At 70.8% G+C, this 57308-nt stretch carries 51 protein-coding genes, 2 tRNA genes and 1 pseudogene (1 of these 54 running past the window's edge); 18 read left to right on the top strand and 36 right to left on the bottom strand.

The window, feature by feature from the left end:
* Window positions 1-191: 191 nt before the first annotated feature.
* Window positions 192-998: pseudogene (locus ACFKCF_RS21830) on the top strand (sensor histidine kinase); the annotation flags it as partial.
* On the opposite strand, the gene ACFKCF_RS21835 reads toward ACFKCF_RS21830, so the two are convergent.
* Entirely contained in the window at window positions 921-4028 is a 3108-nt protein-coding gene (locus tag ACFKCF_RS21835; RefSeq protein WP_394496140.1) for a BTAD domain-containing putative transcriptional regulator, read from the bottom strand. The pseudogene ACFKCF_RS21830 and the gene ACFKCF_RS21835 overlap by 78 nt on opposite strands.
* A gap of 64 nt (window positions 4029-4092) precedes the next feature.
* Here ACFKCF_RS21835 and ACFKCF_RS21840 point away from each other — a divergent pair, with 64 nt between their 5' ends.
* Window positions 4093-4953, top strand: a complete 861-nt coding sequence (locus tag ACFKCF_RS21840; protein ID WP_394496142.1) for an NAD(P)-dependent oxidoreductase — start codon at window positions 4093-4095, stop codon at window positions 4951-4953.
* 83 nt (window positions 4954-5036) lie between these two features.
* On the opposite strand, the gene ACFKCF_RS21845 is transcribed toward ACFKCF_RS21840, so the two are convergent.
* Window positions 5037-6407, bottom strand: coding sequence for a cystathionine beta-synthase (locus tag ACFKCF_RS21845; protein ID WP_394496143.1), 1371 nt, complete (start codon window positions 6405-6407; stop codon window positions 5037-5039).
* A gap of 146 nt (window positions 6408-6553) precedes the next feature.
* Between ACFKCF_RS21845 and ACFKCF_RS21850 the strand changes: the two genes are divergently transcribed.
* The 3 genes from ACFKCF_RS21850 (at window position 6554) to ACFKCF_RS21860 (ending at window position 10270) form a co-directional block, all read left to right on the top strand.
* The gene (locus ACFKCF_RS21850) at window positions 6554-7561 is read left to right on the top strand and encodes an SGNH/GDSL hydrolase family protein (protein ID WP_394496145.1); all 1008 of its coding nucleotides are present in this window, start codon (window positions 6554-6556) and stop codon (window positions 7559-7561) included.
* Window positions 7562-7649: 88 nt separating this feature from the next.
* Window positions 7650-9008, top strand: coding sequence for a PQQ-binding-like beta-propeller repeat protein (locus ACFKCF_RS21855; RefSeq protein WP_394496147.1), 1359 nt, complete (start codon window positions 7650-7652; stop codon window positions 9006-9008).
* 44 nt (window positions 9009-9052) lie between these two features.
* The gene (locus ACFKCF_RS21860; RefSeq protein WP_394496148.1) at window positions 9053-10270 is read left to right on the top strand and encodes an acetyl-CoA C-acetyltransferase; all 1218 of its coding nucleotides are present in this window, start codon (window positions 9053-9055) and stop codon (window positions 10268-10270) included.
* Between the two features lie 195 nt (window positions 10271-10465).
* On the opposite strand, the gene ACFKCF_RS21865 is transcribed toward ACFKCF_RS21860, so the two are convergent.
* The 19 genes from ACFKCF_RS21865 to ACFKCF_RS21955 all read right to left on the bottom strand — a co-directional run bounded on the left by ACFKCF_RS21865 (window position 10466) and on the right by ACFKCF_RS21955 (window position 27559).
* Complete coding sequence (locus ACFKCF_RS21865) at window positions 10466-10873, bottom strand: PPOX class F420-dependent oxidoreductase (protein ID WP_394496150.1); 408 nt, start codon at window positions 10871-10873, stop codon at window positions 10466-10468.
* A 65-nt stretch (window positions 10874-10938) separates the two neighbouring features.
* Window positions 10939-11172, bottom strand: a complete 234-nt coding sequence (locus ACFKCF_RS21870) for a DUF4287 domain-containing protein (RefSeq protein WP_185068609.1) — start codon at window positions 11170-11172, stop codon at window positions 10939-10941.
* 168 nt (window positions 11173-11340) lie between these two features.
* Window positions 11341-12132, bottom strand: coding sequence for a Bax inhibitor-1/YccA family protein (locus ACFKCF_RS21875; protein WP_394496151.1), 792 nt, complete (start codon window positions 12130-12132; stop codon window positions 11341-11343).
* A 520-nt stretch (window positions 12133-12652) separates the two neighbouring features.
* Window positions 12653-12725 (bottom strand) — tRNA-Leu (locus ACFKCF_RS21880).
* Between the two features lie 49 nt (window positions 12726-12774).
* Complete coding sequence (locus ACFKCF_RS21885; RefSeq protein ID WP_394496152.1) at window positions 12775-13332, bottom strand: peptide deformylase; 558 nt, start codon at window positions 13330-13332, stop codon at window positions 12775-12777.
* Window positions 13333-13348: 16 nt separating this feature from the next.
* On the bottom strand, window positions 13349-13861 hold the full coding sequence (locus ACFKCF_RS21890; protein ID WP_394496154.1) for a glycine cleavage system protein R: 513 nt from the start codon (window positions 13859-13861) through the stop codon (window positions 13349-13351).
* An 80-nt stretch (window positions 13862-13941) separates the two neighbouring features.
* Window positions 13942-15258: an NAD(P)/FAD-dependent oxidoreductase gene (locus ACFKCF_RS21895; protein ID WP_394496155.1), complete on the bottom strand. Its 1317-nt coding sequence runs from the start codon at window positions 15256-15258 to the stop codon at window positions 13942-13944.
* A 95-nt stretch (window positions 15259-15353) separates the two neighbouring features.
* Entirely contained in the window at window positions 15354-16148 is a 795-nt protein-coding gene (locus ACFKCF_RS21900) for a uracil-DNA glycosylase (protein WP_394496156.1), read from the bottom strand.
* 18 nt (window positions 16149-16166) lie between these two features.
* Window positions 16167-17036 (bottom strand): hypothetical protein, encoded by an 870-nt coding sequence (locus ACFKCF_RS21905; RefSeq protein WP_394496158.1) that lies wholly within the window; start codon window positions 17034-17036, stop codon window positions 16167-16169.
* The gene (locus tag ACFKCF_RS21910; protein ID WP_355197401.1) at window positions 17033-17359 is read right to left on the bottom strand and encodes a PadR family transcriptional regulator; all 327 of its coding nucleotides are present in this window, start codon (window positions 17357-17359) and stop codon (window positions 17033-17035) included. Before ACFKCF_RS21910 ends, ACFKCF_RS21905 begins: the two co-directional genes overlap by 4 nt.
* 98 nt (window positions 17360-17457) lie before the next feature.
* Complete coding sequence (locus ACFKCF_RS21915; RefSeq protein ID WP_394496159.1) at window positions 17458-18570, bottom strand: hypothetical protein; 1113 nt, start codon at window positions 18568-18570, stop codon at window positions 17458-17460.
* 173 nt (window positions 18571-18743) lie between these two features.
* A complete protein-coding gene (locus ACFKCF_RS21920) occupies window positions 18744-19691 on the bottom strand; it encodes an exopolyphosphatase (protein ID WP_394496160.1) in 948 nt (315 codons plus the stop codon).
* Entirely contained in the window at window positions 19682-20170 is a 489-nt protein-coding gene (locus ACFKCF_RS21925; RefSeq protein WP_394496162.1) for a DUF501 domain-containing protein, read from the bottom strand. Before ACFKCF_RS21925 ends, ACFKCF_RS21920 begins: the two co-directional genes overlap by 10 nt.
* The gene (locus ACFKCF_RS21930; RefSeq protein WP_394496163.1) at window positions 20160-20576 is read right to left on the bottom strand and encodes a septum formation initiator family protein; all 417 of its coding nucleotides are present in this window, start codon (window positions 20574-20576) and stop codon (window positions 20160-20162) included. The genes ACFKCF_RS21925 and ACFKCF_RS21930 overlap by 11 nt, the downstream gene beginning before the upstream one ends.
* 132 nt (window positions 20577-20708) lie before the next feature.
* Window positions 20709-21986 (bottom strand): phosphopyruvate hydratase, encoded by a 1278-nt coding sequence (gene eno / locus ACFKCF_RS21935; RefSeq protein ID WP_394496165.1) that lies wholly within the window; start codon window positions 21984-21986, stop codon window positions 20709-20711.
* Between the two features lie 90 nt (window positions 21987-22076).
* Window positions 22077-23015 carry a MazG family protein gene (locus ACFKCF_RS21940; RefSeq protein ID WP_394496166.1) on the bottom strand — a complete coding sequence of 313 codons (939 nt, stop codon included), beginning with the start codon at window positions 23013-23015 and terminating at the stop codon, window positions 22077-22079.
* 3 nt (window positions 23016-23018) lie between these two features.
* A complete protein-coding gene (locus ACFKCF_RS21945) occupies window positions 23019-23618 on the bottom strand; it encodes a hypothetical protein (RefSeq protein WP_394496167.1) in 600 nt (199 codons plus the stop codon).
* A gap of 29 nt (window positions 23619-23647) precedes the next feature.
* Complete coding sequence (mfd, locus tag ACFKCF_RS21950) at window positions 23648-27136, bottom strand: transcription-repair coupling factor (protein WP_394496168.1); 3489 nt, start codon at window positions 27134-27136, stop codon at window positions 23648-23650.
* A gap of 105 nt (window positions 27137-27241) precedes the next feature.
* Window positions 27242-27559: a signal peptidase I gene (locus ACFKCF_RS21955; protein ID WP_394496450.1), complete on the bottom strand. Its 318-nt coding sequence runs from the start codon at window positions 27557-27559 to the stop codon at window positions 27242-27244.
* 107 nt (window positions 27560-27666) lie between these two features.
* Here ACFKCF_RS21955 and ACFKCF_RS21960 point away from each other — a divergent pair, with 107 nt between their 5' ends.
* From ACFKCF_RS21960 to ACFKCF_RS21970, 3 genes are all read left to right on the top strand, one after another.
* Window positions 27667-28386: a class I SAM-dependent methyltransferase gene (locus ACFKCF_RS21960; RefSeq protein WP_394496169.1), complete on the top strand. Its 720-nt coding sequence runs from the start codon at window positions 27667-27669 to the stop codon at window positions 28384-28386.
* 70 nt (window positions 28387-28456) lie between these two features.
* Window positions 28457-29671, top strand: coding sequence for an adenylyl-sulfate kinase (cysC, locus tag ACFKCF_RS21965; protein ID WP_394496171.1), 1215 nt, complete (start codon window positions 28457-28459; stop codon window positions 29669-29671).
* Complete coding sequence (locus tag ACFKCF_RS21970) at window positions 29668-30603, top strand: sulfite exporter TauE/SafE family protein (protein WP_394496172.1); 936 nt, start codon at window positions 29668-29670, stop codon at window positions 30601-30603. The genes cysC and ACFKCF_RS21970 overlap by 4 nt, the downstream gene beginning before the upstream one ends.
* Here the strand turns inward: ACFKCF_RS21970 and ACFKCF_RS21975 are convergent, their stop codons facing one another.
* Window positions 30604-31614 (bottom strand): glycoside hydrolase family 26 protein, encoded by a 1011-nt coding sequence (locus ACFKCF_RS21975; RefSeq protein ID WP_394496452.1) that lies wholly within the window; start codon window positions 31612-31614, stop codon window positions 30604-30606.
* A 323-nt stretch (window positions 31615-31937) separates the two neighbouring features.
* Between ACFKCF_RS21975 and ACFKCF_RS21980 the strand changes: the two genes are divergently transcribed.
* Genes ACFKCF_RS21980 through ACFKCF_RS22005 form a run of 6 tightly spaced genes read left to right on the top strand, consistent with a single transcriptional unit; the run spans window position 31938 to window position 38394 of the window.
* A complete protein-coding gene (locus tag ACFKCF_RS21980) occupies window positions 31938-33209 on the top strand; it encodes a Wzz/FepE/Etk N-terminal domain-containing protein (protein WP_394496174.1) in 1272 nt (423 codons plus the stop codon).
* Window positions 33206-34486 carry a hypothetical protein gene (locus tag ACFKCF_RS21985; protein ID WP_394496176.1) on the top strand — a complete coding sequence of 427 codons (1281 nt, stop codon included), beginning with the start codon at window positions 33206-33208 and terminating at the stop codon, window positions 34484-34486. Before ACFKCF_RS21980 ends, ACFKCF_RS21985 begins: the two co-directional genes overlap by 4 nt.
* Window positions 34483-35379, top strand: a complete 897-nt coding sequence (locus ACFKCF_RS21990) for a hypothetical protein (RefSeq protein WP_394496178.1) — start codon at window positions 34483-34485, stop codon at window positions 35377-35379. Before ACFKCF_RS21985 ends, ACFKCF_RS21990 begins: the two co-directional genes overlap by 4 nt.
* Before the next feature lie 5 nt (window positions 35380-35384).
* Entirely contained in the window at window positions 35385-36230 is an 846-nt protein-coding gene (locus ACFKCF_RS21995; RefSeq protein ID WP_394496453.1) for a sulfotransferase, read from the top strand.
* Window positions 36227-37483 carry a lipopolysaccharide biosynthesis protein gene (locus ACFKCF_RS22000; protein ID WP_394496179.1) on the top strand — a complete coding sequence of 419 codons (1257 nt, stop codon included), beginning with the start codon at window positions 36227-36229 and terminating at the stop codon, window positions 37481-37483. Before ACFKCF_RS21995 ends, ACFKCF_RS22000 begins: the two co-directional genes overlap by 4 nt.
* A complete protein-coding gene (locus tag ACFKCF_RS22005; protein ID WP_394496181.1) occupies window positions 37480-38394 on the top strand; it encodes a sulfotransferase in 915 nt (304 codons plus the stop codon). Before ACFKCF_RS22000 ends, ACFKCF_RS22005 begins: the two co-directional genes overlap by 4 nt.
* Here the strand turns inward: ACFKCF_RS22005 and ACFKCF_RS22010 are convergent.
* From ACFKCF_RS22010 to ACFKCF_RS22065, 12 genes are all read right to left on the bottom strand, one after another.
* A complete protein-coding gene (locus ACFKCF_RS22010) occupies window positions 38384-39421 on the bottom strand; it encodes a WecB/TagA/CpsF family glycosyltransferase (RefSeq protein ID WP_394496182.1) in 1038 nt (345 codons plus the stop codon). The genes ACFKCF_RS22005 and ACFKCF_RS22010 overlap by 11 nt on opposite strands.
* Entirely contained in the window at window positions 39418-40299 is an 882-nt protein-coding gene (locus ACFKCF_RS22015) for a glycosyltransferase family 2 protein (RefSeq protein WP_394496184.1), read from the bottom strand. Before ACFKCF_RS22015 ends, ACFKCF_RS22010 begins: the two co-directional genes overlap by 4 nt.
* Window positions 40296-41192, bottom strand: a complete 897-nt coding sequence (locus ACFKCF_RS22020; protein ID WP_394496186.1) for a sulfotransferase — start codon at window positions 41190-41192, stop codon at window positions 40296-40298. The genes ACFKCF_RS22015 and ACFKCF_RS22020 overlap by 4 nt, the downstream gene beginning before the upstream one ends.
* Before the next feature lie 88 nt (window positions 41193-41280).
* Window positions 41281-42543: a sulfate adenylyltransferase subunit CysN gene (gene cysN, locus ACFKCF_RS22025; RefSeq protein ID WP_394496187.1), complete on the bottom strand. Its 1263-nt coding sequence runs from the start codon at window positions 42541-42543 to the stop codon at window positions 41281-41283.
* Entirely contained in the window at window positions 42543-43457 is a 915-nt protein-coding gene (cysD, locus tag ACFKCF_RS22030) for a sulfate adenylyltransferase subunit CysD (RefSeq protein ID WP_364844712.1), read from the bottom strand. Before cysD ends, cysN begins: the two co-directional genes overlap by 1 nt.
* Before the next feature lie 19 nt (window positions 43458-43476).
* Window positions 43477-44316: a 3'(2'),5'-bisphosphate nucleotidase CysQ gene (locus tag ACFKCF_RS22035; protein ID WP_394496188.1), complete on the bottom strand. Its 840-nt coding sequence runs from the start codon at window positions 44314-44316 to the stop codon at window positions 43477-43479.
* Complete coding sequence (locus tag ACFKCF_RS22040) at window positions 44316-45755, bottom strand: sugar transferase (RefSeq protein ID WP_394496189.1); 1440 nt, start codon at window positions 45753-45755, stop codon at window positions 44316-44318. The genes ACFKCF_RS22035 and ACFKCF_RS22040 overlap by 1 nt, the downstream gene beginning before the upstream one ends.
* A 108-nt stretch (window positions 45756-45863) precedes the next feature.
* The gene (gene pth, locus ACFKCF_RS22045) at window positions 45864-46448 is read right to left on the bottom strand and encodes an aminoacyl-tRNA hydrolase (protein WP_394496191.1); all 585 of its coding nucleotides are present in this window, start codon (window positions 46446-46448) and stop codon (window positions 45864-45866) included.
* Window positions 46449-46511: 63 nt separating this feature from the next.
* Entirely contained in the window at window positions 46512-47129 is a 618-nt protein-coding gene (locus ACFKCF_RS22050) for a 50S ribosomal protein L25/general stress protein Ctc (RefSeq protein WP_394496193.1), read from the bottom strand.
* A 98-nt stretch (window positions 47130-47227) separates the two neighbouring features.
* Entirely contained in the window at window positions 47228-48205 is a 978-nt protein-coding gene (locus tag ACFKCF_RS22055; RefSeq protein ID WP_394496194.1) for a ribose-phosphate diphosphokinase, read from the bottom strand.
* Window positions 48202-49653, bottom strand: a complete 1452-nt coding sequence (gene glmU / locus ACFKCF_RS22060) for a bifunctional UDP-N-acetylglucosamine diphosphorylase/glucosamine-1-phosphate N-acetyltransferase GlmU (RefSeq protein WP_394496196.1) — start codon at window positions 49651-49653, stop codon at window positions 48202-48204. Before glmU ends, ACFKCF_RS22055 begins: the two co-directional genes overlap by 4 nt.
* A gap of 125 nt (window positions 49654-49778) precedes the next feature.
* A tRNA-Gln gene (locus tag ACFKCF_RS22065) sits at window positions 49779-49850 on the bottom strand.
* Between the two features lie 300 nt (window positions 49851-50150).
* Between ACFKCF_RS22065 and ACFKCF_RS22070 the strand changes: the two genes are divergently transcribed.
* The 4 genes from ACFKCF_RS22070 to ACFKCF_RS22085 all read left to right on the top strand — a co-directional run bounded on the left by ACFKCF_RS22070 (window position 50151) and on the right by ACFKCF_RS22085 (window position 55173).
* Window positions 50151-51089 (top strand): acyl-CoA desaturase, encoded by a 939-nt coding sequence (locus ACFKCF_RS22070; protein ID WP_394496198.1) that lies wholly within the window; start codon window positions 50151-50153, stop codon window positions 51087-51089.
* A gap of 79 nt (window positions 51090-51168) precedes the next feature.
* Window positions 51169-52092 carry a TetR family transcriptional regulator gene (locus ACFKCF_RS22075; protein WP_394496455.1) on the top strand — a complete coding sequence of 308 codons (924 nt, stop codon included), beginning with the start codon at window positions 51169-51171 and terminating at the stop codon, window positions 52090-52092.
* Between the two features lie 197 nt (window positions 52093-52289).
* Window positions 52290-54350, top strand: a complete 2061-nt coding sequence (locus tag ACFKCF_RS22080) for an RNA degradosome polyphosphate kinase (protein ID WP_394496200.1) — start codon at window positions 52290-52292, stop codon at window positions 54348-54350.
* Window positions 54340-55173: an NUDIX domain-containing protein gene (locus tag ACFKCF_RS22085; protein ID WP_394496202.1), complete on the top strand. Its 834-nt coding sequence runs from the start codon at window positions 54340-54342 to the stop codon at window positions 55171-55173. The genes ACFKCF_RS22080 and ACFKCF_RS22085 overlap by 11 nt, the downstream gene beginning before the upstream one ends.
* 13 nt (window positions 55174-55186) lie before the next feature.
* Here ACFKCF_RS22085 and ACFKCF_RS22090 read toward each other — a convergent pair whose 3' ends face one another.
* Together ACFKCF_RS22090 and ACFKCF_RS22095 are read right to left on the bottom strand one after the other, a co-directional pair.
* Window positions 55187-56362 carry a cytochrome P450 gene (locus ACFKCF_RS22090; protein WP_394496204.1) on the bottom strand — a complete coding sequence of 392 codons (1176 nt, stop codon included), beginning with the start codon at window positions 56360-56362 and terminating at the stop codon, window positions 55187-55189.
* Window positions 56359-57308, bottom strand: partial view of a CHAD domain-containing protein gene (locus tag ACFKCF_RS22095; protein WP_394496206.1) — the 3' portion only. 529 nt of this gene lie beyond the right edge of the window; only the last 950 of its 1479 coding nucleotides appear in the window; the start codon falls outside the window, past its right edge — the gene reads right to left on this strand; it ends in the stop codon at window positions 56359-56361. Before ACFKCF_RS22095 ends, ACFKCF_RS22090 begins: the two co-directional genes overlap by 4 nt.

The raw sequence follows: 57308 nt of genomic DNA on the forward strand, positions 1-57308 counted from the left end.
TGCTGCTCGACCTCGTGCTCGCCGGCGTCACCGGAGGCGTCCAGTGGCTCGTGCCCGTCTGCGGCGCGGCCGGCATCACGGCCGTGGTGCTGCGGCGCCGCTACCGGATCGAGGGGTTCAGCATCATGCTGGCCCTGTCGTTCAGCACGTCGATCGTCATCGGCAGCATCGAGACGACGGGCGTGCCCGGCATGGCGGAGACGGGATCGCTGCTCATCCTGATCATCGGCGTGCTGCGGCACGTGGAGCCGGTGCGGCGGGCGGCGGTGCTCGCGTGCGTGGGCCTGATCGTGCTGCTGGCCGAGGCCGTCGGGCGCAGGTACAACAACGCGGGGCTGGCGTTCTCGTTCCTGCTGTTCGCGGGGTGGTCGACAGCGGCCGGGGTCGGCGGTTACCTCCGCTTCCAGCAGGAGCGCCGCACGGAGGCCGTCCATTCGGTACGGCGGGCGGAACGACTGGAGCTGGCCAGGGAGCTGCACGACCTGGTCGCCCACTACATCACGGGCATCGTCGTCCAGGCCCAGGCCGCCCGCACGGTCGCCGAGACCAAGCCGGAGGCGGTGGCGCCCGCCCTCGACGCGATCGCCACGGCCGGGTCGGAGGCGCTCACCTCGATGCGGCGCATGGTCACGGTGCTGCGCACCGAGGACGACGCGGCCCGCAAACCCGGCGTCACGCTGGCCGACCTGCGGATGCTGACCGAACGGTTCTCCGCCGAAGGGCCGAAGGTGGCGTTCGAGATCGGGCAGGGGCTCGACGATCGCACGCTGCCGCCCGAGGTCATGACCACCCTGCACCGGGTGCTCCAGGAGTCGCTGACCAACATCCGCAAGCACGCCTCCCGTACCGCCTGGGTCGAGGCGGGTCTGCGGCGCTTCGAGAAGGTGGCGGTGCTGCGGGTGCGGAACTTCGGGTCGGGGTCAGATCCGAAGGTGTCGCGCCTCGGCGGCGGGTTCGGGCTGGTCGGGATGGCCGAGCGGGTGGAGGCGTTGGGCGGCCGGCTCTACGCGGGCCCGTCCGCCGAAGGCGCCTGGGAGGTGGTCGCCGAGTTCCCCCTCCCGTAGGGCCTGCTCGAACGCCTCGCCGCCCAGGACGGCACGCAGCCTCCCGCCGATCCGCTCCACGTCCAGCCACTCGCCCACCGGCAGGGGCGCCCCCACCGCCTCCCGCATGGCCGTGGCCGCCCCGATCAGCCTGGCCGCCTCCACCAGCCCGCCTACCTGGTCGGGCGACTGGTTGAGCGACAGGGCTCCCGCCAGGCCCTCGAGCGCCAGCGCGACCGCCCGGGGATCGCCGCTCGCCCGCGCGGCCTCGTACCCCTCGCGATGCCTGGCCAGCGCGAGCGCCGCGGCTCCGCGCTGCTCGGCCGCGAAGCCTAGCTCCGCCATGACGAACGCGATCCCGGGCGTCCCCCGCACCTGCCGCAGCCAGTCGAGCAGGGACAGCAGGTACGACTCCGCCTCCTCGTACCTGCCCTGCCGCCGGGCGCTCAGGGCCAGGCCGAGCACGGCGTTCTCCTCGGCGGACTTGTACGACTGCTCGACCGCCAGCCGCCTGGCGCGCTCGTGGTGGTGGTCGGCCCGCTCGTAGTCGCCGGACAACATCGCGATCCGCCCCAGAGCGGCCACCCTGAACGACACCTCGAACCCCAGCTCCTCCGCCAGCCGCAGCGCCTCCTCCCGCAGCCGGGCGGCCCTGGCGTAGTCGCCGCGGATCTCCGCCGCCCGGTCGAGCACGTCCATGGCCTCGATCTGTCCCCACTCGTCCTCGAGCTCCCGGAAGATCGCCAGGCCCCGCTCGCCGTCGCGTTCCATCGCCGCGAGGTCGGCCCGGCCGACGGCCAGCTTCCCGCGCAGGCAGAGCGCCGCCGCCACACCCCACTGATCGTCCAGCTCCCGGTAGGCCGCCAGCGCGCGCTCCGCCGCCACCTCGTGTGCCCGCCTGTCGCCGTAGGCCCACCGGACGTGGCTCAGGAACCAGTCGGCCAGCGCCGCGCCCGACGGGTCGAGCTCGGCCCGCCGGACCGGAGAGGCGGGCTCGCCGATCAGCAGCTCGATCCCGGCCAGCCAGACCGACGCCCGCGCCGCCTGCGCTCCGGAGGTGGCGTGCCTCCCCAGAGCCGCCGACAGGGAGCGGCGGGCCTCGCGCAGGCGCCCGCGCAGGAACCAGTACCAGGCCAGGGCGTTGACCAGGCGCAGCGGCTCCGGCCCTGCGAGGGCGAGCCGGAGGTTGGCGCCCTCGGCGTCGAGCCGGGCGAGCCACTCCCGCTGCCCGGGCCCCTTGAGGTCCGCCCGTTCGGCCAGGGCCGTGTAGTGGCGGGCGTGGCGCTCCCTGATCGCGTCGTACTCGCCCGCCTCCCGCAGCCGCTCCACGCAGTACGCCGTCACGGACTCCAGCAGGCGGTAGCGCGGCCCGGCCACGCGCACCACCAGCGACCGGTCCACCAGCCTGGCCACGGTGTCGAGCACGTCGACGCCGGGCTCGGCGCACACCTCCTCGGCCGCCTCCAGCGTGCACCCGTCGGCGTGCACGGCCAGCCGCCGCAGCACGACGCGCTCGGGTTCGCTCAGCAGCTCCCAGCTCCAGTCGATCATCGCCCGGAGCGTGCGCTGCCGCGCCGGCGCGTCCCGCATGCCCGCGCTGAGCAGCCTGAACCGGTCGTCCAGCCGGTCGGCCAGCTCCCGCACCCCGAGGGCGCGCACGCGGGTGGCGGCCAGTTCGAGGGCCAGCGGGATGCCGTCGAGGCGCCGGCAGATGGTGGCCACGGTCTCGCTCGGCGGGACGTTCGCCCGGGCCGTGAAGAGCCGTACGGCCTCGGGCTCGGGCAGGGGCGGCACCACGCGTACGGACTCGCCGGTCACGCCCAGCGGCTCCTGGCTCGTGGCCAGCACGCGCAGCCCGGGGGCGGCGCGCAGGAGGGCGGCGGCCAGCTCGGCCGCCTGCTCCACCAGGTGCTCGCAGTTGTCGAGGACGAGCAGCAGGCGCTTGCCCGCCAGCGCCCCGGCCAGCCTGGGCGCGAGCGGGGCGGTGTCGTCGTCCCGCACGCCGAGCACGGTTGCCACCGCCTCGGCGGCCTCGGCCGCCCCCGCCAGCTCGGCCAGCCACACCCCGTCGGGGAAGTCCGGCCCCGCGTCCGAGGCGGCGGCCAGGGCGAGCCGGGTCTTGCCGACGCCGCCCGGCCCGGTGAGCGTGACCAGGCGGGAGGCGGCCAGCAGCGCACGGACCTCGACCAGCTCCCCCTCCCGGCCGACCAGGTCGGTGAGGGGCGCGGGCAGGTTGGTGGCGGGCGCCGCCGCGGAGGCGGGCTGCCGGGGCGTCAGGCCGGGGTCCTGGCGCAGGATGGCCTGGTGGAGGCCGGCCAGCGCGGGTGACGGGTCGAGCCCGAGGTCCTCCCCCAGCCGCCTGCGCAGGCCCTCGTAGGCGGCCAGGGCCTCGCTCTGCCGCCCGCCCCGGTAGAGCGCCGTCATGTGGGCGGCGACCAGCCGTTCGCGCAGCGGGTGGCGGGCCACCAGGTCGCCCAGGTCCACGGGTTCGCCCAGCTCGAGGCGTACCTCCGCCTGCTCCTCCAGCGTCGTGAGGCGCGTCTCCTCCAGGCGCGCGGCCTCCGGGAGCGCGAAGGCGGCGTCGGCGAAGTCGGCGTACGCGGGCCCGCGCCACAGCGCCAGCGCCTGCTCCAGCTCGGCCGCGCGCGTGCGGGGATCAGGGGACCGGCGCTCCACGAGGGCACGGAATCCCCGGGCGTCGCACTCGTGGGAGGCCAGCCGGTACCCGGCGGGCCCGTGCACGACCAGGCCGGGGCCGCCCAGGGCGCGGCGCAGCTGGGAGACGCGGGCCTGGAGGGTGCCGACCGGGTTGCGACCGGCCGCGGCGCCCCAGAGGTCGTCGATCAGCCGGTCCACCGAGACCGGCCCGCCCCCGTGCGCCAGCAGGTCGGCGAGGAGCGCGCGTACCTTGGGCTCGGCCACCGGGACGGACGTGCCGTCCTCGGCCCAGACCTCCAGCGGCCCCAGCACTCCGAATCGCACCACGTCAGTACCCAACCCGTGGCGGGCCCGAAGGATTTCCGTAGCGGCGTGCCCGAGGGTGTCGGGCATGAGTCGAGTGACAGTTGTGGGAATGGGCCCGATGGGCTCCAAGATGGCCGAGACGTTCCTGGCCGCCGGGCACGAGGTGGCGGTCTGGAACCGTACGGCGAGCAGGACGGGACCGCTGGTCGCCAAGGGCGCGAGGCAGGCGGCGAGCGCGGCGGACGGCGACCTGCTGGTGATCAGCCAGATCAGCTACCAGGCGATGTACGACAGCCTCGGCGAGGCCAGGCTGGACGGGAAGGTGGTGGTCAACCTCAGCTCCGACACCCCGGAGGCGCTGCGCCGAGCGGCCCGGTGGGTGGAGGAGCGCGGCGGCACGCTGATCACGGCGGGCATCATGGTGCCGCCGCCGGGGATCGGGCAGCCGGGGGCGTACACCTTCTACAGCGGCCCCAAGGACGTCCTCGACCGACACGCCGGGACGCTGGAGGCGCTGAGCGAGGTCACCTACGTCGGGCAGGACCAGGCGCTGGCGATGATGTACTACCAGGCCCAGCTCCTGATCTTCTGGTCGAGCCTGACCAGCTTCATGCACGCCATGGCGATGCTGCGCACGGCGGGGACCTCGCCGGCCGAGTTCCTGCCGTTCGCCCGGGACCTGTTCACCCAGCTGGGCGGTGAGGGGCCCATGGGGTACGCCAAGATCCTGGCCGAGTGCTTCGAGGCCGGTGAATATCCGGGTGAGCAGAACTCCCTGCACATGCAGGCCGTCGGCATCGGCCACGCCGTGGAGGCGCTGGCCGAGGCCGGGCTGGAGACCACGGTGCCGGGCGCGCTCAAGGCGTTGTTCGAGCGCGCCGACGCCGAGGGCCGGGGCCACGAGGGGCTCGGCACCGTGATCGAGTCGATCAAACGGGCTGGCTGATGAGAAACCTGCCCATCAGCCTGCCGCCCTGCTGTCGAGCCCGGTGAAGGCCGTAGCGGCAGTCCGACATCGCAGATTTCTCATCAGTGATTGGCCAGGAAGGCGAGCAGGTCCTGGCGGGTGATCATGCCCGAGGGCTTGCCGTCTTCCAGCACAACGGCCGCATCGGCCTTCTCCAGCGCTTCCACCGCACGGGCCACAGGTTCACCACTGCCGATCATGGGTAGTGGCGCCGACATGTGATCACCGATCGGGTCGTCGGAGGAGAGTCTGCCGTGGTAGAGGGCTTCGAGGAGATCGCGCTCGACGATGGAGCCGACCACCTCGGCCGCCATGACCGGCGGTTCCTCCTTCATCACCGGCAGCTGGGACACCGAGTATTCCCGCATGATCGAGATGGCCGTGCCCACCGACTCGTGCGGATGCGCGTGCACGAACTCCGGCAGCCCTGCCCCCTTCCGCGCCAGCACGTCGGCGACCAGCCCCTCCTCGGAGGACGTCGTCAGGAAGCCGTAGTCGGCCATCCAGTCGTCGTTGAAGATCTTGGACAGGTAGCCGCGCCCGCCGTCGGGAAGCAGCACGACGATCACGTCGTCGGGCGCGGCCGTGGCCGCCACCCGCAGCGCCGCCACGACCGCCATCCCGCAGGAGCCGCCGACCAGCAGTCCCTCCTCGCGGGCGAGCCTGCGGGTCATGGTGAAGGAGTCCTTGTCGGACACCGCGATGATCTCGTCGCAGATCTTGGTGTCGTACGTGGCGGGCCAGATGTCCTCGCCCACCCCTTCCACCAGGTACGGGCGGCCGGAGCCGCCGGAGTAGACCGAACCCTCCGGGTCGGCCCCGATGATCTTCACGCGGCCGCCGGAGACCTCCTTGAGATAGCGGCCGGTGCCGCTGATCGTGCCGCCGGTGCCGATGCCCGCGACGAAGTGGGTGATCCGGCCCTCGGTCTGCTCCCAGATCTCCGGACCCGTCGAGTGGTAGTGGGAGTCGGGATTGTTGACGTTGGAGTACTGGTCGGGCTTCCAGGCGTTCGGCACCTCGCGGGCCAGCCGGTCGGAGACCGAGTAGTACGAGTCGGGGTGGTCGGGCGAGACGGCGGTCGGGCAGACCACGACCTCGGCGCCGTATGCCCTGAGGACCGCGATCTTGTCCTGGGCCACCTTGTCGGGCACCACGAACAGGCACCGGTAACCCTTCTGCTGGGCCACGATCGCCAGGCCCACCCCCGTGTTGCCGGAGGTCGGCTCGACGATCACGCTCCCAGGACGCAGCTCGCCGGACGCCTCCGCGGCCTCGATCATCCGGACGGCGATGCGGTCCTTGACCGAGCCGCCGGGGTTGAAGTACTCGACCTTGGCCAGCACCTGTGCGGACAACCCCGCGTTGACCTTGTGCAGCCGGACGAGCGGAGTGTTCCCCATGAGATCAACCAGGGAATCGTAAACGCGCACCGAGGTGTTCACCTTCTTTACCGAAGCTTGGTCAGCTTGCCTGTGGCCGAGATCCAGTGGGGGTGGCCGGCACTCGGCTAGTTTTCAAGCAAACGCTACCGCTGAGTTCGACTAGGAGGGCACGTACCGTGGTCTGGCCAGCTGGTATGGCACGCGCCGCCCGCAAGATCGCCACGGCGGCGGCGCTCGGAGGCGGTGGGCTGACGGCCCTGGGCGCGACGGCGTACGGACTGCTGATCGCCGAAGGACTGCTCGCGCGCAGGGCCATCGGGCAGCCGCACGGCCTGGACGGGCCGCCCTCCGACGGCACGTACGGCGACTTTCCCGGCGAGCCGCTCAAGCTCGCCATGCTCGGCGACTCCACCTCGGTCGGGCTCGGCCTGACCGACCCCGCCCAGACCCCCGGCGGGCTGCTCGCGCACGGCCTGGCCTCGGTCGCCGAACGCCCGGTACGCCTGCTCGTCGTCGGCAAGTCGGGCGCGCCCTCGTCCGAACTCGGCGACCAGGTGGACAAGGCCCTGGCCGTGGAGCCCGACATCGCGGTGATCTTCGTGGGGGCCAACGACATCATCACGCAGACGGCGCCCGCGACCGCCGTACGCCATCTGACCAAAGCCGTGCGGCGGTTGCGGGGCGCGGGGGTCGAGGTGGTCGTGGGCACCTGTCCCGACCTCGGCACGGTGCGGCCGATCGGGCAGCCGCTGCGCTGGGTGGCGCGGCGGTGGAGCCGCCAGCTCGCCGCGGCCCAGACGGTGGCGGTGGTGGACGCCGGCGGCCGGACGGTGGCGTTCGCCGACCTCCTGGGCCCCGAGTTCGCTACAAATCCGGCAGAAATGTTCGGACCGGATCGTTTCCATCCATCTGCCCGAGGTTACGCGCAGGCCGCTTACGCGGTGCTACCGTCAGTGTGCGCTGCGTTGGGGCTGTGGCCTGAGCCGCGTCCCGCACGCGGCGAAGCACTACAACCGATCTACCTTGCGGCGGCTACGGCCGCGGAGGAGCCCGGCACCGAGGTCACCGCGACCCGGGTCGACGGACGGGCGACGGGCCTGCACGGGAAGTGGGCGTCGTTGTTCCGCCGGCGACTCGGCGAGACGTTCAACGACGCCCGGCGTCTGACGTCCCGGCTCGGCGAGACGCTCGACGACGCCTGACGTCCCCCGTCAAGGCCCGCCGAGCCAGATGTCGGTCACTCTGCGCGCCCGCGTCGCCACTCCTCGTCCCCTTTGGAGTGGATTGCCCGTGCAGCGACCCCTCTGGAAACCGTCCGTCGCCCTCGCCGGAACCCTTGTCGGAGTCCTCGCCGCGGCCGCCTGCTCCGGCAGCGACGCGGCCACCACCCCGAACTTCCCGACCTGGCAGAACACCCAGGTCAACGCCGTCAGCCGGATGGCGGTGGCGGGCGGGGTCGTCGCCGCCACCTCCATCAAGCCCGACGGCTCGCTGGAGACCGTCGCCGTCGGGCTGCGCGACGGCAAGCGGCTGTGGGCCTACCCGGCCACGATGGCCGGCCGCCTGCCCGGGATGGGCGTCTCGGCCCCGGCGCTCGTCGAGACGTCCCCGGGCCAGGGCGTGGTCGTCGCTCTCGACCCGGCCAAGAGCGGCCGCTGGAACGCCACGCTCGTCGCCCGCGACGCGCGCTCGGGGGCGCAGAAGTGGAGCAGGCCGGTGCACTCGACGTTCGGGCCGCAGCGCTGCGGGCCGTACGTCTGCGTGTCGGAGCACACCGCCCTGACCAAGGCTCGCATGGTGGTGCTCGACCCGGCCACCGGGAAGACCCTGTGGAAACTGCCGGGGATCTCCGAGGTGGAGTGGTCGGACCCGAGCCGGGTCCTGCTGCTCAGGCTGGCCGCCAACCCCATGATCGAGTCGTACGAGCTCAAGACCGGCAAGCTCCAGTGGCAGCAGCCGATCGAGCAGGCGCTCGGCCCGGGGATCGACATGTCGGGCGGGTGGGCGTTCGGGGCCACCGGCGACAATCTGGTCGGCTACGTCGCCCCTTACACGAACCCCCAGACGAAGAAGGTCTCCACCTTCGGCCTCTTCTCCGTCAAGATCGCCGACGGGACGATCAACTGGATGCGGCCCTCGGTCGTACGCGTCTATCCGAGCGGCAACCCCGGCTTCGCCCCCGTCGTACGCCCTGTCGACCGCCAGGGGGCCTACGGCGGCTTCGCCCGGCTGGACTCGGAGAGCGGCCGGGTGGTCGGGCAGGTCAGCGCGGCCGACGTGCCCGGGTCCGGCTGGTGGCTGGCCTTCCCCGACCGGATGGACAAGCTGGGCTTCCTCAAGCACGACGCCAAGGGCACGGCGTTCGACCTGGCCTCGGGCAAGCCGGTGCCGGTGGAGGAGCAGCACGGCTGGTCCTTCTGCGTCACCGACCCCAAGCCGCTGCCGCTGCGCGGGCAGGCGCCGGGCTTCTACTCGACGGCCGCCGTCTGCGAGTACGACCTGGCCACCGGCAAGCGGGTCCAGGGCGCGGTCGTGCCGCCGCCCTGGTTCACCGGCAGCCAGGACGGGTGGCGGCTGTGGCGCGACGAGAAGGGGGCCATCCACGCGATCAACGACCAAACCTCCACCGCACCGGGTATGTACGGATAGGACCGGAATATAGTTCTATCGGTAGCACCGACAAAGGAGGGGCCATGCCCGAGGCAGTCATCGTCGCGACCGCGCGTTCCCCGATCGGCCGGGCCTTCAAGGGCTCGCTCCAGGGGATCCGCCCCGACGACCTGACCGTGCAGATGATCCAGGCGGCGCTGGCCAAGGTGCCCCAGCTCGATCCCTCGTCCATCGACGACATCATGCTGGGGTGCGGGCTGCCGGGGGGCGAGCAGGGGTTCAACATGGCCCGGGTGGTGTCGGTGATGCTCGGGCTGGACAACGTGCCCGGCACGACCGTGACGCGCTACTGCTCCTCGTCGCTGCAGACCACGCGGATGGCCTTCCACGCGATCAAGGCGGGCGAGGGGGACGTGTTCGTGTCGGCCGGGGTGGAGACCGTGTCCCGGTTCACGAAGGGCAACTCCGACTCGCTGCCCGACACGCACAACCCCCTCTTCCTGGACGCCCTGGCGCGTACCAAGTCCTTCGCCGAGGGCGGGAAGGTGTGGCACGACCCGCGCGAGGACGGCGCCGTCCCTGACATCTACATCGCGATGGGGCAGACCGCCGAGAACCTCGCCCAGCTCAAGGGCGTCACCCGCCAGGAGCAGGACGAGTTCGGGGTGCGCTCGCAGAACCTGGCCGAGAAGGCGCTGGCCGACGGGTTCTGGGCCAAGGACATCACGCCGGTGACGCTGCCGGACGGGACGGTGGTGGAGAAGGACGACGGGCCGCGGGCGGGGACGACGTACGAGAAGGTCGCCACCCTCCAGCCGGTCTTCCGGCCCGACGGGACCGTGACCGCCGGCAACTGCTGCCCGCTGAACGACGGGGCGGCGGCCGTGATCGTGATGAGCGACGTGAAGGCGGCCGAACTCGGGATCACGCCCCTGGCCCGGATCGTCTCGACCGGGGTCACCGGGCTGTCCCCGGAGATCATGGGGCTGGGGCCGGTGGAGGCCTCGAAGCAGGCGCTCGCGCGGGCGGGGATGGCGATCGAGGACGTCGACCTCGTGGAGATCAACGAGGCGTTCGCCGCCCAGGTGATCCCGTCCTATCGGGATCTGGGGATCCCGCTGGACCGGCTCAACGTCAACGGCGGGGCGATCGCGGTGGGGCACCCGTTCGGGATGACGGGGGCGCGCATCACGTCCACGCTGATCAACAGCCTGCAGCACCACGACAAGAGCATCGGCCTCGAAACCATGTGCGTGGGCGGCGGCCAGGGGATGGCGATGATCCTCGAGCGCCTTTCTTAGGCATCCTTTACGCGGTGGCCCGGTTACGTTCCCCCGCAACGCACGTCGCCCCGCGCACGTCGCCCGGCGCGCGCCATCCGGTGGGCCGGGCGCACGCCAGCCCAGCGCCGTCAGCGCCGCCACCGCTGTCTGAGCGCCGTTCGCCGGGCACCGTCGCGACTCGCCCCGCCGCACCCCACCACGGGGGCGCTGGGGTCAGCCGTGGGTGTCGGGGCCGGCGTGGTGGGGGGTGATGCGGAGGAGGACGCGGCGTTCGCGGGTCATGGCGGCGCGGTAGTCGTCCCAGTCCGGGTGCTCGCCGGAGATGTCGCGATAGTAGGAGACCAGGCCCTCCATGGCCTCCGGGAGCGACTGGACGTCGGCGGTGCCGTCCACCTGGATCCATTCGCCGTAGAAGCCGTCGGTGAAGGCGCACAGCGAGACGTGCGGGTCGCGGCGGGCGTTGCGGACCTTGGCGGCCGTTTCGCGGGTGCTGACGATGATCTGGCCGCCCGAGACGCCGACGACCACCGGGGACATCTGCGGGCGCCCGTCGCGATGGCTGGTGAGCAGGACGGCGTGGTGGTGGGTGCGAAGGAAGGCGAGTGCCTTGTCGAGATCCATCCCCTCATGATGACGGCCATGAGGACGCGCCCGCGCTTAGGGCACGGGCGCGGGGATGGATGGGCTTAGATGAAGCCCATGCGGTTACGGCGGTGCCGCTCGTGTTCGTGCACGATCGCGGCGGCGTAGCCGTGGGATAGCCCGTGCTCGTCGGCAAGCCAGTTGGCCCGCTCGTCGCACCTCAGGAAAGCCGGGCCGTTGTCGATGGCTTGGAACCACTCTGGGAGTTCGCGCCCCGTTATGGACGGGACTCTGGCGATCAGCTTGGTCTGCGTCTCCGGTGAGTGGTTCAAGGACATGGGCACCTCCGCGGATAACGGTCCTTTGCTCGACACTGCAACACCAGCGTCCGAATGGCAACCCCCTAACCAGGCATCATTTCGTGACGGCACGTAGATTTTCGGTCGCACACGGAGAGGGCCCCGCCTGAACGGCGAGGCCCTCGGTGGTGACGCGGACGTTAACGATCAGTCACTACTGGTGAAATAGCTGACGAACCGGAGCACCTCGAGGTAGATCCAGACCAGGCTCAGCGTCAGACCGAACGCGCACTGCCAGGCGAACTTCTCCGGCGCCCCCTGCCGCACGCCCTGCTCGATCGAGTCGAAGTCGAGCAGCAGGAAGAAGCAGCCGATCAGGATCATGACGATGCTGAACACCCAGCCGATCGGGCTGTCGGTGCGCAGGCCGAGACCACCGTCGACGAAGAAGCCGAGGATGAGGTTGACGAGCAGCAGCCCGAGCGCCGCGATGCCGGCCGCGAGGCCGAACTTCACGAGCTTGGGTGTGACGCGGATGATCCGCAACGAGTAGACCGTCAGCACCGCGCCGAACGCGAACGCCGTGCCGAGCACGGCCTGCAGGACGATGCCGCTGACGAGGCCCTCGAAGACGGAGCTGATCTTGCCGAGGAACACGCCCTCGAAGACGGCGTACCCCAGGATGAGCGCCGGGTTGGTGCTCTGGGTGAACGAGGCGATCAGCCCGAGGATCAGCGCGACGATCGCGGCGCCGATGGCGATCCCAGGCGGGACGTTGAGGACCCAGGCCGCGGCAGCGGCCGCGACGAGAGCCCCGAGGGTGAGAAACCCGCGCACGACGACGTCGTCTAGCGTCATGGTGCGGTACGCGGGCCGAGTGGGTTGCGCGTACGACGGCGCGTCGTACATGTTCTGCAGCTGGCTGGGGGACGGGGCCGGGCCGGCCCAGCCCGCGGACTGCTGCCGCGACCTGCTGAAAACGGGGTTCTTGCTCTCCATCGCTGCCTCCTGTGACGCCGAGCCTACGGGGCGCGGCGACACCTTGGTCAACTGACGTGTTAGATCGATGTTCATTCGGGACTTCGGCAGCTTCCCAACGAACGTGCCCGGCCGAGAGTTCCCAAGGTCATCGAGCTCCACTTTCAAGATCATCCACGACCCCGGCGCCAGGAGCTCCGCGCGCCCCATTTACTGTGCGTCCACGCGAAAAGACCGGCAGTAATGGCGTAGTCAAGCATTCACAGAAAGAAACGTTCGGGAGAACCCCGAAGATGCAGAAAGACGGCGCGTTGTCAATATGGCCGAAGAAGAAAGTAAACGACGCCCACCTGAGCTTACTCGGCCGCTCCAGGTCGGACTCAACCGGTCCGGCATCGGCGCCCGGAGACCCCTTCCACCAGGGGCGGAGCGCCCGGAGGCGGCGCAACTCCATAACAACTCGATATCGGCCGCAGCAAGCCTGTCCGACGATCGCGGTAAACCTCCAGGTCAGGGACCTAAAGGCGATGAAGACGGCAAGTGCCCCCGGCGGGATTCGAACCCGCACGTCAACCCTTTTAAGGGGTTTGCCTCTGCCATTGGGCTACGGGGGCGCCGCAATCATACGAAACAGACCATGGTTCAGAAGAGCACAACTTCGCATCAGGCGCCACAACTGTGAAGTCTGCGGTGAAGTGAGAGGGCTCCGGGGACTCTGTCCAAGAAGAGTAGACCGTCCAGATGGTCGAGTTGGTGCTGAATGCAGCGGGCTTCGAAGGCATCCGCTTCGATGGTGACGGGCTCCCCCGTACCTGGCAAATGCCCACGTACGGTGATACGGGTGGCGCGGAGGACATCGGCCGTGAGTCCCGTGATGGAGGTGCAGCCCTCGCGCCCGGGGTCCCAGTGGGACGCTCTGGCGAGGCGTGGATTGGCCAGGACGAGCTCTCCGGCCCACGAACGACTCCGAGGGTGGAGCCCGGCGTCAAAGGCGATCAGGCGCCACCTCAGGCCGATCTGGGGGGCGGCCAGCCCGGTCGTGGCGGGCCCCCGGCGGAGGGTGGCCAGGAGATCGGCGGCGGCGGCCACGATCTCGGGGGCGGTAGGGTCGACCGGCTCCGCGGCGGCGGACAGGAGCGGGTGCGGGGCGTCGAGAACCTCGCGCGGGGTCCCCAATCGGCCGCCGGGCGCCGCCCAAGGCACGCCGCCCCACCCGTTCACATGTCCTCCTGCTCGTTCACAGCAGGTCCGGTTCGACGGGGCGGAAGGTGATCTCCGAGTCGAGGCTGGCGCCGACGGCCGCCAGCCTGCGCATGAGCGCCGCCACGTCCACCTCCTTCGGTAGCTCGACGTCCGCGATCAGCACGTAGAGACGGCCGGTGAGCCTGGTGCTCATCCCGGTGATGTTGCCTCGGTCGGCGGCGAGCACGGCGCTGATGGCCGAGATGATCCCGGGCCGGTCGGGCCCGTGCACGGTCAGCACGTAACCCAGGCCGCCGCCCTCCTCGCAGAAGTGCCGCTGGGCCTCGATGGCGGAGGCGGTCACCACGAGATCGGGCGCGCACAGGCGTTTCAGCAGCTCGGCCGAGTCGAGGTCGCCCGACACCAGCAGCATCATCGCCACGTGACCGCCGAGCAACGTCATCGTCGAGTCCTGGATGTTCGCTCCGCAGTCGGCGAGCGAACCGGTGACCGCGGCGATCACGCCGGGCCGGTCGACGCCGAGCACGGTCACCGCTGAGAGCCCCACCCGTGGTACCCCTTCCGCTTGCGACCAGGGGTGCCGAAAACGCCCCGGCGAGGTTCGCCGGGGCGCTTGCCGTTCCTGGGCTAGCGACGGGTCGTCGCGACTGCGGCCCTGAAGTCCTCACGCGGGTGCTCCATCTCACCCAGCGAGATCGTCTCGCGCTTGAAGAACAGGGCCAGGGTCCAATCGACGACGACGCGGACCTTGCGGTTCAGCGTCGGCACCCGCGACAGATGGTAGGTCCGGTGCATGAACCACGCAGGGAATCCGCGAAGCTTGACGCCATAGACATTGGCGACACCCTGATGCAGGCCCAGCCCGGCAACCGATCCGACATACTTGTGGCGGTATTCGACCAGTTGCTGGCCACGCAGGTGACGGACGATGTTGTCGGCCAGCACCTTGGCCTGGCGGACGGCGTGCTGGGCGTTCGGGGCGCAGTACTGGCCGGGGTTCGTGACGTCGGGCACCCCCGCGGCGTCTCCCGCCGCGAAGGCGTCGTTCGTGCCGGCGATGGTGAGCATGGCGGTGCACTTGATCCGGCCGCGCTCGTCGAGCGGCAGGTCGCTGTCGTTGACCACGGGGCTGGGCTTGACGCCCGCGGTCCACACGAGGGTCTCCGCGTCGAACTCCGAGCCGTCCGAGAGGATCACGTGCCCGTCGGTGCAGGACTCCAGGCGGGTTTCGAGCTTGACGTCGATGCCGCGCTCGCGCAGCTGCTCCAGGGTCCACCTGCCCATCTCGGGGCCGACCTCGGGCAGCACCCGGTTGGAGGCCTCCACGAGCACCCAGCGGACGTCGGACGGCTTGATGTTGCGGTAGTAGCGCGTCGAGTCCTTGGCCATGTCCTCCAGCTCGGCGAGCGCCTCGACGCCCGCGAAGCCGGCGCCGACCACGACGAACGTGAGCGCCTTGCGCCGCACCTCCGGGTCGTCGGTCGACTCGGCCACGTCCAGCAGGTGCAGCACGCGGTTGCGCAGGGCGATGGCCTCGCCCACGGCCTTGAAGCCGATGCCGATGTCGGTGAGGCCGGGGATGGGCAGCGTACGCGAGATCGATCCGGCGGCCATCACGATCACGTCGTAGGCCACCTGGCGCGGCGCGCCCTCGGGCGGCTGGAAGGTGACGGTGCGCTCGGAGTGGTCGACCTTGGTGACCCTGCCGTTGAGGATCCGCACCTTGGGCAGGATCCGCCGCAGCGGCGCCACCACGTGCCGGGGTGAGAGGTTACCCGCCGCCGCCTCAGGCAAGAAGGGCTGGTAGGTCATGTAGGACTGGGGGTCGATGATCGTGATGCGTGCCTCGCCGCCGCGCAGCTCACGCTGGAGTCTGCGCTGCAGCCGGAGCGCTGTGTACAGGCCGACGTATCCACCGCCGACGATCAAGATGTGCTTGTTCATCCTGAGGCCCCATCCCTCGTGGAGTGCTTGTGAAAGCATTCACAAGCTTACGTCAAGCGCTCTTGATGAATCCAATCCGGGGGTGGTGGAACGCGTCACACAGCCAGTGACCTGGCCCTGGTGAAGACGTCGTCGAGCATCTGGGCGGTCACGCGGCCGGTGAACGTGTTCTGCTGGCTGGGGTGGTAGCAGCCGATCAGCGTGACGGGGGTCTCACCGTGGCGGACCTCCACCTCGGCCCCGTGCCCGAACGGCGGCCTGGTGCGCGGCAGCTCGTAGCCGGCGTCCTTGAGCGCGGGCCACACGGCCTGCCAGGCGTACCCGCCGAGCGCCACGATCACCCGTACGTACGGCGCCACCAGCGCGACCTCCCTGGCCATCCACGGGAAGCAGGCGGCCTTCTCCGAGGGCAGCGGCTTGTTCGCGGGCGGCGCGCAGCGCACCGAGGCCACCACCCGCGCGCCGATGAGCTCCTGCCCGTCCCCGGCGTGCGTGCTGGTCTCCTGCGCGGCCAGGCCGGTGCGGTGCAGCGAGGCGAACAGCCAGTCGCCGCTGCGGTCGCCGGTGAAGATCCGCCCGGTGCGGTTACCCCCGTGGGCGGCCGGGGCCAGGCCGACCAGCAGGATCCGCGGGCGCTCGGCGCCCCAGCCGGGGACCGGGCGGCCCCAGTACGTCTCGTCCGCGAACGCGCGCCGCTTCACCTCGGCGACCTGCTCACGCCACTCCACCAGGCGGGGACAGGCACGGCAGACGGACTGCCCGGCCGTGAGCTCCGCGAGGGTGTCACTGGTGGCGGCGAGGCGGCGCACGTCCGCGGGATCGAGGGCGACCGGGGTGTCAGCGGTCGCCGGGTCTTCCGGCCAGCCGGTGCCAGGAGGTACGAAGCTCATGACACCGATGGTGCCCGATCACTTGGCGGGCTTCGGCGTGGGAGTGGCCGTCGAGCAGCTCGGCCTCGGCTCCGGCGTGGTCTGCGGATCCGCGAGGCCGTCCTGGACCAGCGGCAGCGGGTAGCGGTTGAGTATGGGCTCCCCGCACGACCTGTCCACCCTGTATCCGAAGTCCTCGGGGTTGGTGGTCAGCGGCTTGCCGTCCTGGTCGTAGAGGTAGACGTCGCTCAGCGGGGTGCCGTCCTTGGCGTACGGCTTGATGTTGTAGACGCGGTCGTTGGACGACGCCTCGCCCACCCACACCGGCTCCTGGTTCGCCATGACGACGCGCACCTGCTCGGAGCCGTACGACGCCGCGTCCACGATCCCGGCGAACAACGTCAGCGCCGCGACCAGGTTGAGCGCCCCGACGAGTCCCGCGGCCAGCCGTCCCCTGCGCCGCCTGCCGATCCAGACCGAGACCCAGACGCCCGCGGCGGCCAGGGCCCAGCCGGCCGGGTTCGGCGGGACGAGCCCGCCCTCGCCGGTCATCGCCAGCAGCAGCATGGCCAGCAGGTAGCCGCGCAGCACCCACCATCCGGGGCGCAGCTCCGGCAGGAAGCCCACGAAGCTCCGGTACGGCCCCTGGTCCATCAGCCGGGTGTGCGCGCCCAGCGCCCACGCCCGCGGATCGACGCGGCGCTTCCGGCCGCCCTCAGGGCGGTCCCCGTAGGCGGCCGCCAGCTCCTCGGCGTAGACCTCGGGCGGGCCCAGCCGGTCCTCCAGCGGCAGCTCCGACTCCGCCGCGATCTCGGCCAGGTGGTCGTCGAGGTCTTCGAGTAACTCGCCCCGCTCGGGATGGTCTGCCAGGGCATCCCGTACGGCCTGCGCGTACTGTTCGGGGGTCATGCTTGTCCCTCCTTGAGCAGGGATGCCATGGTCGCCGAGAACGAGGTCCAGGTCTTGGCCGAAGTGGCGTACATGCTCCGGCCGACCTCGTTGAGCCCGTAGTACTTGCGGTGCGGTCCTTCGTCCGAGGCGACCACGTACGACGTCAGCGCCCCGGCCTTGAACAGGCGGCGCAGCGTGCCGTAGACCGAGGCGTCGCCCACCTCCTCCAGGCCCGCCTCCCTCAGCCGGCGCACGACGTCGTAGCCGTAGCCGTCGCGCTCGTTGAGCACGGCGAGCACGGCCAGGTCGAGCACGCCCTTGAGGAGCTGGCTGCTATCCACGTAAAGCACACTACTGCGCAAAGCAGAATAGTGACAACAAGAAAGCCGGGTGGCGCCCGAAGGTGCCACCCGGCTCTCAGTCAGTCACTCGGCCGTGCTCACGCGGAAGGCGTGGAGGCGGCCGGGGCCGGGAGCGTTGCCGCGCAGGCGGCGTAGGACTTGGTGACGACGTCACTGTTGTCCGGTCCCGAGACCAACAGGGTGACCGTGCCGCCCTTGGCGTCATCGCCGGTCAGCGCGCTGGAGAGCGAGTCGACGCTCTTCGTGCCGCCGTTCCGGTCGAAGTAGGTCGCACCGCTGGACACCGCCTTGCCGTTCACGGACCAGGTCCAGGAGACCCGGCCGGCGCCGGTCGAGGTGATGGTGCCGGTCGCGGCGACCTTGCAGTCGTTGGTCGTGGCCACCGAGGCGGAGGCGGAGACCCGCGAGGCCGGGGCCTCGTCCTTGCACCAGACCTTGTAGTAGGCCCGGTTGGAGGAGGCGCCCTCGGGGCCCAGGATCTCGAGCTGCGCCCAGCCGCGCTGGCTGTGACGCGGGGAGATCCCGAAGCCGACCTTGCGCGTGTCGTAGACCTTGACCCTGCCGTAGTCGGCCACTTCACCGTTGAGAACCCAGCGGTAGCGGACCCACGTCGGGCGGTTGGCCTCGATCACGCCAACGAAGTCGATCTTGTCGCCGGGGGTGCAGGGGCCCGCGTACGAGTCGGGGCTGGCCCATGCGCGGGCGGACACCGACACGTCGAGCTGCGTTCGCCCAACCTCCTTCGGCTCCTCACAGGAGACGGAGAAGTAGCCCTTCTTCGAGGTGACCTTCTTCGGACCGAGGACCTGAACGGCCTCCCAGCCCTTGACGTCTTCCTTGAAGGTGATGGACTGCCTGACCGTCACCGACTTGGTACCCTTGCCCGAGAGCTTGATCACCTTGACCTTGCTCTTGGACCCGTCGCCGTGGAGCCAGCGGTAGGCCAGCTCCGTCTTGCCCTTGACGGGAACCTTGATCTTGGCCGAGAAGTTGACCTTGACCGGGCAGGCTCCCTCGTAGTCGCCCCCGGAAACCGCGGGCGTCGACACCGAGACCTTGGGAGCGGCCTTGGTGGTGGCGGCCGTCGCCGCCTGGGCGGGGCTGGCGACCAGGCCCGCGGCCAGGGCGGCCAGCACCGCGGCGGACGCGCCGAACGCCGCCGCCTTACGTGCTAACCCAACAGACATCATGTGAGAGTGCTCCATTCCTTTGAGGGAAGAGACGCGCTCGGGAACGGTCGCCACGCCGGCACCTTCCGTGCACAGCAATATGGCAAAGCCCCCGTAATGCCCCTTTACCTAACCACAATACTGATTGCACGCTCAACACGGCCCATGGACCGGAAATGTCCGGATTTCTTCAGCTATCGGGCGATGGACCAGGCGATACCGTCCAAAATGTCGTGTTCGCTCACCACGACCTGCGAAAACGCGAAACGACGGACGATCCGGTCAAGAATTAGCGCGCCGGCGCCAATCACGTCCACTCTTCCCGGATGCATCACCGGGACCTCGGCACGCTCACCATGGGTCATCGCCAGCAGCCGTCGCGTCACGTCATGCACTTGCCCGGCCGAAATCCGCGAGTGATGAATTCTGGCCGAGTCGTAAGCGGGCAGATCGAGCACCATCCCCGCGACCGTCGTCACCGAACCCGCCAGCCCCACCAGCGTGCGGGCCCGCCGCACGGGCACCTCCGCCTCGACCCGGTCGAGCGCCGCCTCGATGTCGGCCACCACGGCCTCCAGCGCGGGCGCGGAGGGCGGGTCGCCGGCCTCCTTCAGGTGCCGCTCGGTCAGGCGCACGCAGCCGATGTCCACCGACAGCGCCGCCTCGGCGTGCTCCGAGCCGACCACGAACTCGGTGGACCCGCCGCCGATGTCCACCACCAGGTACGGCGGCAGCGGCCCCTGCGGCATCTCGGTCTCCGGCGACAGCCGGACCAGCCCCCTGGTCGCCCCCACGAACGAGAGCTCCGCCTCCTCGGCCCCCGACACGACCTCCGGCTCCACCCCGAAGATCTCGCGGACCCCGTCCACGAACTCCTGCCTGTTGGCCGCGTCCCGGGTCGCGCTGGTGGCCACCACACGCGTCCTGACGGCGCCGTGCCGGTCGATCAGCTCCCGGTAGACCCTCATGGCCTTGAACGTGCGCTCAAGGGCGTCAGGGGCCAGCCTGCCGGTCCTGTCGACGCCCTGGCCGAGGCGGACGATCTCCATCCGCCGTTCGACGTCCTCGATGAGATCGTCGCCCACGTCGGCGATGAGCAGGCGTACGGAATTGGTGCCGCAGTCGACGGCGGCTACACGCATGGTCCGTCACTCCACCAGTCGGGGAGGGCGTCGAGCGCCTCCCTGCCGAACGGGTTGCTGCCGGGCGCCGCCAGCTCGTGCGCGACGAGCGCGTGCAGGCACTTGACCCGCAGCGGCATGCCGCCCGTGCTCTGCATGTCGCGCGGGAGCGGCTCCAGGCCCTCCTCCTTCGCCGCCTCGTCGCGCCTGGCGACGTAGTCGTCGTGCGCGGCGCGGTAGGCGGCGGCCAGCTCGGGATCGGTCGCCAGCCGGGCCTGCATCTCCCGCATCAGCCCCGAGCCTTCGAGCGTGCCGATGGCCGAGGCCGCCTTGGGGCAGGTCAGGTAGTAGAGAGTCGGGAAGGGCGAGCCGTCGGGCAGCCTCGGCGCGGTCTCCACCACGTCGGGGTTGCCGCACGGGCAGCGGTGCGCCACCCCGCGCAGCCCCCTGGGCGGCCGCCCGAGCTGCAGTCGCACTGTCTCGACGTCTTTACCGTCCAACACTTTCCTTCCCCGTCACGGCCCGGCGGCCGGTGCCCTTGTCGGCGGCCTCCACCGACTCCCAGAGCGTCTCGTACCACGGCGGCGGCGCCGGCGCCTGCTGCACGGCCGCCGGCTCCTTGATCTGCTGCTGGTCCATCACCACGTAGCACTTCTCGCCTGGCCCGCAGTAGTGCAGCCGTTCCTTGGCCGTCTTCTTGATCCAGTTGGGATCGTCGCTCTGCCGGTCGCGCTCCAGCAGCGTCTGCTTCTCCGCCTCGACCCTGGCCTTCTCCGCCCGGTGCTCGGCGATGCTGCGGCGCAGGCTGATGTACTCGCGGACAGGGTAGGCCAGGCTCATCGCGATCGCGCAAACCACGACGGCCAGGATGGCGGCCCGCCCAGTCAGTTGCGGCCTCTTGGCCATTTGCACCCCCCTGCTTATTGCCGCCGCTTCGCGGCGGCGGCTCGTTCGCCCTGGAGCCGTCGTTTTCCTCACCATTCCGGTCGCTGCGCTCCCTCCAAGGTGAGGAAAACGACGGCGCTCCCTCGCAGGAAACTAGCGCCGGAAGCGCGGGAAGGCGGCGCGACCCGCGTAGCGGGCGCCGTCGTCGAGGAGCTCCTCGATGCGCAGCAGCTGGTTGTACTTCGCCACCCGGTCGGAACGGGCCGGGGCGCCGGTCTTGATCTGGCCGCAGTTGACCGCGACCGCCAGGTCGGCGATCGTCGTGTCCTCGGTCTCACCGGAGCGGTGGCTCATCATGCACTTGTAGCCGTTGCGGTGGGCGAGGTCCACGGCGTCGAGGGTCTCCGACAGCGTGCCGATCTGGTTGACCTTGACCAGCAGGGCGTTGGCGGTGCCCTCCTTGATGCCGCGCTCCAGCCGCTCGGGGTTGGTGACGAACAGGTCGTCGCCCACGAGCTGCACCTTGTCGCCGAGCGCCTCGGTGATGGCCTTCCAGCCGGCCCAGTCCTCCTCGTCGAGCGGGTCCTCGATGGAGACGAGCGGGTAGTTGGCGACCAGGTCCGCGTAGAACTCGATCAGCTCCTGCGCCGACAGGCCCTTGCCGTCGATCGTGTAGACGCCGTCCTTGTGGAACTCGGTGGCGGCCACGTCGAGCGCCAGCGCCACGTCCTCGCCCGGCACGTAGCCGGCCCGCTCGATGGCGACCAGGATCAGGTCGAGCGCGTCGCGGTTGGACGGCAGGTTGGGCGCGAAGCCGCCCTCGTCGCCCAGGCCCGTGGCGTAACCCTTCTCCTTGAGCACGCTCTTGAGCGCGTGGTAGACCTCCGTGCCCATGCGCACGGCCTCGCGGAACGTCTCCGCCCCGATCGGCGCGATCATGAACTCCTGGATGTCCACGTTGGTGTCGGCGTGGGCGCCGCCGTTGAGGATGTTCATCATCGGCACGGGCAGCACGTGGGCGTTGGGACCGCCGACGTAGCGGAAGAGCGGCAGGTCGGCGCTGTCGGCGGCGGCCTTGGCGACGGCCAGCGAGACGCCCAGGATGGCGTTGGCGCCGAGCTTGGCCTTGTTGGGCGTGCGGTCCAGGTCGATCATGATCTGGTCGATGATGCGCTGGTCCTCGGCCTCGATGCCGTTGATCTCCTCGAAGATCTCGTCGGTCACGGCGAGGACGGCCTTCTCCACGCCCTTGCCGCCGTAACGCTTGCCGCCGTCACGCAGCTCGACCGCCTCGAACTGGCCGGTGGACGCCCCGCTCGGCACGGCCGCGCGGCCGGTGCTGCCGTCGTCGAGCACGATCTCGACCTCGACCGTGGGGTTGCCTCGGGAGTCGAGGATCTCGCGGGCGTATACGACCTCGATGGTAGCCACGGGATTGCGCTCCTAAGTGAAAGGCGATATGCCATCAGAGCCTATCGGTACCCCCCGTACGCGGGACCGCACGGTCACCACGCACCGGCGTCAGGCCGACTCCCAGGCGCGCACCCGGTCCCGGTACGTACGGGCGGCCGCCCGCAGCTCGGCCTCGGCGTCGAGACCGGCCTCGGCGGCGCGGCGGACCAGGTCGAACAGCTCCCGGGCCACCCCCTGCCCCACGGCCGCCGCGAGCGCGTCGGGCGCCCCCGCCCGCTCGGCCCGGCGCAGCAGCTGGGCGGCCAGCGACAGCGCGGGCTGCCCCATGGGCACGCCGTCGAGCGCCGACTCCCGGCCCTTGGCGGCCCGCTCGGCCGCCTTGATCGCGTCCCAGTTGTCGCTGACCTCGTCGGCGCTCTCCGCGCGTACGGAGCCGAAGACGTGGGGATGGCGGCGCACCAGCTTCTCGACGATCCCGGCCGCCACGTCGTCCATGTCGAAGTCCGCGGCCACCCGCGCGTGGAAGACCACCTGCAGCAGCAGGTCGCCCAGCTCCTCGCGGAGTGCCGGGTAGTCGCCCTGCTCGATGGTCTCCAGCACCTCGTAGGCCTCTTCGAGCAGGTACGGCACCAGCGTCTCGTGCGTCTGCTTGCGGTCCCACGGGCACTCGGTCCGCAGCCGGTCCATCACGGCGACCAGGTCGAGCACCCGCGCCCCCGGCAGGTCGTACGAGCCCGGCACCACCTCGATCAGCGGCGGCTCCTCGAGCGCGATCGCGGCGTGCCCCACCGCGCGCATGAACTCCTCGTCCTCCTTCTCGGAGGCCGAGGCGAGCCACACCACGCTCTCGCCCACGGCCCGCGCGGCCAGCCCGCGCGGGTCGGGCTCCACGACCTCGACCGTCACTCCCGCCTCGGCCAGGTAGGGCAGCTGCGGATGCGCGGCGGAGCCGGTCAGCACCGGACCCGAGCGCAGCGCCTGCCAGGCCTGATGGCTCAGCAGTCCCGGCGGGACCCTGGGCGAGGTGGTGACGACGGTCAGCGGCACGGCTCAGCCCTGCTGCTGTGGCCGCGCCTGCGGCGTGGTGGCCTTGCCGAACCTGCCGGCGTCGATGAACAGCGCCGGGTTCTCCTGCGACGGGTTGGTGTTGACCACGCCGAAGCGGGGGTTGAAGGTCGTCTTGATCGAGGCGAAGTCCTGGCGGAGCTTGTCCATCCCGCCCTGGCCGGCCTGCTGCTGCAGCTTGGCCATCCCGACCGCCGTGCGCGCGTAGTCGCGGGCGTAGCTGGGCGCGACGCCCAGGGCCAGCAGGTTGATCTCGGCCGACTGGTACTGGCCGGGGTCCTGGAGCTTGGCGTCGATCTCCTTCTCGGTCACCTGAACGTTGTTGCGCGCCATCAGCTGCTCGGCGGCGCTGATGTCGGCCAGCCGCTGAAGCACGTACTGGGTGACCGGCACGCCGAGCGCCGTCTCGTCCAGCTTGTTCTTCTTCAGCGCGGCCTTGTAGGCCTCCGCGTCCGCGTTGAGCTGACTCGTCGAGATGCGCTCCTTGCCCACCACGGCCGCGGCGCCGGCCTGCAGAGGGGAGGAGCAGGCGGTCAGCGCTAGGCCCACCGCGGCGGCGGCCACAGCCACTCGTATCGACTTCACGTGCGTCCCTTTCCGACCGAAAACCGCCGCTAGCTTACCCGCGCTGGCTCGAGGAACATCGCCTCGACCAGGTCACCGCACCATTTGAGCAGGTCGAGATCCCGGAGCGGCTGCCCACCGAGCGGCTTGGTCTTGGGCACCGGCACCAGCAGCGTCTCGGCCGCCTGCTTGTATATCGCCTTCTTGTAGAGCCGGTCGAGCCGGACCTGCTGCGACTCCTTCAGCCTGGCCGGGCCGAACTTGATGTTCTGGCCCTGCAGCGTCACGTCCGTGAGCCCGCCCTGGCGCGCCTTGATCCGGAACCTGGCCACCTCCAGCAGGTTGTCCACCTCCGCGGGCGGCTTGCCGTAGCGGTCGGTCAGCTCCTCGCGCACCTCGTCGATGTCGGCGGGGGTGGCGATGGCCGCGATCCGCTTGTACGCCTCCAGCCGCAGCCGCTCGGAGGTGACGTAGTCGTGCGGGATGTGGGCGTTGATCGGCAGCTCGACCTTGACGTCCGGCTGCTCCTCCCGCGCCTCGCCGCCGTCGAGCTTGGCCTTCTGCTCCTGCACGGCCTCGGCCATCAGCCGCACGTACAGGTCGAAGCCGACGCCCGCGATGAACCCGGACTGCTCGGCCCCCAGCACGTTGCCCGCGCCGCGGATCTCCAGGTCCTTCATGGCGACGTACATGCCCGCGCCCATCTCGGTGTGCTGCGAGATCGTGGCCAGCCGCTCGTGGGCGGTCTCGGTCAGCGGCTTCTCCGGCGGGTAGAGGAAGTACGCGTAACCGCGCTCCCTGCCCCGCCCGACGCGCCCGCGCAGCTGGTGCAGCTGCGACAGGCCGTAGTTGTCGGCCCGGTCCACGATCAGCGTGTTGGCGTTGGGCACGTCGAGCCCGGACTCGACGATCGTGGTGGAGACCAGCAGGTCGTACTCCCGCTCCCAGAAGCCCACCATGATCTTCTCGAGCTGGTGCTCGTTCATCTGCCCGTGCGCCACCGCGATGCGCGCCTCGGGCACCAGCTCGCGCAGCCGCGCGGCCACGCGGTTGATCGAGGCCACCCGGTTGTGCACGAAGAAGATCTGCCCGTCGCGCATCAGCTCGCGCCTGATCGCCGCCCCGATCTGCTTCTCCTCGTACGGCCCCACGAACGTGAGGATCGGGTGCCGCTCCTCCGGCGGCGTGAGGATCGTGGACATCTCGCGGATGCCGGTCAGGCCCATCTCCAGCGTGCGCGGGATCGGCGTGGCCGACATGGCCAGCACGTCGACCTGCGTGCGCAGGTGCTTCATCGCCTCCTTGTGCTCGACGCCGAACCGCTGCTCCTCGTCGATGATGATCAGCCCCAGGTCCTTGAACCGGACCTCGGGGCTGAGCAGCCGGTGCGTGCCGATCACGACGTCGACGGCGCCCGACCTGAGCCCTTCGAGGGTGCCCTTGACCTCGCCGTCGGTCTGGAACCGGGAGACCGGCTTGAGCGTGACGGGGAAGCTGGAGAACCGCTCGGTGAAGGTGGACATGTGCTGCTGGACCAGCAGCGTCGTCGGCACCAGCACGGCCACCTGCTTGCCGTCCTGGACCGCCTTGAACGCCGCCCGCACCGCGATCTCGGTCTTGCCGTAGCCGACGTCGCCGCAGATCAGCCGGTCCATCGGGACGCCGCGCTCCATGTCGCGCTTGACCTCGTCGATGGCCTCCAGCTGGTCGCCGGTCTCGGCGTACGGGAAGGCGTCCTCCATCTCCCGCTGCCACGGCGTGTCGTCCCCGAAGGCGTGGCCGGGCGAGGCCATCCGGGCGGAGTAGAGCCTGATCAGCTCCCCCGCGATCTCCTTGACCGCCTTCTTCGCCCGGGACTTGGCCTTGGCCCAGTCGGCGCCGCCCATCCGGTTGAGCGTGGGCGCCTCGCCGCCGACGTAGCGGGTGACCTCGTCGAGCTGGTCGGTCGGCACGTAGAGCCGGTCGCCCTTGGCGTACTCGATGACCAGGTATTCGCGGGTGGCGCCCTGGACCGTGCGCTGGACCATCTCGATGTAGCGGCCCACGCCGTGCTGCTCGTGCACCACGTGGTCGCCGACCTTGAGCTGGAGCGGGTCCACCATGTTGCGCCGGCGCGACGGCAGGCGCCGCATGTCCTTGGTGGACGCCTTCTGCCCGACCAGGTCGAGGTGGGTGAGCACGGCCAGGTTGGGCGTGATGAAGCCGTGCTCGATCAGGCCCGTGCTGACGTGGACGACCTTGGGCTCGGGCGCCTTGTCCAGGAACTGCCGCAGCCTGGCGGGCACGTCGACGCCCTTGAGCAGCTCGACCATCCGCTCGGCCGGCCCGTGGCCCTCGCTGAGCAGCACGACCGCCTTGTCGTCGGCCAGCCAGCCCTTGATGTCGGCCAGCGCCTTGGCGGTGTCGCCCCGGTAGGCCTCGGAGTCCTGCGCGTCGAGCTCGATCCCGCCGCCGAACGGCGCCATCGTCCACCACGGCTGGCCCAGCGCGTCGGCGTGGTCGCGGATCTCCTCCAGCGTGCGGAACGCCGCCGCGCCCAGGTCGATCGGCGCCTCGCCACCGGCCGCCGCGTTGATCCAGGAGGCCTCCAGGAACTCCTGCGACGTGCGTACGAGCTCCTCGGCCCGCCCCCTGATCCGCTCGGGGTCGCACACGAACACCGCGGACCTGACCGGCAGGTGGTCGAGCAGCAGGTCCATCTCGCCGGCCAGCACGGGCGCGAACGCCTCCATGCCCTCGACCGGCGTGCCCTCGGCGAGCTGGTCGAGCACCTCGGCCAGCGCCGGGTGCTCCTCGGCCAGCTCCGCCGCCCGGGCCCTGACCTCGTCGGTCAGCAGCAGCTCGCGGCACGGCGGCGCGAACAGCCCCTCCTCGGCCGCCTCCAGCGAGCGCTGGTCGGCCACCTTGAACCAGCGGATCTCCTCGACCGTGTCGCCCCAGAACTCCAGCCGCAGCGGGTGCTCCTCGGTCGGCGGGAACACGTCGAGCAGCCCGCCGCGCACGGCCACCTCGCCGCGCTTCTCCACCATGTCGACGCGGTGGTAGCCGTTGGTCACCAGGCGGTCGACGACCTCGTCGAGGTCGGCGTCGTCGCCCGCCCGCAGCCGGATGGGCTCCAGGTCGCCGAGCCCCTTCACGATCGGCTGCAGCAGCGCCCTGATCGGCGCCACGATCACGCTGAGCGGCCCGGCCGCGCTGTCACCCTTGATCGGGTGCGCCAGCCGCCGCAGCACCGCCAGCCGCTGCCCCACGGTGTCGCTGCGCGGCGAGAGCCGCTCGTGCGGCAGCGTCTCCCAGGCCGGGAACACGGCCACCGAGCTGGGCTCGATGAGGCTGGTCAGCGCGGCGGCGAGGTCTTCCGCCTCGCGGCCCGTCGCGGTGACGGCCAGCACGGCCCGCTGGTCGTGCGTGGCCAGCGCGGCCACACCGAACGGCCGCAGCGCGGACGGCGCGATCAGCGCGACGTCGCCGCCCTCTTCGAGAGCGGCGGTCAGCTTCGGGTCGGCGCGAACAAGGTCAAGTAGCCCGGAAAGACTCATCAGATACGCCCACAGCCCCACGACGGCAACACGACTACCCCCGGCCGGGTCAGGTCGCGGGGGTTCTCTCCAAGGGTACTCGCAGGCGTAACTCAGCCGCCCCGATTACCCGACCCGGTAACCAGGCACGGAGGGCCAGCGGACGGTGAGCACGGTCGAGGCCTCCTCCGCGCGCCACGAATGGTCGACGCCCTTTCCCCAGACCACGTAGTCACCCGGCTCGGCCAGCAGCACGCTGCGGCCCGGCAGCTCCACCCGGAAGCGGCCGCTGATCAGGACCAGCAGGGCCGTGCGCGCCTCCCCCTTGACCCACTCCGCCCGCTCCTCGCCGGGCGCGTGGACACCCCATTTGATCTCCACGTCGTCACTGTGCCTTGGGTCGCCGAGGGGTTTGAAATGACCCAGCAGCCAGCCCCGGTCCATCCCCGCATCGACGCCCGCATTTCCCACGTAAACCTCGCCGTTCACGGGGAAGGATGCTAGCGAGGAAATGGCTCACTGAAACCGTTCGAGTGATTACTGTAGGTGACATGTCTGAGGTGCGATCGGTCGCCCAGCGGGGCGACCTCTTCGGTCAACGGGTCCGCGAGCACTGGTCCGGGCTGCCCGGCAGGCGGCTCGACGTGCTGGTCGCAGGGTGCGCGCACGACGAGCCGCTGGACCTGGGCGAGATCGAGACGAGGGCCACCGGAGCCGACGAGGAGATCGCGGCGATCAGGGCGGTGCTCGGGGAGCGCGCCGACCTGGTGTCGTGGTCGCTGGGCGACCTGCGCTGCGTGCCGCTGCCGCCCAGGTCGTACGACGTGATCCAGCTGTCCTTCCTGCTGGAGCGCATCAAGCATTCGGAGCTGGTGTTCGACCGGCTGCTGCAGTCCCTGCGCCCGGGCGGCCTGGTGCTGCTGCGGATGCGCGACCGCAGGTCCGCCTACGGGCTGCTCGACCGGATCACGCCGTCGCTGGTGCGCCGCATGTTCTGGCGCATGCTCGTCACGCCCGGCACCCCGGGCCCGCTGCCCAGCGTGTACGAGCCGCTGGCGTCGAGCGACGGCATCTACGCCTTCTGCCTCAGCCGCGGCCTCATGATCACCGACGACGAGCGCAACACCAGCGGCCCGGCCCGCCGGCGCAGGCTCACCGTCGCCGCGGTGGCGCTGGCGTCCAAGCTGAGCAACGGCCGCTACCCTGCCACCCACGACGAGATCACCATGGTGATCAGGAAGCCGCAGCACCACTTCGCCCGGGTCCTCTAGCGGCACACTTGCATCAATCGGTAGACTTCATCCCTACCAATTCAATCGGAATAGTTGGGATGTTGGAGCCGTGGAGTGGACCCCCGATGCGCGCGAGCTGGCCGACCTCGAGCTGCTGCTCTCAGGTGTCTTCGAGCCGCTGACCGGGTTCCTGGGCCACGATGACCTCCACTCGGTGCACGAGCGGGGCGCTCTGGCCGACGGCACGCCGTGGCCCGCGCCCGTCACGCTCCACGTGTCCGCCGACCTCTCACCCGGCGACGAGGTGACGCTGCTCGACCCCGAGGGCCTGCCGCTGGCCGCCCTCACGGTGGCCGCCCAGGAGCCCGACGGACTGACCTCGGGGCCGATCAAGGGCCTCGGCACGCCCGAGCACGGCCCGTTCGCGCGCCTGCGGCGCACTCCGGCCGACGTCAAGGCCGAGCTCGGCGGGCGTCCCGCGCTGGCCGTCACCATGCGGGGGCCTCTCGACGACCTCTCCGAGATCGTCGCCACCGCCAAGGAGCTCGACGCGCTGATCATGCTGCTCCCCCTCTCGTACGGCGAGCCGGGCCCAGCGGTCGTACGCGCCGCGCTCCGGGCCAAGGAGAAGCTGCCGGAGGACACGATCGTCGTCTCCGTGCCCCTGGCGCCCCGCGAGGAGCCCGAGATCGACCTGGAGCTGCGCGAGCACGTCGCCACCGCCTACGGCGCCGCCGAGCACCTGGCCGGGCCCGACCCCGTGCACATCCCCGGCCCGCCGCACCGCCGCGGCCTCGTGGTCTTCTTCACCGGCCTGTCCGGCTCCGGCAAGTCCACGATCGCCCGCGGCCTGCGCGACGCGCTGCTGGAGCTCGGCAGCCGCGCGGTGACCTACCTCGACGGCGACGTCGTACGCCACCTGCTGTCCAAGGGCCTGACGTTCTCCAAGGCCGACCGCGACCTGAACATCCGCCGCATCGGCTTCGTCGCCGCCGAGGCCGCCCGCCACGGCGGCCTGGCCGTCTGCGCGCCCATCGCCCCCTACGCGGCCACCCGCGAGGAGGTGCGCGAGATGGTCGAGTCGGTCGGGGCCGACTTCCTGCTCGTGCACGTCGCGACGCCGCTGGAGGAGTGCGAGCGGCGCGACCGCAAGGGCCTGTACGCCAAGGCGCGCGCCGGCCTCATCCCCGAGTTCACCGGCGTCTCCGATCCCTACGAGGAGCCGGACGACGCCGAGCTGGTCATCGACACCACGCACATTTCGATCGACGCGGCCGTCTCCCAGGTTCTGGGAGCGCTGCGGTCTGGAGGCTGGGTTCGTTGATCGACTTCCCCCTGATCCTCGGCTCCTTCTTCGTCGCGATCGTGGTCGGGCTGACCGGGATGGGCGGCGGGGCGCTCATGACGCCGATGATGATGCTGTTCTTCAACGTCCCGCCGCTGGCCGCGGTCTCCAGCGACCTGGTCGCCTCGGCCGTCATGAAGCCGGTCGGCAGCTTCGTGCACCTGCGGCGGGGCACGGTCAACCTGCGCCTGGTCGGCTGGCTGTGCGCGGGCTCGGTGCCGGCCGCCTTCTGCGGAGTGTTCCTGGCCCGCGCGTTCGCGGTCACCGACGCGGTCAAGTACGCGCTCGGCGTGGCGCTCCTGCTGGCCGTCGCCGGCATGGCGCTCAAGAGCTGGCTCGGCACGCGGGGAGGCACGTCCAGCGCCCATGAGATCGTCGTGCGCCCAATTCCGACCCTACTGGTCGGCACGGTGGGCGGACTGGTCGTGGGTGTGTCGTCCGTCGGATCCGGATCGCTGATCATCGTGGCCCTGCTCGTCCTCTACCCGGCGCTCAAGGCCAACCAGCTCGTCGGCACCGACCTCGTCCAGGCCGTGCCGCTGGTGGCCTCCGCCGCGCTCGGGCACCTGCTGTTCGGCGACTTCAAGCTGGACCTCACGCTGTCGCTGCTCATCGGCTCGATCCCGGGCGTCTACCTCGGCGCCCGGATCTCCTCACGCGCCCCCGGCGGCCTGATCCGGGCGCTGCTGGCCATCGTCCTGCTCGCCTCCGCGCTCAAACTGCTCAACGTGAGCAACACCCTCACCGTCTGCGCCCTCGCGGCCGCCGCGGTCGTCACCATCGTCGGCTGGCGGCTGCGAGGGAGCGCCGTTGCCTGGACTGAGGAGCGTAGGGAGCGTAGCGACCAGAGCGACGCGGGAAGGCGACGGCACCCCGGCGACCGAGCCGCCTCCGCGGAGCGGAGGCCATAATCACGGCCGGGGGACGGGTGTCGAGCGGAAGTAAGGATCCCGAGCCAGTTCGGTGAACGCCCGGTCGGCTCCCGAGCCGGTGTCGAAGCTGGTGTCGCCGCGCGGCGCCTGCGGCGAGTCGAAGTACAGCAGCGCCTTGATCTGCGGATACCGCTTGATCTGCCGCCGCACCGACTCGTAGAACGCCCGCTTGAACCCCCGGTCGTCCTTCCGCTCGAACACCCCCCACTCGGCCACCATGACCGGCTTGCCGGGGAAGCGCGCCTGCATCCACCGGTAGAACCCCGGCCAGTCCGGATATTCCTTGCGGGTCTTGTTCACCAGCCCCTCGAAGTCCTCGACCCGGCCGTCGGCGTATGGGTCCATGCCGACCCAGTCGACCACGTCGTCACCCGGATAGAGGTCCTCGAACCACGGCTCCGCCGCCCAGTTGGGCGCCCCCATGTACGTCATGACCATGACGGCGTTCTTCACCCCCTCGGCCCGCAGCCTGGCCACGACGTGCCGGAACATGGCCGCGTAGTCGGTGGCCTGCATGCCCGAGCCCGACGACTCGTCCACGTCGTTCTCCGGCTCGTGGTGGAGGGTGAGGAAGAACCGCTCGGGGAAGGTGCGCCTGAGGTATCCGGCCAGCCGGTCGATCCGGGCGTCGAGCGCCCCGTCGGCGATCTCGGCCCAGGTGTGGTCGAGTGAGGGCTTCCAGTTGACCATGAGCAGCCGGGGCCTGGCCGGGTCGCGGGCCAGCCTGATCTCCGCGGGCGTGGGGAACAGCTCGCTGCCCCGGTGGTAGACGTGCACCACGTCGGCGGCGGCGCCCATGCGGGACTCGGCGCTGTGCAGGGCCTGGTCCAGCGGGGCCCCGGTGAAGACCTCCGGCGCGAGGCCCCACCAGGCGCCGCAGGACGGGATGAGCCTGGAGGTGGCCGTGCAGGAGGGCGAGCCCGAGGCTTCCTTGATCGCTACGGGCGCGCGGGCGTTGGAGCCCTCCGCCGTGGAACAGGCGGCGAGCATCGCGATCACGGCCAGAATAAGCGCCGCGTTGGTGGTGTTATGAGAAATTCCCCGTAGCTGCAAAGCCTTTCAACCCCCTCGTCGAACGACCCCCGCCTATCAAACCGGATCCTTGCCATGCCGTTCCGGGAACTTCAGCAAGTGTGCCGGGTCTCACCAGCTCGCGATGGGTATATGGCTCAAGGAATTTTCCGGACATGTCCTTTTATAACTGCCTTTACCTTGTGCCCTTCTGCAGAAAATCTTGGGTATTAGGCTTGGCTGATAATCGTCCGCCCTATAGTGGGCGCACATCTCGACGCAATTCCAGGAGACCCTCCCCAATGAGCTCCGGCACGGACCTGGACGAGCACCTCTCACTGCTGCGCAGGCGATGGTTGCTGCTGGTGGGCTGCGTCGTGTTCGGCGGCACCGCCGGCCTCGCGCTCATGCGCCTCACGCCGCCCGCCTACACCGCGACCACGCAGGTGCTGGTCATGCCGGTCGGCCCGCAGGAGCCGGCCAACCAGGTGACCAGCCGCCAGCGCGAGGCACTCAACCTCGACACCGAGGCCCAGGTCGCGCAGTCCGCCGTGGTGGCGGCGCGGGCGGCCAGGACGCTGCGGGTCGAGACACCGGAGCCCGTCGAGGTCTCGGTGCCGCCCAACTCGGCGGTGCTGTGGATCTCGGTGACGGCCGCCGACGCCGGCGTCGCCGCGGCCCAGTCCCGTGCGTACGCCCAGGCGTACCTGGCCAACCGCCGCGAGAGCGCGCTGGCCGCGCTGACCGCCCAGCAGCAGGTGGTGCTGGGCAAGCTCAAGCAGGTCAACACCGCGCTCGACGCGGTGATCAAGCAGCTCTCAGGACTGTCCAAGGGCACGCCCGAGCACACGATCGCCACCCAGCGGGAGAGCGTGCTCAACCGGCAGGCCGCCGGGCTGGCGCTGCGGTACGACGCGCTCAGGACGGTCGCGGTGACCCCCGGCACGGTCATCGGCCAGGCCACCCCGCCGACCGCGCCCAGCTCTCCCAGCCTGCCCCTCTACCTCGGCACCGGCCTCATGGCCGGGCTGCTCGCAGGCTCGGCCGCGGCCTACGCCCGTGACCGGCTCGACCGGCGGCTGCGCACGGTCGCCGACGTCGAACGGCTGACCGGCCTGCCCGTGCTGGGCGACCTGTCGAGCCCGCGCGAGCCCGGCGTGGCGCACGAGCTGGCCTGCGCCGCGGTGGCCGCCTGTCCCGGCAAGCGGCTGCTGGTCCGGATCCTGCCGCCCGACCTGGAGGAGTCCGGCGACCCGGTGGCCGTCAACATGCCTCTGACCGTGCTCGACGGCTCCGACGTGCGCGACCTGTCCAGGGCGGACGCGGCGCTGCTGCTGGTGGCGCTCGGCCGGACCACCTCGGTCCAGGTCGCGGCGGCCGTACGGCGGCTCGCCAGGCACGACGTGCCCGTCATCGGCGTGGTGACGGTGACCGACGCGCTGCCGTCGTTCGTGCCGCTGCTGGAGCCGCGCACGCACACCCCGCTCGGCAAGCTCGTCGCCACGGGCGAGCTGGACATGGGCGAGACCACCCCCATGCCCATGCACCCGCGGCGCCCCGGCCAGCCGACGTGAGCAGGGCCGCGTGGCCGATCGCGGCGCTGCTCGTCGGCTATCCGGTGTGGTGGGCGCTGGGGTTCGGCGGGCTTTCCGTGATCGTGGTGGCGGTGCCGATGGCGGTGGTGCTGTGGCGGCGCCGGCCGATCAAGGTGCCGCGCGGGTTCGGGCTGTGGCTGCTGCTGCTCGCCGGCTACCTGGTGAGCGGGCTCATGCTGTCGGAGATGCCGCCCGGCACCTACGGCGAGATCGGGCCCGGCCGGGTCGTCGGCTACGCCATGCGGCTGGCGCTCTATACCGCCATTCTGATCATGGTGCTCTACCTGGGCAATCTCACCGAGCGCGAGCTGCCGCAGGTGCGCCTGGTGCGGATGCTCGGCGTGCTGTTCGTCACGACCGTCGCGGGCGGGCTGCTCGGCGTGTTCGTCCCCTCGTTCGCGTTCACCTCGCCGGTGGAGCTGCTGCTGCCCGACTGGGTGAGCTCCAACTCGTTCGTGCAGAACCTCATCCACCCCACCGCCGCCCAGACCCAGAAGGTGCTGGGCTTCGCCTCCCCCAGGCCGGAGGCGCCGTTCGAGTGGGCCAACGCGTGGGGCAGCAACCTGTCGGTGCTGCTGGTGTGGTTCGTGGTCGGATGGTGGGTGTACGGGGGGCGGCGGCAGAAGGTCTTCGTGGCCGCCGTGGCCGCCCTGGCCGCGATCCCCGTCGTCTACTCGCTCAACCGCGGCCTGTGGATCGGGCTCGGCCTGGCCGTCGCGTACCTGATCGTCCGGGTGCGGGGCCGGACCAGGGTGGCGCTCTGCGGGGCCGTCGCGGTGGCGGCGGCGGCGTTCGCGCTGAGCCCGCTCGCGCCGCTGGTCGCGCAGCGGCTGGACCGGCCGCACTCCAACGACATCAGGGCCTTCACCGTGACGGCCACCGTCGCGGCCGCCGGCCACTCGCCGCTCATCGGGTACGGCAACACGCGCAACGCCATGGGCAACCATCGCACGATCACCACGGGCCGCACCCAGTGGTGCGAGGGCTGCGGGCACCCGCCGCTGGGCAGCGACGGGCAGCTGTGGCTGCTGATCATCACGCAGGGGTTCACCGGGGCCGTGCTCTACGTGGCGTTCTTCGCGGGCGCGATCCGGCGCCACTGGGCCGACCGCAGCCCGATCGGGCTGGCCGGGGTGCTGGTGATGGGGCTGGTGCTGCTCTACATGTTCGTCTACGACGGCCTGGTCACCCCGCTCAGCCTCTATCTCATCTCGTTCGCCCTGCTGTGGCGCAACAGCCGAGGGGAAGTCACGTGAACGACGCCGCCATCCGGCTCGACTATCTCGAGAAGACCGTGCGGCTGCTGTATCCGGGGACGGGGTCGCCCCGGAAGTACACCGTGCTGCCGCACTCCGCCGTGCCCCGGCGGATGGTGCCGCGGCGCTGGTGGCACCCCTGGCCCCCGGTCGTCGTGCCGGGCGAGGGGTCCATCGCCACGTACCTGGGCGAGGTCTTCGGGCGGCCCGTCGAGACCGTCCTGCACGTGCGGCCGGCCGCGCGGGCCAACCGCAAGCCGGTCCTGGAGGCCCGCTCGGGCGGGCGGCTGCTGGCGTTCGTGAAGATCGGAGACAGCGCCCGGACACGGGCGCTGATCACCGCCGAGGCGGCGGCCCTGCGCAGGCTGGCCGGGCTGGCGCTGGAGACGGTGGTCCCGCCCGCCGTGCTGCACCACGGCAGCTGGCGGGAGCTGGCGGTGCTGGCGCTGTCGCCGCTGCCGGTGCGGCGCGGCCGGGTGCCGCGGCCGCTGCTGCTCGACGCGGTCAGGGAGATCGCGGCCACCGGAGGGCCGTGCGCGGCCTGGCACGGGGACCTCGCGCCCTGGAACATGTGCCCGTCCCCCGACGGCCGGCTGCTGGTGTGGGACTGGGAGCGGTACGAGCTCGGCGTCCCCTACGGCTTCGACGCCGTCCACCACTTCTTCCAGCGCGCCCTGCGCAGGATGTCCCCGCCGGTCGCGGCGCGGGCGTGCGTGGCGCGGGCCGCCCGCGAGCTCGCGCCCCTGGGGATGCCGGCCGCGGTGGCCAGGCAGACCGCGCTGCACTATCTCATCGCGCTGGCCGACCGGCACGCCGCCGACGGGCACGCGCCGCTCGGGCCGCCGGAGACCTGGCTCAACCCGGCCGTCGACCACGAGGAGCTGCTCACGTGAAGACCATGAAACGGTCGGTGCTGTCGCTGTCACGCGCCACGGGCAGGATCACGTCGGGGGCCCGGGTGCTGCCGTCGTTCCTGATCGCGGGTGCGCAGCGGTGCGGCACCACCTCGCTGTACCGTGCGCTGGCCCAGCATCCGCTGCTGCTCAAGCCGGTGCTGCACAAGGGGGTGCACTATTTCGACGTCGGCTACGCGCGGGGACTGCACTGGTACCAGGCGCACTTCCCGCTGCGGATGAGCGCCGGGCTGGTCGAGCACCGGTACGGCTCGCGGGCGCTGGCGTTCGAGTCGTCCCCCTATTACGTGTTCCATCCGCTGGCCAGGGAGCGGATCGCGGCCGACCTGCCCGGGGTGCGGCTGATCGTGCTGGTACGCGATCCGGTCGCGCGGGCCTGCTCGGCCCACGCCCACGAGCTGGCCAGGGGTTACGAGACGGAGTCGCTCCTGGAGCGCGCGATCGAGCTGGAGCCCGAGCGGCTGGCGGGGGCCGAGGAGGCGATGCGCCAGTCACCCTTCTCCCCGCACCACTCCCATCGCCACCACGCCTACGTGGCCCGCGGACGCTACGCCGACCAGCTCGACCGGCTGGAGGCCCTGGTCGGCCGCGAGCGGATCCTGGTGCTCGACAGCCACCGGTTCTTCGCCGAGCCGGAGACCGCCTACGACCAGGTGCTGGCGTTCCTGGGCGTGCCGCATCTCGGCTATCCGGTGTTCGAGCGGCACAACGGTCGTCCACTGCCGCGGCCGGTGCCCCGGGCGCTGGCGCGCAAGCTGCGCGACCACTTCGAGCCGTACGACGCCCGGCTGGCGCGGTGGCTGGGCGGTGAGCCTTCGTGGCGGCGATGACCGCCGTCGCGGACCGGCGGCTGCGGCGCGGCGGGATCGCGGGGGTGCTGGGGGCGGGTTGCGGCGCGGTGGCGCAGTTCGTGCTCGTGATGGTCGTGACCAGGGCGTTCAGTCCGGCCGACGCCGGGGCGTTCTTCACGGTCACCGCGGTGGCCCTGATGGCGGCGGGGATCGCCAAGCTGGACGCGGGGAACGGGCTCGTGTTCTTCATCGCGCGGGCGAAGACCTACGACTATCTCGGTATATCCGGATATATCCGGGCGGCGCTCGTGCCCTGTGCGATCGCCTCCTGCGTCGCGGGGGTCGTGCTCCATCCGCGGCTGGGCCCGGTCGCCGCCATCCTGCCCGTCATGGTGGTGGGGGACGTGCTGCTGGCCGCCACCCGGGGGTTCGGAGCCATGCGACCCACCGTGCTCGTGGACGGGCTGCTGGTGCCTTTCTCGCAGCTCGCGCTGGTCACCTGCGCCGCGCTGGCGGGGGCGGTCTCCTGGCTGCCGCTGGCTTGGGGGGCGCCGTACGCGCTGGCGGCGGTCATCGCCTGGGCGGGGCTGCGGGGTCGGGTGCCGCGGACCCCGTACCTGCCGGGGACGGCTCGCGACCTGTGGCGGCACACGGCTCCCCGGTCGGTCGCGGGGGCGATCCAGGCGGTGTTCCAGCGGCTGGACATCGTGGTCGTCGCGCTGCTCGGCGGGCCCGCGCAGGCCGCCGTCTACACGGCCGCCACCCGGTTCAAGGTGGTCGGGCAGCTCGCGAACCAGGGGCTGGCGCAGGCCGTACAGGCTCGGCTGGTGAGCGCGCTCGCGGACGGCGAGCGGGCGCGGGCCGGTGAGCTGTACCAGACCGCCACGATCTGGCTGGTGCTGCTGACGTGGCCGGTGTGGCTGGCGTACGCGGCGCTGGCACCGTGGCTGCTGCGGCTCTTCGGCCCCACGTACGGGTCCGCGGTCCCGGTGGCGCTCGTGCTGGCGGGCACCATGATGGTGGCGACGGCCTGCGGGATGGTGGACGTCGTGCTGACGGCCGCCGGGCACACGGGCACGAGCCTGCTCAACCTGGTGGCGGCGATCACCTGCACGGTGGCGCTGGACGTGGCCCTGATCCCCGTCCACGGGGCGCTCGGGGCGGTCATCGGCTGGTCGGGCGGCGTGCTCGTCAAGAACCTCCTCCCGCTGTGGCAACTGCACCGCCGCTACGGCCTCCACCCCTTCGGCCGCCACACCCTGCCCGCGCTCCTTCACCGGAGGGTTGCATGACAGTCCTGGTGACGGGGCTTCCCAGGAGCGGTACGAGCTGGACCGGCAAGATGCTCGCCGCCGGCGGCGACCTGGTCTACGTCAACGAGCCGCTCAACCCGCAGCACCCGCCCGGCCGCTGCCCGGGGGTGCTCAGGGCCACCGTGACCCACCGGTTCCAGTACATCTGCGACGACAACGCCGCCCACTGGCTGCCCGCCTTCCGCGACACGGTGGCCCTGCGCTACCGCTGGCTCTCCGAGTTGCGCGCGAACCGCTCCCCGTACGACCTGGCCCGCCTGCTGCGCTACGGCACCGCCTTCGCCTTCGGCCGCCTGGCGGGCCGCCGGGCGCTGCTGGACGACCCGTTCGCGGTGCTGAGCGCGGGCTGGTTCGCCGCTTCCCTGGGCTGCCGGGTGATCGCGCTGGTGCGGGATCCGGTGTCGTTCGTGGCGAGCTGGCAGCGGCTCGGATGGACGGTCTACTTCCACGAACTGCTCGAACAGCCGCTCCTGGTCCGCGACCACCCCGAGCTGCTGGAGCTGCGCGCGCTGGTCGGCTCCCAGGACCGGATCGCCAAGGCGGCCGCGCTGTGGCGGGCGACCCGCGCGATCCTGGAGCGCACGCCCGGCGTCCGCGTCACCTCGTACGAGTCGCTGGCCGCCGACCCGCTGACCGGCTTCCGCGGCCTGTACGCCTATGCCGGCCTGCCATGGACACCCGAGGCCGAACGCCGCATCACGCGGGCCTGCACGGGCCCCTCCGGGGCGGGCACGGGGTTCGCCCGGTCGGGCCTGTCCCGCACGGGGTTCGCCTGGTCAGGCCTGTCCCGCACGGCCTACCGCCCCATGGACTCCCGCCGCGCGCTCGACGACGCCGCCCGAGGGCTCAGCCCGCAGGACGCCGCCCGGGTCCGCGCCCTCACCTCATGAGGCGGGTGACCAGGCTGCTTCCCAGCAGCCGTACCGCGAACGGCAGGTCGTCGACCAGATAGCGGCGCGCCAGCCGCCCCGGCTCGCAGCCCAGCCGGTACGCCCACTCCAGCCCGGCCCGGCGCATCCATTCCGGCGCCCTGGAGACCGTGCCGGCGGCGAACGCGATCGCCGCCCCGCACCCCACGAACCACGCCTCGGGCAGCTCCTCCCGCAGGTCGGCGATGAGCCGGTCCTGGCGGGGGAAGCCGAGCCCGACGAACACCACCCTCGGCCGGGCCGCCGCCACCATCCTCCGGACGCGCGCGCTCCCCTCGGGGGTGGTGTCGAAGTGGTACGGCGGCGCGTGCACCCCGCACACCTGCAGCCTGGGGTGACAGCTCGTGAGCTCCTTGGCCGCCCTGCGTGCCACACCAGGGGGGCCGCCCAGCAGGTAGACGGGCCAGCCCCGGCGGGCGGCGAGCTTGCTGAGCGACCAGATGAGATCCGCGCCCGTGACCCGCTCGGGCACCGGGGTGCCGAGCAGCCTGGACGCCCACACCAGCGGCATCCCGTCGGTCACCACCAGCTCGGCGGTGCGCACGAGCTCCCGCAGGGCGAAGTCGGTGGCGGCGGCGCGGCAGATGTCGACGTTCGGGGTGACGATCCGGCCGCCCCTGCCGGACTCCAGCTCGGCCTCCACCCACCGGACCACCTCGTCCTCGGTGAGCGCGTCCAGCCCGATGCCACCCACCCGCACCCGCTCCCACCAGCGGCCGGGCGCCACCACCCCGTCACCGCCGGTCGCCCGCACCACCGCGCGCGCCTGGCTCGAAGCGGCCATCCGCCGTCCCCCGGCCTGCGCCGCCCGCTCCCCCGCGCGGCCCTCGGGTGGCGCGGCCGGTGGCGGGCCATCGAGGGGCGGCGCCGCGGGAAGCGGCGGATCGCCGGGCGGCCCGTCGAGGCGTGTGGGGGTGGCGTCCTGATGTGGCGCCTCGGGGAGGCGCTGGAGCGGGACGTGCGGAGTGGTGGTCTCGGAGCGAGTCAAATGCCGTGCCCCCTACGGTGAAGGGCGGAAAGAACCGCCGGCGCGGAGATGAGGCCGGCCGCCACCGCCAGGGCGATCGGGGCGCGTGGCTCCCCGGCCCGGGCCCTCATGGCGCGCAGGGCCCAGCGGGCGGCCTCGCGGCGGTGCCCGAGCGCCGCGTGGCCGAAGGCCAGCTGGCCGTAGACCCGTGCCGCGCCGCGCGGGTCCACGGCCAGTTCGGGGTGCCGGGCGAGCATCCAGTCGAGCCCGGCAATGCGGTCCGCCCATCGGGCGACATAGTGGGATCCACCCCAGCGCACCTGGACGAGCGGGCGGTCCACATGGGTGATCGGCCGGCGTCCGGCGGCACGCAGGGCCAGGTCCCAGTCCTCGTTCTGGCCGCCCGGGGCGCTCTCGTCCACCCGCAGCGCGCCGCGCTCGAACAGGAACGTCGACGAGTGCACCATGACCATGCGCGAGCGGACCAGGTCGTCCGCCGTCACCGTGTCGCACCCGGCCAGGCGGGTCACGCGGCGCTGCCCGTACTCCACCTCGATGCCGCAGCTCGCGAACTCGCCGCCGCGCTCGCCGAGCGCCCGCGTCTGGGCGGCGAGCTTGCCGGGCAGCCACACGTCGTCGTCGTCGCAGAAGGCGACGAGGTCGGTGTCGCAGGCAGCGATGCCGGTGTTGCGGGCGCCGGGGAGGCCCGGGGTCAGCGTGTTCGGCAGGACCCGGACGGAGGCCGGCACCTCGATGTCCTCAGGGGCGGCGCCGTCGGCGACCACCACCACGGACAGGCGCCCGGGATAGTCCTGGGCCAGCGCCGACTCCACCGCCTCACGCAGCTGCGCCGGGCGGTCACCGCGGGTCGGGATCACCACGCCTACCGAGGGGCTCATGCGAACCCCCGATAGCCGTAGCGGGCCCTGAGCGGCAACGTGAGGGCATTGACCACCCGCCGGTCGCCGTCACGCAGGCCCGTCACCCACGCGTCGTCCCGGCGCAGCTCGATCCGCCCCACGTGGAAGCGCATCGGGTTGCCGGACGCGGTGTGGGAGGGCCCGAGCCAGGCCGTGCGGCCCTCCAGGAACGGCAGCTCCGGCTCCGCCAGGCCGAGCCCGAGTGCCAGGGAGCTGAGCGTGGGCCCGGGCTCGGCGAGGAGGTCCTCGTAGCGGACCCTGGTGACGCGGGCCCCGCGCCCCGGCAGGAGCTCGAGCGCGGCGTTCTGGGCCGTCCAGTGGACGGCGGTGTGGGCGGGCCGCCACCGGGTCATGGGCCGACCGTCCTCGGGGCGCCGCACCGTCCTGGCCCAGGAGTGGGCGACGGCGCGCGGGTCCCTGACCACGTGGACGATCCGTACGTCCACCCCGGCGGCCACGAGGCAGCAGGCCAGCGACGCGTGCTTGCTGGAGTCGATCACGACCGACGCGCCGGCGGCCTCGTACAGGAGCCGGTACGCCTGCACGTACTCGGCCAGGTCGGGATGCGCGATCCGCGCGATCCTGCGCGTGCGGTCGACCCGCCGCCGCAGCGTCAGGACCTTGCCCGCCAGCGCCGGGCTCCATCCGCCGAACGCCCGCTCCCCCACCTGCCGCCAGAAGGGACAGTCGGGAAAGGCGACGCCGCACCCGCAGAGCTCCCCCGCGAGCACGCCCCTCTCCCACAGGTGCACGACCTCACCGAGCGCGACCACCCCCGGCAGCTCGCCCAGGAGCCGCTCGAGCAGTGTGGTGCCACTGCGCCCGAGGCCGCCCAGGTAGATGACCCGGGTGGTGCTTTCGCGGTCGGTCACGAAAAAGGGCCTTCGCGTCGTGAACACGGAACGCGAAGACCCTATCGCGGAGAGTAACCAGAGGTCGGTGAACCCCTGAAAGATCTACCTACCGGGCGTCGATGACCATGCCGGCGCCGACGGTGCCGTTCGTGGCCTCGTCCACGAGGATGAAGCCGCCGGTGAGCCTGTTGCGCGAATAGTCGTCCACGAACAGCGGCTGGGTGACCCGCAGCGACACCCGCCCGATCTCGTTGAGGCCGAGGGAGGTCGCCTCCTCGTCGCGGTGCAGGGTGTTGACGTCGAGCCGGTAGTGCAGGTCGCGCACCATGGCGCGGGCCGTACGGGTGGTGTGCTTGATCGTCAGCTTGGAGCGCGGCGTCAGCTTGAGCCCGTCGGCCATCCAGCAGACCATCGCCTCCAGCTCCTGCGCCACCTGCGGCTGGTTGTTGGGCCGGGCGATCATGTCGCCGCGCGAGACGTCGAGGTCGTCCTCGAAGCGCAGCGTCACCGACATGGGCGGGAACGCCTCCTCCACCGGCCCGTCGTAGGTGTCGATCGAGGCGATGCGCGTCGTGAGCCCCGACGGCAGGTGCACCACCTCGTCGCCGGGCTTCAGCACGCCGCCCGCCACCTGGCCCGCGTAGCCGCGGTAGTCGTGGAAGGCCTGATCGGTGGCCCGCTGCGGGCGGATCACGTACTGGACGGGGAAGCGCACGTCGACCAGGTTGCGGTCGGAGGCGATGTGGACGTTCTCCAGGTGGTGCAGCAGCGACGTGCCGAGGTACCACGGCATGTTCTCGGAGCGCGAGACCACGTTGTCGCCGTTGAGCGCGGAGATCGGGATGAAGGTGAGGTCGGAGACGTTCAGCTTGGAGGCGAACGCCGTGAACTCCTCCCTGATCTCCTCGAACCGCTCCTGCGAGTAGCCCACCAGGTCCATCTTGTTGACGGCCAGCACCAGGTGGGGCACCCGCAGCAGCGTGGTCAGGAACGCGTGCCGCCGCGACTGCTCCAGCACGCCCTTGCGGGCGTCGATGAGGATGATCGCCAGGTCGGCCGTGGAGGCGCCGGTGACCATGTTGCGGGTGTACTGGATGTGGCCGGGCGTGTCGGCGATGATGAACTTCCGCCGGGGCGTCGCGAAATAGCGGTACGCCACGTCGATCGTGATGCCCTGCTCGCGCTCCGCCCGCAGGCCGTCGGTCAGCAGCGACAGATCGGTGTATTCGGTGCCCCGGTCACGCGACGTGCGCTCGACCGCCTCCAGCTGGTCCTCGAAGATCGCCTTGGAGTCGTAGAGCAACCGTCCGATGAGGGTGGACTTGCCGTCATCGACACTTCCCGCCGTGGCAAAGCGAAGAATGTCCATTAGAAGTAGCCCTCCCGCTTACGGTCTTCCATCGCGGCCTCGGACGAGCGGTCGTCGGCCCTGGTGGCCCCGCGCTCGGTGATCCGGGTGGCCGCGATCTCCTCGATGATCTCCTCGACCGTGGCGGCCGTGGACTGCACGGCGCCCGTGCACGTCATGTCGCCCACGGTGCGGTAGCGCACGACGGCCTCGAACAGCGGCTCGTCCTCGCCCCGCTGGACGACGTCGGAGTCGGGCAGCAGCATGCCGTCGCGCTCGAACACCTTGCGGGTGTGGGCGAAGTAGATGGAGGGGATCTCGATGCCCTCGCGCCTGATGTAGTCCCAGACGTCGAGCTCGGTCCAGTTGGACAGCGGGAAGACGCGGATGTGCTCGCCCTTGCGGATGCGCGAGTTGTAGAGGTTCCACAGCTCGGGGCGCTGGTTCTTCGGGTCCCACTGGCCGAAGTCGTCGCGGAAGGAGAAGACCCGCTCCTTGGCGCGGGCCTTCTCCTCGTCGCGGCGCGCGCCGCCGAAGACCGCGTCGAACTCGTGCTCCTCGATCGCGTCGAGCAGCGTGGTGGTCTGCAGGCGGTTGCGCGAGGCGCGCCGCCCGGTCTCCTCGACCACGCGCCCGGCGTCGATGGAGTCCTGCACGCTGGCCACGATCAGCCGCGCGCCCAGCTCCGCGGAGCGGCGGTCGCGGAAGTCGATGACCTCGTCGAAGTTGTGGCCGGTGTCGACGTGCATGAGCGGGAACGGGATGGCCGCGGGCCAGAACGCCTTCTCCGCGATGCGGAGCATGACGATCGAGTCCTTGCCTCCGGAGAAGAGCAGACAGGGACGCTCGAACTCGGCCGCCACTTCGCGCATGATGTGAATGGCTTCGGCCTCGAGCACGTCGAGCTGCGACGTCGTGTAGTCGCGCTGGAGCATGGGAGCTTCCTCCGGCGGTTTAGCGGTGCAGGTCCCGAATCCCGCTGAGCAGCGATGTCGCTAGCTCAGGTAGGGAAACCAGGATATCCGGTAGTGACGGGTCGGCTTGGTTGTAGGTCAGCTCGGAGCCGTCGATCCGGCTCGCGTGAACCCCGGCGGCCTGGGCGACGGCGACCGGCGCGGCGGAATCCCACTCGTACTGGCCCCCGGCGTGTACGTACGCCTCGACCTCGCCGGTGAGCACCGCCGAGATCTTCGCCCCGGCGGACCCGATGGGGACCAGGTCGGCTCCGACGAGGAAGGCCAGCCTGCGCACGAACTCCGGCGGCCGAGTACGGCTCACCGCGATGCGGAAGCGCCCCCCGTCGAAGGAGGGCGGCTTGGGCGGCTCCGAGGTGGTCAGCGTGCGGCCCTGGGCGGGCAGCGCCACGGCGCCCGCGGTCAGCCTGCCGCCCTCCCACAGCGCCACGTGCACGGCCCAGTCGGACCGGCCCTCCGCTGCGCTTATGGTCGCGCTCCCTTCGGCCCCGTCTTGGTTACGCAAGCTGCCGCTTCCGGTGCCGGCTCGCCGCTCCGCGAACTCGCGGGTGCCGTCGAGGGGGTCCACGATCCACACCCGGGGCGCGCTGAGCCGGCGCGGGTCGAGCCGCTCCTCACGGGTGGCCTCCTCCGACAGCACGCTGTCGCTGGGACGGAGCCTGGCCAGCGACTCCATGAGGAAGACGTGGGAGGCCCGGTCGCCCTCCGCGCGCAGGGCGGAGGAGTCGCCGAACCCGGTGCGCTCGCGAATGCGCAGCAGCCGCTCGCCCGCCTCGGTGGCCAGATCGGCGGCAAGTGAGTGGTCGTCGCGAATCGTCATCAATAAGCTCCTTGCCCGCGGGCGACGGCCGACCAAGTCTTCCACAGGATCTGGAGGTCGAGCGTGAGGGACCAGTTCTCCACGTAACGCAGGTCGAGGCGTACGGATTCCTCCCACGATAGGTCAGATCTACCACTGACCTGCCACAGGCCCGTCATCCCGGGGCGGACCAGGAGCCGTCTGCGCACGTCGTCGCCGTAGCGCGCCACCTCCTCCGGCAGCGGCGGCCGGGGGCCGACGAGTGACATGTGGCCGCGCACGACGTTGATGAGCTGTGGCAGCTCGTCCAGCGAGGTGCGGCGCATCCACGTGCCGAGCGGTGTGACCCGGGGATCGTTCCTGATCTTGAAGAGCACGCTGTCGCGGTCGCTGACCAAGGTGATCTTCTGTTGCTCGGAGCCGCGCCGCATGGTGCGGAACTTCAGGATCGTGAACAGCTTCCCGTCCCTGCCGACCCTGGTCTGCCGGAAGAGCGCGGGCCCGGGACTCGTCACGCGTACGGCCACCGCCAGGCCCACCAGCAGCGGCGCGAGCAGCACCAGCAGCGCGACGGCGACGAGGCGGTCGAAGATGTTCTTGACGAGTTTCCTGGCCCCGCCCAGCTCGGGATGCTCGACGTGCAGGAGCGGCAGCCCGGCGGCCGGTCTGATCATGGTGCGCGGGCCCGCCACGTCCATCAGCGCCGGGGCGACCACCAGCTCGGTGTGGGTGCGCTCCAGCCGCCAGGCCAGCCGCCGCAGCGCCTGCCCGTCCATCTCGGGACAGGCCAGCACGGCCACGGTGTCGGCGCGGAACTGGTCGACCACGATCGGCACGTCGCTGAGGTCGCCGGCGACCGGCACCTCGCCCACGAAGTCGCCCGGCGTGCCCCCCGGCAGGCAGGCGGCCACGACGTCCATGCCGTGGTAGCGCTCCTTCTGGAACAGCCGCACCAGCTCCTCGACGGAGGCCGCGTGCCCGACGGCGACCACCTTGCGCATGCACTCGCCCGCCGCCCTGCGCCGGTGCAGGGAGCGGCGCAGGGCGTACCTGAGGACCAGGGTGAGCAGCGTGACCAGCGGCAGCGCGAGCACGACGTAGCCCCGGGCGACGTCGGTCTTGGTCAGGTAGGAGCCGATGGCCGTGCCCGCGGTCAGCGCGACGCCCGACTGCACGACCCGGCGGAACTCCTCGGAGCCGACGCCGAGCATGCGCGGCTCGTACGCGCGGTTGAGCGCCACCGCGAACGCCCACACCACCGGCAGGGCCAGGCTGACCAGCAGGTACGGCAGCACGTACGGCGTGAGCTCGCCGAAGCGCACGTAGAAGGCGAGCCCGGACCCCACCCAGGCCCCGCAGAGGTCGCCCAGCACCGCGCGGAAGCGATAGGAGCGGACCCAGGTAGGCGTGCGCGGGCTGACTCGCCAGGAGGCCACATGGCCCGGTCCGACGACGGCCATGAAGCCCTCACCCCGCACGCATGCCTCCAGGTGACCATTCCTGAACGGACAGTCACAGATGGTAGCTGCGAGAGAGGCAGAGAACCGGCGAACGGACCTATGTGGCGATCAGCGTGGAGGGCCCGAAATATGCAGATCAGACCGGTGGAAGTCGTTCTGGGTGACTTCCAGGCCGCGAGCCATCAGCGACTCCACGACGTCGGCCGCCCGGTCCACGAGGAAGGGCAGGTCCTTGCGCTCCATGGTGGCGAAGTCGCGCAGCACGAAGGAGGCGGGGTCCATGCGCCCGGGCGGGCGCCCGATGCCGAAGCGGACCCGCAGGTAGTCGCGGGTGCCGAGGACCTTGGTGATCGACTTGAGGCCGTTGTGGCCGTTGTCGCCGCCGCCGAGCTTGGCCCTGAGGGCGCCGTACGGCACGTCGAGCTCGTCGTGGACGACGATCAGCCGCTCGGGGCCGATCTTGTAGAAGTCGGAGAGCGCCTTGACGGGCCCGCCGGAGAGGTTCATGTAGGTGAGGGGCTTGGCCAGGATGGCGGTGCTGGTCTCGCACACCTCAGCCCTGCTCTTGTGCGCCTTGAACCGCCCGCCGGCCCTGGCGGCGAGTTCGTCGAGCACCATGAAGCCCGCGTTGTGCCGGTTGCCCGCGTATTCGGGCCCGGGATTGCCCAGGCCGGCGATCAGCCAGCGATCCATCTGCACCCCCTACAGCGGAACGGGGCGGCTCGAGTCCGGCCGCCCCGTTCACGAATCGGACCGTTACTCGGCGGGAGCCTCGGCGGTCTCGGCGGCCTCGGCGACCGCACCCTCGGCGGCCTCCTCGCCCTCCTCCGGCACCTCGACCGGCTTGGCGCTCACCTGGAGCACGACGACCTCGGGGTCGGCGGCCAGCGTGGCGCCCTTCGGCAGCGTGAGCTGCCCGGCCGTGATGGCGGTGCCGACCTCCAGGCCCTCGACGTCGACCTCGACGCCGGTCGGGATGTGGGTGGCCTCGGCCTCGACGGCGATGGCGACGAGCTGCTGGTCGAGCAGGCCGTCGGTGTGGACGTCGCCGACCGTGGTGACCGGGATCTCGACCGTGACCTTCTCGCCGCGCTTGACCAGCAGCAGGTCGACGTGCTCGACGAAGCCCTTGATCGGGTCGCGCTGCACGCCCTTGGGCAGGGCCAGCTCGTCGACGCCCTCACCCTTGAGGTGGATCAGCACGTTGGGCGTGCGGAGCGCGAGGAGCACCTCGTGGCCGGGCAGGGTCAGGTGCTTGGGGTCGATGCCATGCCCGTAGAGAACGGCGGGCACCTTGTCGGCGCGGCGGATCTTGCGGGCGGCGCCCTTGCCGAACACGGTGCGGGGCTCGGCGGCGATACGTACTTCGGACACGACATCTCCTAGGGATGCTTGGGTCGGTGGGTGTCGGCGCTCTCCCTCACTCGCCCTAGCGAAAGGCGTTACGAGCGCAACCGTGCCAGTCTACTTGGTCAGGTGTCACCCTCGAACAAGCTCGTGACCGAGCCGTCCTGGAAGACCTCGGTGATCGCGCGGGCGATGAGCGGCGCGATCGACAGCACCGTCAGCTTGTCGAACCTGTTGGCCTCGGCCAGCGGCAGCGTGTTGGTGACGATGACCTCGGAGATCCGGGAGTTCTTCAGCCGGTCGACCGCCGGGTCGGAGAAGACCGCGTGGGTGGCGGCGACGATCACGTTGGTGGCGCCCTGCTCGTAGAGGGCGTCGGCGGCCTTGCAGATGGTGCCGGCGGTGTCGATCATGTCGTCGATCAGCACGCAGGTGCGGCCGCGGACCCGTCCGACGACCTCGCTGACCTTCACCTGGTTGGCCACGTCGAGGTCGCGGCGCTTGTGGATGAACGCCAGCGGCGTGCCGAGCGTGTCGGCCCAGCGCTCCGACAGCCGGACGCGGCCGGTGTCGGGCGAGACGATGGTGGTGTTCTCCAGGTCGAGCTTGTTCTTGAGGTAGCTCTCCAGCACCGGCATCGCGAACAGGTGGTCGACCGGGCCGTCGAAGAAGCCCTGGATCTGGGAGGTGTGCAGGTCGATCGACATCAGCCGGTCGGCGCCCGCGGTCTTGAACATGTCGGCCATCAGCCGGGCCGTGATGGGCTCGCGGCCCCGGCCCTTCTTGTCCTGGCGGGCGTAGCCGTAGAACGGCATGACCACGGTGATGCGCTTGGCGGAGGCCCGCTTCAGCGCGTCGACCATGATCAGCTGTTCCATGATCCACTTGTTGATGGGTGCGGTGTGGCTCTGGATGACGAAGGCGTCGCAGCCGCGTACGGACTCCAGATAGCGGGCGTAGATCTCGCCGTTGGCGAAGTCGATCAGCTTGGTGGGGGTGAGGGAGACGCCGACGTGCTGAGCCACCTCCTCGGCGAGCTCAGGGTAGGCCCGGCCGGAGAAGAGCATGAGGTTCTTCTCGCCCGGCTGTTTGATGCTGCTCACTTGCCACTCTCCTGCTGCTCTTGCTCGGCCAGCGCCCGCTGGGCGGCCGCGGCCGACTTCGTGCCCGCGCGCCTGCGCAAGACCCATTTCTCGATGTTGCGCTGCCGCGCACGCGCCACGCCGATGGCGCCGGGAGGCACGTCGTCGACGATCACCGAACCCGCCGCCGTGTAGGCCCCGTCATTGACCGTGACCGGGGCGACGAGCATGGTGTCGCAGCCGACGAACGCACCGTCGCGAATGGTCGTCTGGTGCTTGTTGACCCCGTCGTAGTTGACGAAGACGGTGGAGGCGCCGATGTTGACGTCGTCGCCGATCGTGGCGTCTCCCGCGTAGGACAGGTGGGGCACCTTGGAGCGCTCGCCGACCTTGGTGTTCTTCATCTCGACGAACGTGCCGGCCTTGGACTTGCGGCCGAGCACCGTGCCGGGGCGGAGGTAGGCGTAGGGACCGACGTTGACCTCGGGACCGATGTCGGCGCTGTCGCAGACGGCGTTGCGGACGACGGCGCCTTCGCCGACGCGGGTGTCGGTCAGCGTGGTGGCGGGGCCGACCTCGGCACCGGTCTCGATCACGGTGTCGCCGTGGAGCTGGGTGCCGGGGTGGATGACCGTGTCGGGCGCGATCCGCACGCCGACGTCGATCCAGGTGCTGCCGGGGTCGATGATCGTCACCCCGGCGCGCATGTGGTCTTCGAGCAGGCGCTGGTTGAGCACCTTGCGGGCGGCGGCGAGCTGCACGCGGTCGTTGACGCCCTCGACCTCGACGAAGTCGCCCGCGACGCAGGCGCCGACCCGGTGGCCGTCGCCGCGCAGGATGGCCAGGACGTCGGTGAGGTATTCCTCGCCCTGGGCGTTGTCGGTGGACACCCGCTTGACGGCGTCGGCGAGCAGCGAGCCGTCGAAGGCGTAGATCCCGGAGTTCATCTCCTTGATGGCGCGCTGCTCCGGGCTGGCGTCCTTGTCCTCGACGATCTCCAGCACGGCGCCGCTCTCGTCGCGGATGATCCGCCCGTAGCCGGTCGGGTCGGGCACGTTGGCCGTCAGCACGGTGACCGCGTTGCCCTCGGCCTCGTGCCGTTCGAGCAGCTCGGCGAGGGTCTGCGGGCGCATGAGGGGCACGTCCCCGTACGTGACCAGCACTGTGCCGGAGATCACGCCGACCTCTTCGAGCACGGTGCGGACCGCGTGGCCGGTGCCACGCTGCTCATGCTGGACGACGGCGCGCGCGTCGGGACTGGTGGCGGCCAGGTGGCCGCCGACCCGCTCGAGCGCGTGGCCGATGACGACGATCAGCTGCTCGGGACCGAGGCCCCGGGCGGCTGCGAGCATGTGGTCGACCAGCGCACGGCCACATAGCTCGTGCAGGACCTTGGGGGTCTGGCTCTTCATCCGGGTGCCCTCGCCGGCGGCGAGGACGATGACGGCTGCCGGGCGCGGCACACTCACGGACTGCGGCTCCCTGTGACTGGACGGATCAGGGCAATTGGTACGTCTACCGCACCGCTACCCTCCCGACACCGTGAGGATACCTGGCCGCACCCCGAACATTCGCGCCGGGGAGCACGTCACAGCTCCCGGAAGAGGACTCGAACCCCTACAAAGTGGACCAAAACCACTTGTCCTGCCGATTAGACGATCCGGGACAGATCGGACACGTGGCGTCCGACACATCCCTACGATACCGATCCCGCACCCCGGCGCGCGCCCGTAATTGCGCCCCGCACCCGGCTCGGACGCGAAGCCCCAGGTAGTGGCGGGTGCGCGGCACGCCGACCGCATAACAGACCGCCCTAAATGGCGCAAGGCACGAACCCCACCCACCTTGTTCTGCAGAGCGTCATGTTCCCCACATTCACGGCTTAGGGCTTCCTTACTTACGCTGGCGTAGGTTACGGTGGCGTAGCCCGGACATACATCCTCATACATGCCGTTGGAGGTCGTCCATGACCGTTGTCGCCGAGCGTTCAGCCCCGACGCCGAAGCCCGAATTCGAGCCCGAGCCCAGATCCAAGGCAGAACTCGTCACCTTCGCACTCGTCGTCGGGCTGCCGCTGATCGCGATCGCGGCCGCGGTGCCGTTCGCGTGGGGATGGGGTCTCGGCTGGACGGACATCGCCATCTCCTTCGTCTTCTACGTGGTCTCCGGGCTCGGCGTGACCGTGGGCCTGCACCGCTACTTCACCCACGGCTCGTTCAAGGCCAAGCGGCCGCTGAAGATCGCGCTGGGCATCGCGGGCAGCCTGTCGCTGGAGATGTCCGTACTCGACTGGGTGGCCACGCACCGCAAGCACCACAAGTTCTCCGACAAGGAGGGCGACCCGCACTCGCCGTGGCGCTTCGGCCCCGGCTTCAAGTCCCTGTCCAAGGGCCTCATGTACGCCCACATGGGCTGGCTGTTCGAGAGTGAGCGGACCAACCGGGAGAAGTACGCTCCCGACCTGGTCAAGGACCCCGACATCATGAAGCTGCACAAGTGGTTCGGCCCGATCGCCCTCACCTCCATCGTGCTCCCCGGCGTGCTCGGCGGGCTCCTCACCTGGTCCTGGCAGGGCGCGCTGACCGCGCTGTTCTGGGGCTCGCTCATCCGCATCGGCCTGCTGCACCACGTGACCTGGTCGATCAACTCCATCTGCCACGTCTTCGGCGAGGAGGAGTTCCAGGTGCGCGACAAGTCGCGCAACGTCTGGTGGCTGGCCATCCCGTCCTTCGGCGAGTCCTGGCACAACCTGCACCACTCCGACCCGACCTGCGCCCGGCACGGGGCGCTGAAGGGCCAGATCGACCTGAGCGCCGGCCTCATCCGGATCTTCGAGAAGCTCGGCTGGGTGTACGACGTCCGCTGGCCGACGCCTGAACGGCTGGCGGCGAAGCGCATTGCCTGACGTAGATCAGCCGGTGAACGGCCACGCACCCGTGGCCGTCATTATGGAAACCGTGACCGAACCCCCAACTCGCAGGCGCATGTCCGGTAGCGAGCGTAGAGAGCAGCTGATCCGCATCAGCCGCACCCTCTTCGCGGAGAAGGGGTTCGACGGGACCTCTATCGAGGAAATCGCAGCTACCGCACAGGTGTCGAAACCCGTGGTATACGAGCATTTCGGCGGCAAGGAAGGCGTCTACGCGGTCGTCGTGGACCGCGAGATGCAGAAGCTCCTCGGCATGATCACCGAGGCGCTGGCCGCGTCCCATTCGCTGATCAAACTGGAGCGGGCCGCGCTGGCGCTGCTCCAGTACATCGAGGAGAGCAGCGAGGGCTTCCGCATCCTGGTGCGCGACTCCCACGCCGCCTCCGGCACCGGCTCGTTCGCGAGCCTCATCAGCGAGATCGCCAGCCAGGTCGAGGACGTCCTCGCCGACGAGTTCGCCTCCCGCGGCTACGACCCCAAGCTCGCGCCCATGTACGCCCAGATGCTGGTCGGCATGGTCGCGCTGACCGGGCAGTGGTGGCTCGACGTCCGCAAGCCGGGCCGCGAGGAGGTCGCCGCCCACCTGGTCAACCTGGCCTGGAACGGCCTGACCGGGCTCAACCCCCACCCGGCCATCACCGCCGCCTCCCGCGAGCAGCCCGTCTCCGTCCCCGCCCCGGGCCCCGTCCCCGCCAAGCCGCGTACGAACGAGAAGGAGCTGCGCGAGCTGGAGAAGGCGCGCGAGAAGGAGCTCAAGGAGGCCGAGAAGGCGCGGGTGCGGGAGTTCAAGGAGGCGGAGAAGGCGCGGGTGCGGGACCTCAAGGAGCGGGAGCGGCTGCTCAAGGAGGCCGAGAAGGAGCGCGAGCGGGTGCTGAAGGAGGCGGAGAAGGCGCGGGAGCGCGAGGAGAAGATCCGCCAGCGCGAGGCCCGCCTCGCCGAACGCACGGCCCGCCTGGAACAGGCGGACCACCCGGAATAGCCCCCGATCCCCTGGGGCTCCAAGCGCGTCTCCCCGACGTCGGCAGCGGGGGCGCGTTCGGGAAGACGGTCCCGCGGTGGGCTTGAACAGGGGGGATGTCTTGAGTGACGATTGGGTTGAGCGTGGTTGACTTTCCGGGATAAGCCGTTGCGACCGCGTTAACGTTCTGTTCAACCAAACGGGGCAATATAGGCCATATGTCCGCGGAACCGTTCCAACCCGCCAACGACCTGCCCCTGCCTCAGGAGCGGTTTCTCAATCGTGAAGAGAGCTGGCTCCAGTTCAACGAGCGCGTGCTCGATCTGGCCGAGGATCCGTCGACGCCCCTTCTGGAGCGGGTGCGCTTCCTGGCGATCTTCGCCAGCAACCTCGACGAGTTCTTCCGGGTACGGGTCGCGGGCCTGAAACGGCGCATGGCCACGGGCCTGCTGCTGCGTACCAAGAGCGGGTTGAAGCCGCGCGAGGAGCTGGCCAGGATCGCCACGATCGCGGACGATCTGGCCAGGCGGCACGCCGCGGCCTTCCACCACCACATCTCCCCCCAGCTGGCCGCCGAGGGCATCGAGATCGTCAGGTGGGACGAGCTGGGCCGCGAGGAGCGTACGGAGCTGCGCAAGCTGTTCAGGGAGCGGATCAGGCCCGTGCTGACGCCGCTGGCCGTGGACCCCGCGCACCCCTTCCCCTACATCTCCGGGCTCAGCCTGAACCTCGCGGTCCTGGTGCGGAATCCGGCGACCGATCACACGGTTTTCGCGCGGGTCAAGGTCCCGTCGCAGTTGCCGCGGTTCGTGCAGGCCTCGAAGGACCGGTTCGTCCCTCTTGAGGATGTGATCGCGGCCCACCTGGGGCAGCTCTTCAAGGGCATGGAGATCCTCCAGCACCACGTCTTCCGCGTCACCAGGAACGAGGACCTCGACGTCGACGAGGACGTCACCGAGAACCTCATGCAGGCCCTGGAGAAGGAGCTGCTCAAGCGGCGGTTCGGCCCGCCCGTGCGGCTCGAGGTCGAGGACACGATCACCCCGGAGGTGCTGGCGCCGCTGATCGAGGAGCTGGAGCTGGCGCCGCACGAGATCTACCGGCTGCCCGGGCCGCTCGATCTGTCGGGCCTGCACGCCATCGCCGATCTCGACCGGGGTGAGCTGAGCTACCGGCCGTTCGTGCCCGCCGAGGTGATCAGCGCCGAGGACGACCTCTTCTCGATCCTGCGCGAGCGCGACGTGCTGCTGCACCACCCGTACGACTCGTTCGCCACCAGCGTGCAGCGCTTCATCGAGGTGGCCGCGGCAGACCCCCGGGTCCTGGCGATCAAGCAGACCCTCTACCGCACCAGCGGCGAGTCCCCCATCGTGGACGCGCTGATCGACGCGGCCGAGGCGGGCAAGCAGGTCGTCGTGGTCGTGGAGATCAAGGCCCGTTTCGACGAGCACGCGAACATCTCCTGGGCGCGCAAGCTGGAGCGGGCCGGCTGCCACGTCGTCTACGGCGTGGTCGGGCTGAAGACCCACTGCAAGCTCGCGCTCGTGGTCCGCCAGGAGGCCTCGGGCGAGCTGCGCCGCTACTGCCACATCGGCACCGGCAACTACAACCCGAAGACCGCCCGTCAGTACGAGGACTTCGGCCTGCTCACGGCCGACCCGCTGGTCGGCGAGGACGTGACGGACCTGTTCATCCACCTGACCGGCTACTCCAACCACTCCGCCTACCGGCGGCTGCTGGTCGCGCCCCACTCGATGCGCAGCGGGCTGCTGGCCAGGATCGAGCGGGAGATCGCCCACCAGGAGGCGGGGCGCCCGGCGCGGATCAGGATCAAGACGAACTCCCTGGTGGACGAGCCGATCATCGACGCCCTCTACCGGGCGTCCAGGGCGGGCGTGCCGGTGGACCTGTGGGTGCGGGGCATCTGCAGCCTCCGCCCCGGCATTCCAGATTTGTCCGAAAATATCCGCGTAAGGTCGGTCTTGGGGCGCTTTCTTGAGCACTCCCGGGTCTACGAGTTCGGCCTGGGCCGCCGGCCCGAGGTCTGGATCGGCAGCGCCGACCTCATGCGCAGAAACCTCGACCGCCGCGTCGAAGCCCTGGTCAAGGTGACCTCACCGCAGCACAAGGCCTATCTCATCGAGCTGATGGACCTGGCCATGGCCGAGACCACGAACGCGTGGGTGCTGCACTCCGACGGCACGTGGGCCCGCCACCCGGGCGAGGACCCGCAGAGTCGTCTCATCAGCACGCGCCGCTGGAGGACCGTTGACGACTGACCCGCTCCGCGCCGCCGGAGCCGTGGTCTGGAGGGGCGAGGAGAGCCGCCCCGAGGTAGCCGTCATCCACCGGCCCAACTACGACGACTGGACCTTCCCCAAGGGCAAGCTCAAGTCCGGCGAGCACGTGATCGCCGCCGCCCTGCGCGAGGTGCGGGAGGAGACCGGGCTGACCGTGCTGCTCGGCCGCGCGCTGCCGCCTGTCCACTACCTCAGCGCCGGGCGGCTCAAGCGGGTCGACTACTGGACGGCGCGGGTGGCCGCCGACGACGGGTTCTCCCCCGGTGACGAGGTGGACGAACTGCGCTGGCTGCCGTCGGAGGAGGCCAGGCGGCTGCTGACGTACGAGTGGGATCTGGGGCTGCTGCGCGCGCTGAGGGCGGCGCCGCTGGAAACCGTACCCCTCGTCCTCGTACGGCACGGCTCGGCCGGATCCAGGCACGAGTGGCAGGGCGACGACGCGCTGCGCCCGCTCGACACCGACGGCCAGTCGCAGGCGGCGCACCTGGCCACGGCGCTGCCCGCCTACCGGCCCGAGCTGCTGATCAGCTCCCCCAGCGCCCGATGCGTCCAGACCCTGGAGCCGTACGGGACCGAACTCAAGCTGGAGCCCCTCCTCAGCGAGGAGGGGCAGGACTCGCAGAAGACGCCTGCCATGGTCAGGGAGATCGCCGTGCCCGCGGCCGTGTGCAGCCACCGCAAGGTGCTGCCCGAGCTGATCAGATCGTTGAGCGGCAAGGACCTGCACCTGCGCAAGGGCGCGTTCGCCGTGCTGCAGCGGGTGGGCGGGCACGTCGTCAGCGTCGAGCGCTACGCGGCCTGACCGCCCGCGCCGCTCACCAGGCGACCGGCAGCTTCGCGAAGCCGTCGGCGATCCGCCCCTCGCTGCGGGGCAGCTCCTCGACGGGCACGGCCGTCCGCAGCGTGGGGAAGCGCTGGAACAGCCTGCTGAACACCGCCACCAGTTCGACCCTGGCCAGGCTGGCGCCGATGCAGAAGCGCGGGCCGTATCCGAAGCTCAGATGCGGGTCGGTCTGCGGACGGCGGATGTCGAACTCATCCGGATCCGGATAGATCCGCTCATCCCGGTTGGCCGCGCCCGGGGTGAGCACCACGGCCTCGCCCCGGCGGATCGTGTGGCCGCCGATCTCGATGTCCTCGTGGGCGTACCTGGGCAGGCCGTGCAGGCTCGGCGCGGCCATCCGCAGGATCTCCTCGACCGCGCCGGGCGCCAGCCCCGGATCGGCGATGAGCAGGTCGCGCTGGCCGGGGTTGGCGAGCAGGAGCAGCACGCCGAAGTCGATGCGGTTGACCGTGGTCTCGTGGCCGGCGAACAGCAGCGTGCCGGCGAGGTCGGCGATCCTCCCGTCGTCGTCCAGCTCGTTCGCCAGGTCGGACAGCACGTCCTCGGCCGGCTCGCGCCGCTTGCGCTCGATGAGCCCGGCCATGTACGCGCCCAGCTCCTCCCGCGCCGCCTGGCCCTTCTCCAGGTCCAGCATGTCGCCCAAGCGGTACGACACGCCCCCGAAGTAGTCCCTGTCCTCGTACGGCACGCCGAGGAGCCGGCAGATGACCAGCACCGGCAGCGGGAAGGAGAGCTCTGCGTGCAGGTCGACCGGCGGCGTCAGCTTGGCCAGGTGGTCGAGCCGCTCGTCCACGAGCGCGCCGACGTCGTCGCTGAGCGCCTTCATCCTGCGGGCCGAGAAGGATGGCATGAACAGCTTGCGCATGCGGTCGTGCTCGGCCTTCTCCGTGGCGATGTCGCCCTGGGGGCCGCCGAGTATGGCCGAGCCCGACAGTCTGGCGGCCTTCTCCGGCTCGGGATGCGAGCGTCCGAGCCGGGGGTCGTTGAACAGGCTGCGCGCGTCCTCGTAGCCGCTGACCAGCCAGACCTCGTCACCCGTCCGGGTGCGTACCTTCGCGATGCCCGCTTCGGCCCGCAGGTCGCGGTACGCGGCGGGCACCTCCAGCAGGCTGCCGCGCTCGAAGGGGATGGTGGGAAGGTTCCTCATAGAACCTTCATAACCGCCCCGACCGTCTCTGCCCAGACTCTGGGGAACTCCGCGTACGCCCGCTCGGCCGCGCTGCGCTCGATGCCGATGAGCACTCCGTACGTGAACGTGTCCTCGCCTGCCTGGCGGGCGCTCTCGGCCTCCTTCGCCAGCGTCTCCTGCGCCACCACGCCGTCCTGGTGCGCTCCCAGGACCTCCTGGACGTTCTCGGAAAGTTTGGCCAGCTTGCCCATGTTCGCACCGAGGGTGGGTTGGAGGGCTTCGGCGGTGTAACGAGCGCGTTTGGCGGCCTTGCGCACGTCATGCATGGCTATTTCGCGACGTTCCGGGTCTTCTATGGCCTGAGCGGTTTCGTAGGCCTTCGTCACCCGGTTCCAGCCGGCCGCCGCGATGGCGCTGAGCTTCTCCTGGGCGGGCTTGGCCGCCGCCTTCTGCAGCTTCGGGGCGGAGACGAGCTGATCGAGCGCGTTGAGGAGGGTGTAGTAGCGCTCGCCGCTGAGTGTCTCCTTGATGCGGCCGTACGCCTCCTGCTCGCGTTCGAGCAGATCCGTACCGAGCCTGGCCTGGATGGGGCCGTGGACCAGCTCGGGCTCCAGCCTCGCCAGCTCCTTGGCGAACCTGGCCCTGATCACCTCCAGGTCGCGGGCCTCGCCGAGCACGTTGCCGAGCCAGCGCAGCTCGTCCTGCAGCCGGGCGGTGTCGGCGACGACGCTCTTGAACGCCTTGAGCGCGCTGCGCATCCTGCGGGCGGCCACGCGCATCTGGTGGACGGCGTCGTCCTCGGCCCTGCGCACGCGGGGGTCCTGCGCGAGAAGGGCGTTGACCTGCCCGGCCAGGTAGGCGACGACGATCTCGCCCGCCGTTCCCGGCTCGGTGGGGGCCTTGGGGAGCGGGGCGGGTTCGAGCAGCTTGGCGAGTTTGCTGGCGACCGCCGAGGGCGTCGCGC

The organism is Nonomuraea sp. JJY05 (genome assembly GCF_043496855.1).
Taxonomy (GTDB): Bacteria; Actinomycetota; Actinomycetes; order Streptosporangiales; family Streptosporangiaceae; genus Nonomuraea.

Excerpts from the sequence above, each read along its gene's own strand:
- ACFKCF_RS21840 (WP_394496142.1), top strand. The coding sequence starts at position 4,093 with ATGAGTCGAGTGACAGTTGTGGGAATGGGCCCGATGGGCTCCAAGATG.
- ACFKCF_RS21850 (WP_394496145.1), top strand. The coding sequence starts at position 6,554 with ATGGCACGCGCCGCCCGCAAGATCGCCACGGCGGCGGCGCTCGGAGGC.
- ACFKCF_RS21860 (WP_394496148.1), top strand. The coding sequence starts at position 9,053 with ATGCCCGAGGCAGTCATCGTCGCGACCGCGCGTTCCCCGATCGGCCGG.
- ACFKCF_RS21865 (WP_394496150.1), bottom strand. The coding sequence starts at position 10,873 with ATGGATCTCGACAAGGCACTCGCCTTCCTTCGCACCCACCACCACGCC.
- ACFKCF_RS21870 (WP_185068609.1), bottom strand. The coding sequence starts at position 11,172 with ATGTCCTTGAACCACTCACCGGAGACGCAGACCAAGCTGATCGCCAGA.
- ACFKCF_RS21875 (WP_394496151.1), bottom strand. The coding sequence starts at position 12,132 with ATGGAGAGCAAGAACCCCGTTTTCAGCAGGTCGCGGCAGCAGTCCGCG.
- ACFKCF_RS21895 (WP_394496155.1), bottom strand. The coding sequence starts at position 15,258 with ATGAACAAGCACATCTTGATCGTCGGCGGTGGATACGTCGGCCTGTAC.
- ACFKCF_RS21900 (WP_394496156.1), bottom strand. The coding sequence starts at position 16,148 with ATGAGCTTCGTACCTCCTGGCACCGGCTGGCCGGAAGACCCGGCGACC.
- ACFKCF_RS21905 (WP_394496158.1), bottom strand. The coding sequence starts at position 17,036 with ATGACCCCCGAACAGTACGCGCAGGCCGTACGGGATGCCCTGGCAGAC.
- ACFKCF_RS21915 (WP_394496159.1), bottom strand. The coding sequence starts at position 18,570 with ATGATGTCTGTTGGGTTAGCACGTAAGGCGGCGGCGTTCGGCGCGTCC.
- ACFKCF_RS21920 (WP_394496160.1), bottom strand. The coding sequence starts at position 19,691 with ATGCGTGTAGCCGCCGTCGACTGCGGCACCAATTCCGTACGCCTGCTC.
- ACFKCF_RS21930 (WP_394496163.1), bottom strand. The coding sequence starts at position 20,576 with ATGGCCAAGAGGCCGCAACTGACTGGGCGGGCCGCCATCCTGGCCGTC.
- mfd (WP_394496168.1), bottom strand. The coding sequence starts at position 27,136 with ATGAGTCTTTCCGGGCTACTTGACCTTGTTCGCGCCGACCCGAAGCTG.
- ACFKCF_RS21955 (WP_394496450.1), bottom strand. The coding sequence starts at position 27,559 with ATGGACCGGGGCTGGCTGCTGGGTCATTTCAAACCCCTCGGCGACCCA.
- ACFKCF_RS21960 (WP_394496169.1), top strand. The coding sequence starts at position 27,667 with ATGTCTGAGGTGCGATCGGTCGCCCAGCGGGGCGACCTCTTCGGTCAA.
- ACFKCF_RS21975 (WP_394496452.1), bottom strand. The coding sequence starts at position 31,614 with ATGCTCGCCGCCTGTTCCACGGCGGAGGGCTCCAACGCCCGCGCGCCC.
- ACFKCF_RS21980 (WP_394496174.1), top strand. The coding sequence starts at position 31,938 with ATGAGCTCCGGCACGGACCTGGACGAGCACCTCTCACTGCTGCGCAGG.
- ACFKCF_RS21995 (WP_394496453.1), top strand. The coding sequence starts at position 35,385 with ATGAAACGGTCGGTGCTGTCGCTGTCACGCGCCACGGGCAGGATCACG.
- ACFKCF_RS22000 (WP_394496179.1), top strand. The coding sequence starts at position 36,227 with ATGACCGCCGTCGCGGACCGGCGGCTGCGGCGCGGCGGGATCGCGGGG.
- ACFKCF_RS22005 (WP_394496181.1), top strand. The coding sequence starts at position 37,480 with ATGACAGTCCTGGTGACGGGGCTTCCCAGGAGCGGTACGAGCTGGACC.
- ACFKCF_RS22015 (WP_394496184.1), bottom strand. The coding sequence starts at position 40,299 with ATGAGCCCCTCGGTAGGCGTGGTGATCCCGACCCGCGGTGACCGCCCG.
- cysN (WP_394496187.1), bottom strand. The coding sequence starts at position 42,543 with ATGGACATTCTTCGCTTTGCCACGGCGGGAAGTGTCGATGACGGCAAG.
- cysD (WP_364844712.1), bottom strand. The coding sequence starts at position 43,457 with ATGCTCCAGCGCGACTACACGACGTCGCAGCTCGACGTGCTCGAGGCC.
- ACFKCF_RS22035 (WP_394496188.1), bottom strand. The coding sequence starts at position 44,316 with ATGACGATTCGCGACGACCACTCACTTGCCGCCGATCTGGCCACCGAG.
- ACFKCF_RS22040 (WP_394496189.1), bottom strand. The coding sequence starts at position 45,755 with ATGGCCGTCGTCGGACCGGGCCATGTGGCCTCCTGGCGAGTCAGCCCG.
- pth (WP_394496191.1), bottom strand. The coding sequence starts at position 46,448 with ATGGATCGCTGGCTGATCGCCGGCCTGGGCAATCCCGGGCCCGAATAC.
- ACFKCF_RS22070 (WP_394496198.1), top strand. The coding sequence starts at position 50,151 with ATGACCGTTGTCGCCGAGCGTTCAGCCCCGACGCCGAAGCCCGAATTC.
- ACFKCF_RS22075 (WP_394496455.1), top strand. The coding sequence starts at position 51,169 with ATGTCCGGTAGCGAGCGTAGAGAGCAGCTGATCCGCATCAGCCGCACC.
- ACFKCF_RS22080 (WP_394496200.1), top strand. The coding sequence starts at position 52,290 with ATGTCCGCGGAACCGTTCCAACCCGCCAACGACCTGCCCCTGCCTCAG.
- ACFKCF_RS22090 (WP_394496204.1), bottom strand. The coding sequence starts at position 56,362 with ATGAGGAACCTTCCCACCATCCCCTTCGAGCGCGGCAGCCTGCTGGAG.